The organism is Halovivax limisalsi (assembly GCF_023093535.1).
GTDB lineage: Archaea > Halobacteriota > Halobacteria > Halobacteriales > Natrialbaceae > Halovivax > Halovivax limisalsi.
This window is the reverse complement of the sequence record NZ_CP095757.1, coordinates 1,146,115-1,201,985: the sequence shown is the minus strand read 5'-3', so window position 1 is coordinate 1,201,985 and position 55,871 is coordinate 1,146,115. Positions and strand designations below refer to the sequence as shown.

Genomic DNA, 55,871 nt, shown 5'->3' with positions numbered 1-55,871 from the left:
TGAAGAGGATCAGCCGATCTGGACCCGTCGGACTCGCGCCGCCGGCGGCCTCGCGGAGCGCGAGTCCCGCCCCCGCTTCGATCTCGACCCCGAGTGCGGTCGCGAACGCGGTCACTGCGCTGACGCCGGGGACGATCTCCAGGTCGACGGCCGGGTGCAGCGCGCGCATCGTCCGCCGGAGGTGGCCGAACGTCGAGTAGACGTTCGGATCGCCGAGCGTGACGAACGCGACGTCGCCGTCGCGGGCGTTCGGCGCGATCTCCGCCGCGGCCTCCTTCCAGGCCGCTCGTAGCTTCTCCTCGTCTTTCGTCATCGGAAAGTCGAGGTCGCCGACGACCGGTTCGTCGACGTGTTCGAGCGCGACCGACCGCGAGAGCCGACCCGGCGAGTAGACCACGTCGGCGGTTTCGAGCACTTCCTTCCCGCGTACCGTGACGAGGTCGGCCTCGCCGGGACCCAGCCCGACGCCGTAGAGCGTCACGGTCCGGCACCCCCGGTGTCGCGCCCGCCGCCGTCAGTCGCGACCGGGCCCGCTTCGTCGTCGCCGGGCTCGCCGTCGCTGGAGGCATCTCCGACGAGCATGTACACCGGATTGTCCGCGTCGAAACTCGTCGCGCCGGCGAGTTCGTAGCCGTGGCCGACCTGAAACTGGACGACCTCCTCGAGGATCTCGCGGTCGCGGAAGGCCTGCGCGGCCCGCCCGGCGACTTCCAGCCGGGAGACGTTCATGACGATTCGATCGACGCCGGTCTCGACGGCGTGATCGAGAACCGCCTCGTAGTTCCGGCTGCCGCCGAGAAAGAGCGCGTCGGCGTCGTCGGGAAGGCCCTCGGGGGCCTCGGTATCGCGAAGTTCGACCTCCGCCCCCACCAGGTCGGCGTTCGCCGCGAGGTTCTTCTCGGTCGTCTCGAGTCGCTCGGCCTTCCGTTCGAGCGCCGTCACGCGGCCCGCGTCCCTGGCGAGTTCGATCGTCACGGCGCCCGTGCAAGAGCCGACCTCGACGACGTGGTCGTCCGGGCCGGGGTCGAGCTTCGACCGCAGGACGGCACGAACCTCCGACTTCGTCGGCCCCGCCTTCGCGTCGTGGGGCAGTGCGATGGCTGGCATCACCGGGACATCTTCGGGCGCCAATAAAACAATTGTGTTTGGAATAGATCAACCTGCATTTCTCAGTCTGCGTGGTAATACAACAAGTGCAGTTGTTCACAACGGCCGAAACGCGGGCGGCCGGCGTGGCACCCGCTCGCGCGTCACTTTCCGTCCGGCCACGGGAGTGCCGGGATCCGGAGCGTGCCGCGAAGCGTGGGGGCCGCCACGCCTAGTCGGCGCGAGCGCCCGTGACGACGGTCCACGCGACGTACCCGAAGACGGCGACGACGAGGAGAATCGACCCCCAGACGACGATCGCGAAGCTCGTCGAGCCGATCGCGGCGGCCGGGAGGAGGGGAATCGGACTCATCGACGTCCCTCCGAGGACGGTTCGTCGCGACCGCCGTCGGTGACCGGATCGTCGAGTGTCCGAACCGTCCGATCGAGGGAGTCGAGGTCGACGGCCGCGTTCCCGAGCGCGGTGAGAAGCGCGGTCCCCGCGGCGGCGACCGCGGTCGCGCCGACGAAGGCGACGAAGAACGACGGCTCCGGGAGGACGGGTGCGAGCCCGGGGACGGCCGAAAGCGGCGCCCGGAGCAGCGGGAAGTGCGCGACCCCGGTGGCGATCCCGGCGAGGCTCGAAACGATCGCACCGGGGCCGGAGAGCCGACTCGTGTACAGCCCCGCCAGGAACGGGACGAAGACGGCCGCCGCGAGCAGGTCGGCGGTCAGGAAGAGTTCGAGCACGCTGTAGCCCCGGGCGCCGATCGCGATGGCCCCGAGCCCGACGGCGACCGTGAGCGCGCGGGCGCCGAGCCAGAGCGTGCGCTGATCGGGGTCGTCGAGCAGGCGGGCGAGGTCGGCCGTGACGACGCTCGCGACCGCGTTGAACATGGTGTCCGCGGAACTCATGACCAGCAGGACGGCCAGGACGACGATCACGAGGGTTACCCAGGCGGGGAACGCCTCCTCGAGGACGAGGAAGAAGGCGATGCTCGCCGTTCCGGACTCGGTGAGTCCGAGCGCGGCCGCCGCGACGCCGAACAGGCCGGCCAGGAGGAGCATCGGGATCACGACGACGGCCGCCACGCCGAACCCGTACCGGAGCGAGGTGCGGCCGTCCGCGGCGTACACCCGCTGCCACATCCCCTGGTTCAGCATGTTCGCGCCGACGATCGCGAACGCCACGTAGATCCCGAACTCGAGTCCGGGCCGGAACGTCGGATCGAGGAGCGCCGGCTCGCTCGCGATCGCGGTGGCGTGGAGCTCGCCGGTCCCCCCGAGAGCGAGCACGGCGCCCGCGAAGCCGACCGCGAGCAGGGGCAGCAGGACGAGCGTTTGTACCGTGTCGGTGACGATGCTGGCGACCAGCCCGCCGTAGGTGGTGTACAGGAGGACGAACCCGCCGACGAGCAGGGCCGTCTGCCAGGCCGGCACGCCCGCGACCAGCGACAGGGCGCTGGCGATCCCCGTCAACTCCGCCGCGAGGAAGACGAACATGTAGAACACCGAAACGGCCAGGACGAACGCGTACATGCCGCTCCCGAAGCGGGCGTAGGCGAACTCCGTGAGCGAGTGGCCCGCCGGCATGATCGCGCGGATCCGCGCGCCGACGGGGATGAAGCACAGTAGCGGGATCGCGCTGCCGACCGCGTAGCCGAGGATCGCCGGCAGCCCGCCGAACGCGGCGCCGGCCTCCGCCGGACTGAACAGGATCCACGCCCCCATCATCGACGCGACCACGGTGGCAGTGAGCGTGCCCCGACCGGCCCGGCCCCGAGCAGAAACGAAGTCTTCCACGGTGCGAACGCGGCCGCGCGAGGCGAGCACGCCGACGCCGGTAAACGCGAGTACGGTCGCGACCGTGACGACGAGCGCCAGCGACGTCGACACCATCTACGCAGCCCTCCGCGCACTCGAGGCCATCGTCGCCGTCGGCGGTGTACGTACGGTCCCGTCATCGACCGCCGAGGTGGCGAACGGTTCAGCCGACCCCGTTCCGGGTTCGATTCTCGCCGGGCGCCAGTTGCCGATCATTGTCGAAGCTGACCCTGGCAGCCGTATATAACTTACTTGTACAACTCAGTAATGGCTTGCAGAAACGGGCCCGACGATCCCGCCGGAAGTGCCGTACCGGAACGGAGAGATTGCAGGAATCGGTCGACGAAATCGCTCTCCGGACGAACGTGCGTGAACGGCCGGCGGGCTGTCGCGGCGTGTAGCGGGGGAATGTGTGGCGTCGACCCGACAGTCTCGTGGACGCCGCAGGTCGGTTTTCACGACTGCACGTTTCGTTCGTCCGGTCCAACGCCCTCAGGCCGGCTCGAACGGCCGGAGAACGTCCTCGATCGCGTCGCGGTGGGCGACGACGTCCCCGACGATCGCCGTCGCCGGCGGCGAAACGTCCGCGGCCGCGGCCCGGTCGACGACCGTCGACAGCGTGGCGCGGGTGACGCGCTGGTCGGCCCACGTCGCCCGCTCGACGAGCGCGATCGGCGTCTCGCCGTCGACGCCGTGCTCGCACAGGGCGGCGACGTTCCGGTCGAGGGTTCGGACGCCCATCACCATGACGAGCGTGGCGCCGCTCGCGACGTCGTCGGCGAGCGCGGCCCAGTCGAGCGCGGACTCCTCTTTCTCCGGGGTCTCGTGGCCGGTGATGACGGTGACGCGCGACGCGACGTCGCGGTGGGTCAGCGGGATCCCGGCGACGCCGGGCGCCGCGATCACGCTCGAGACGCCCGGGACGACCGCGAACGGAACGTCGCGCTCGGCGAGATAGCTGGCCTCCTCGCCCCCGCGTCCGTAGACGAACGGATCGCCGCCCTTCAGGCGCACGACGGCGTCGCCGGCGCGCGCCCGCTCGACCAGCCGCTCGTTGATCGCCGATTGGGGCGTCTTGTGCTCGACGCGCTTGCCGACGTCGACGACCTCGGTCGACTTCGGCAGGGACGACACCATCGCCTCCCGCACGAGCGCGTCGTGAAAGACCACGTCCGCCGTCTCGAGCACCCAGCGGGCTCGCACCGTCAGGAGATCGGGATCGCCCGGCCCCGCGCCGACCAGGTGGACGGTCCCGGGTTCAGCTTGCGCTCGCGCCGGAATCGACGGCTCCGGGCGTTCCGCCTCCCGGCTCCCCGTCATGGCTCGGGCGCCGGGCGCCGATCGACGTCGTATTCGGTCGTCGCGGTCGGCCGGCAGGCCGCCACCCCCGAAAGCCCCGCGTACGCGCCGGCGATCCCGGCCCACAGCGCGCCCTGGCTCACCGCGGCGGCGCCCTGCACCGCGGCGAGGAGGGCCGCGTCGACGGCCGGCTGCGAGACGATCGTGGGCGCCGCCGCGGCGAGCGTACCCATCACGAGACAGACCGGGAGGAGCGCGACGGCGACGGCCGGGAGTCGCCCGCGAGACCGGACGCGCCGATAGCCGACGATCGCGGCGCCGGAGGTGAGGAGACCGACGCCGACCAGTCCCGCGTAGATCGCGAGCCGCGCGTCGACGCCGACGCTCGCCGCCGCGCCCGGCGCCGTCGGCGGGAGCACCAGCCACGGTACGACCGAGAGCGAGACGAACCCGGCCGCGCCGAGGACGAACGCTTTCACGGCGCCTCGCCCGGGAAGCGCCGGTTCCAGCACGAAGTAGGCGACGGCGAGGGCGCTCGCGAGCAGAATGGCCCAGAGGACGCCGCCCGCGGCGCTGACGATCGTCCCGGTGAGGTCGGAAACGGCGCCGGCGTGTTCGGCGGCACCGGCGTGCCCGTCGCCGTGGACGTGTTCGTGCCCGTGCGAACCGCCGACGGCCTCGACGTAGCCCAGCAACGGACTCGCGACGAGCGCGACGTACAGCCCGTACGGAATTCCGGCGACGAGTCCCGCCAGCACGCCGCGCTTGAGCGAGGTTTCGAGCATCAGTGACAGACGATCCCCGCGGCGTGGCGGAAGTCGTGGACGGCATCGTGAACGAGCGGTTCCTGGAGCACGACCAGTGCGAACGTCAATGCCGACACCAGTGCGAGCAAAGTCGCCAACTGGGCCGGCGTCGTCGTCTCTCGGGCGAGTTCGATGCGGTGGCGAACGGTGTCCGCTTCGTTCGTCGCAGTCATGAAATCTGAATTTCTCTACTGAAAGTGTGTTTGTAAAACTTGTGGTGTTCGGCGTTGACGGCTTTCCTCGGGCCTGCCAGGTGCAGAATGGCTATCTATCAGAGAACGAATACGGTCGGAGGGCGGTAACGCCAGCCGGACAGCGACAACAATCGGCCGCGTGGAGTGATTTGCTCCACAAGTCGTGGCATTCTACGTTCCAAGTCGGACCTGCGGAATTCTTTTGTGAGAATACGGCGTGATCTACGTATGAACCCGAGTGGCGATCGTTCGCAGGTGTTCTCCGCCCTCGGGTGACCCGCCACGATCGTCCGATCTCGATCTCGGCGTGAAATTCGCGGACGAGTTATCCGAGCGAGAGCGCTTCGAGAAGCGATGTATCCTCTCCGGCGATCTGCAAGGCGAGGCGTTCCCGTTCGTCGACGTGTCGGACCTCGAGTCGCTTCCGCTCGCTGTTGCACACGATGCCGTACACGGCGAACTCCTCTGCGGTGATGAGCGAGCGTTCGAGCGGTTCAAAGCGGATATCGACGCGGAATTCGACGACCAGCGAGAGGCGCTCCGTCGCCAACAGTGTGCCGTGATCGATCGAATCGCGGAGGAGGGATCGCGTGGTTGACGAGCGGTCGTCTCGATCAAACTCGAACAAATCGAGCGATAGCACGGCGAGCTCAAGGCGAAGCAGGGGACGATCGGCCGCGACGAGTTCCGTTCGAGTACGACCGAGCGCCGGGCCGTCGAACGGATGTTCGAAAACGCGATTCGGGCGTGCGCCGATCTCGCACGACACGTCGCCACTCACGCGTTCGGATTTGACGGAACGACATCCAAAGACGCGATTCGCGTTCTTCACCGCGAGGGAGTGGTCGACGAAGCCACGGCCGAGACGCTCGTCGCTGCGATCGGATTTCGGAACGTGCTCGCACACGAGTACGGCCACGTCGACGACGAGGAAGTGTTCGAAACGCTCCAGACGGGACTCAGCGTATACGAAACGTACAGCCGACAGATCGCGCAGTGGGTGACAGCACGCAGCTAAATCGGCCGTAGGCGCCTTCCAGACTCAGTTCAATCTATCGACGGCGACTCGCGATCGAAAGCGGAACCCAGAAAGTCGCGGCGTCCCTATGATACCTACCATGGCCAGAACACTGACCGTCGACGGAATGAGTTGCGAACACTGCGAGCAGACCGTCGAGGAGGCGCTCGAAGACGTGCCCGGCGTCCGTGCGGCGTCGGCCGACCACGAGGCCGACAGCGCGACCGTCGAGGGCGACGCCGACGACGCGGCCCTCGTCGACGCGGTCTCGGACGCGGGCTACGACGCGTCCGCCTGAGGACGAGCGCTAGCCGTCCCAGGAACGACCGCCCCCGGACGTCTCGGACAACCGTTCACGGACGTCGGTCACGATCCGGTCAGCCACGCGGTGTGCCCCAAAGCGCGCGGGCCCTTAGTCCGCTGCCAGCACGCGAGCCAGGGAGTCGGCGGTTTCGTGTGCCGCGAATCGACCGTCGTCGAGCGACCAGTACTGGGCGGTCCGCCCGGTCGCGGCCGTCGTCCGAACGCACTGCGGGTGACACGTCAGGAAGAACACCTGGTTCGTGGCCGACAGCTGATCGAGCACGGCGAACACGCGCTGTAAGTGGGTCGGATCGAAGTTCGTCGCGGCGTCGTCCAGCACGACCGGGAGCGACGCGTCCGTCTGCCTGATTCGGGCGAGTCGGACGGCGAGGAAGAGCTGCTCCGCCGTCGCACGGCTCAACTCGCCGATGCCGTGGGCGGGTCCGTCCGGCCGAAGTGCGCGGAACGAGAGGTCCTGGACGCCACCGTCCAGCTCGATGCCCTCGTACGCCCCCGTGATCTCGCTGAAGATCGCGCTCGCGTCGGCGACGAGCGAGTGGACGACGTCCTCGAGCAAGCGCTCGTGCAGTTGCCCGACCATCGCCTCGGCGATCCGGTTGACCGCGTACGCCTCGCCCAGCCGTTCGAATTCGACCCGGCCCTCGTCGATTTTCGCCTGTGCCGCCTGCAGCTCGTCCTCCGAGGCGAGCGCGTCCCGGCGCTGTTCGAGTTCGACGCAGGTTTCCCGGATCGCTTCGCGCTTCGTCTCCAGTTCGTCGATCCGGTCGTTTGCTTCCCGGACGGCGTCGGCGATCGCCTCCGTATCGGGGTACGTCGCGGCGGCTTCCCGGACGACGTCGACCCAGGGTTCGTCGTCGCGGAGCGGCTCGAAGACCGCCCTCGCGGAGGCCGTCTCCAGTCGCGTCTCGACCTGCGTTCGGAGTCGATCGCGCTCCTCGAACGCGTCCTCGAGACCGCCGACCCGCTCGGCTTCGTCCGTAAAGGCCCGAATGTGCCGGAGTATTCGGTCGTCGTTCGCGGACGCATCGATCGACCGCGCTTCGTCCCACTCGGTGAGGACGGTATCGATATCCGCGATGCAGTCGGCTCGCTCGGTTTCCGCCCGTCGCACGTCTCTGGCGAGTTCGAGGTCGGCCGCGACCGTCTCGAGGGTCGCGAGGAGCTCGTCGGCGCCCGCCAGCGGGTCCTCGACCGTCCACGATGGTTCGGTCACACGGTCGAGCAGCGTCGCGACCGCTTCGAGGTCGCTCGCTAGCTCTGCCTTCTCCCGTTTCCAGTCCGCCCGGTCGCCGCGGAACGCCGCGATGTCGTCGTCGAGTTCGACGACGCGCTCGTAAAAGTCGGGAACCTCGCCGGGCGGTAGTTCCGCTGGCAGCCCCAGGCGCGTGACGAGTTCCGTGAGGTCGTCTTCCGCGTCCTCGAGTTGCGTCTCGAGGTCGGCGCGTCGCTGCGAAGCGGCCTCGATATCCCCCTGCAGAGTCGCCACCTGACTCTTGACTTCGCGATAGGGGTCGACGTCCACTGTCGGCTCGACGGACACCGTCGAATCGATCGCGTACAGGCCGACGCCGAGGAGGGCGAGTCCGACGAGCCCGCCGACCAGCGGGGTGGTCGCGAGGCCGAGCCCGGTCCCGACCGCGATCGCGAACCCCGCGACGAGCGCCGGCTTGCGCGTCGGAACCGGGATCTCTCTCGTCCCCTCGCGTTCGGACTCCATCTCGGCCAGCTCCGACTCGAGTTCCGCCTTCCGCGTTCGATCGGCCTCGAGGGCGGCAGCCACCTCGTCGCGGTCGGCCCGAAGCTCCTCGACCGTCGACGCGATATCGGTGACTCGAGCCGTGTCGACCGCACTCGTCGCTACCTCGTCGACGTGTGCGAACGATCCGTCCCAGTCCGAGTGTTGGGCCGCAACCGCCCGCTCGAGTTCGCGCTCCCTCGTTTCGAGGGTCGCCCGCCGCTCGGCGAGGCGGTCGGCCGTCTGCGCCCAGAGCGGTCGACCCGCCGCGAGCGATTCGATATCGTCAGCGTGCGCCAGGAGCCACTCGTCGTACTCGCCGGTCGTCTCGATCGACGCTCGCCGGTCGAAATCCCGTCGCGCCTCGGCGAGCGCGTCCGTCGCCGCCTCGAACCGGGCTTCGAAGTGGTCGAGCCGATCGGTCAGGTGGGTCGGGAACGACTCGACGGCGGCGCGGTCGACCTCGTCGAGCCGCGCGGACAGCGTCTCGAGCCGGCGGACCGGCTCGAACAGCTCTTCGAGCACGGTCAGTCGGTTTCGCGTCCGACGTCGCCGATCGATGTCCGCCTCGATTTCGGCCTGGTCCGCCCGCCTGGCGTCGAGTTCCTGCGTGACGGTCCGGTGTTCGTCGACCTGCCGGCTCGCCTCGTTACGGGCCTCGATCCCGTCCCTGACGGTCTGGTACGGGTCGTACAGCCGGGACGTCTTGGTGTTCGGATTCCCCCTCGAGAGCCCGATCGCGTCCGCCCCGTCGGCGAACGTCGCTTCGATTTCGGGAATCTCGGCGATATCGCCGTACGCGCCGCCGAGCAAGACGCGAGCCAGGTCGTCGGCATCGTCGATCCCCGGCGGAAGGCGCCGGAGTTCGTCGAGGCTGATCGTGTAGAGATTCCGGTACTGCCGTTCGGTGACAGGCCCGAAGATGGCGTCGGCGTCGACCGCCGGCCCGTCGTCGATCGGCGAGACGGACGGACTCGCGTGGCCGTTCAGGACGTACCGGTAACGAGCCCCGTCGTGGGAGAGTTCGGCGTCGATCCGGTAGGCGTCGGTCGCCGGCGGCACGCCGTCGCTCCGGTCGACGCCGTCGGGGAACTGGCGCAACGCCTCCATGAACGTCGTCTTCCCGGCCCGCTGGGGGCCGCCGATGACGACGAGGTCCGCGTCGAGGGTCTCGAGCCTGGCGTTTCGGAAGCAGCCGAAGTCGTCGATTCGCAGGTCGGTGAGGCGCATCTACGTCGCCCTCCGCAGGGCCAGTTCCTCCAGAACGCGCTCGCGGGCGCGGTCGATTAGTTCGTCGAGGCGCTCCTCGGTGAGCGGGAGTTCGTCCGGTCGCACGTCCTCGTGATCGTCCACCGGTTCCCAGGCCATCCCGACGTGCTCGCGAAAGCGGTCTCGCGCTTCGTCCCCGTCGAATTCGTCGGCGAGCGCGAGGAGCTCGTCGATCACGCGGTCGTCGCCCCGGAGGTCGTCGATCGACGGTATCGGCGGTCCGGTCGCGTCCCGGACCGCCTCCGTCCAGACGAACGGCTCTCGAGCGGCGAGTCCGCCCCGAAGTCGACGCGTGAGTTCACCGAGCGCGTCCTCGTCGCTCGCGAACGTCTCGTGGACGGGGCCGTTCCCGGTCAGCTCCCACCGGCAGACGTAGCCGTCGACGCCCCAGTCGGGATCGCGGACGGTCACGCTCGTTCCGTCGAACGGGTCGGCCGGCGGGGGAACGTCCTCGAGGACGGCCTCGATCCGGCGCTCGACGTCCGGAATCGAGGCGACGTCGTCGGCCCCCACGTCGACCTCGACGGTCCGCCAGACGACCGGACTCGTCGGGACGAACTCGATCTCGTAGTCGCCGTCGGCGTCGAGTTCGACGAGGTAGCCGCCGCCCGGGCCCGGCTCCCTGCTGTGACGACCCTGCGGTACGCCCGGATAGGCGATCGGCCGGTCGCCCTCGAACACCCGCGGCTCGTGAACGTGGCCGAGCGCCCAGTAGTGGATGTCGTCCTTGCGTTCGAGGTCGCTTCGGGCGACCGGGACGTACCGCCGGCCGTCGGGGTCCAGTCCCGTGTGGAGCACGCCGATGTTCGGGATCCGGTCGTCGGCCGGCGTGAACCGGCGATACATCGAGCGGCTCTCGTGGCGGTCGCGATAGGATTGTCCCCAGATCCTGGCCTCCGGCGCGTCGGCGTCGGGGTAGTAACACTCCTCGGGCTCTTCGTGGTCGAACTCGTGGACGGTCTCCGGCAGGTCGACGTAGTCGGTCGCGCTGCCGACGGGATCGTGGTTGCCGTAGGAAACGTAGGCCGGAATATCCCGCTCGGCGAGGCGCTCGAACTGCGCTTGCAGGAAGGTGTTGGCCCGGACGCTCCGCGAATCCTCGTCGTACAGGTCGCCCGCGATGACGACGAAGTCCACGTCCGCCTCGATCGCCGTCTCGAAGAGCCGTTCGACGGCGGTGTAGACCGCCGAATCGAGCGCTTCGATCGTTTCGGTCGATCCTCGATGCTGCGCGTTGAGCTGGCTTCCCAGGTGGAGGTCCGCTGCGTGGAGGAACCGGACACTCATTCGTTACCGTGAAAGACGCCGACAGCGGCATGAATCATTTGGTAGTCGGGGCGGTTCGGCGGCGCCACCTGTTCAATTCGGCCCCATCGGCGACCCGATCGTCGGCCCGGATCGGGCGAGTACACCACTCGGGGAACGATTCGCCCGTCGGACCACCTCCGGAGCGCGGAACGAGACCGCTCGAACGACGGCTCCCGATCGACCTGGGGCGACCTCGGTTCCGCGGAGTGATCGCCGTCACGAGGCGTTCGGTGCAGCGAGCCAGCCGGCGGCCGGATGCGGTTCCACCTCGGGAGGTCGAACCCCCTCGCACGGCAGTCGCTTATGCTGCCTGCCTACCAATCGGCGGTATGAGCGTCATTGCCGAGTTCTCCGTGAAATCCGACGATCTCGCACTCCATCACGCGCTGACGGCGACCCCGCGGATGATCGTCGAGATCGAGCAAGTCGTGGCGACGATGGAGGATCGAGTGATGCCGTACTTCTGGGTGAGCGGCGTCGAACAGGAGGCGTTCGAGGACGCGTTTCGAGACGATCCCTCCGTGGATCACGTCGTGCTTGTCGACGAAGTAGACGAGGCTCGGTTGTACCGGGGTGAGTGGACGGAAAACGTCGAGACCATCGTCTACGCGTACGTGGACCTCGGGGCGACCATCCTGCAGGCGATCGGGAAGGCCGACACCTGGGAACTGCGGATGCGATTCGACGGTCAGGACTCCCTCTTGCAGTTTCAAGCGTACTGTGACGAGACGGGGATCTCGTACGAGCTCACTCGAATCCAGGAGCAAGAGCAACCGATGGCGAGCGCGCAGTACGACCTCACGCCGGCCCAGCGCGAGACGCTGGTCACGGCCCTCGAAGCCGGGTACTACGAGGTGCCGCGGGAGCTGACGATGCGAGAACTGGCCGACGAGATGGGGGTCGCCCAGCAGACGCTCTCGAACCGATTCCGCGCCGCTCACAACAATCTGATTACGAGTACGCTGACGATCAGTCACTCGGACGAGCGAGCAGAGGAGTAAGTCGCTCTCCACGAATCGTCAGGAGTGCACGACCCGAAATAGTACTATACAGCGCTCCTCCTCTTCCGTGATCCGGCACTGCGTTCGGGTATGGTTGGGACCGCAATCGAGTTCGACGCGATTCTCGAAGCGTGTCAGGATCAGCACCGCCGCATCGTCCTTTCGAAACTCGCTACGGCTCCGGCGTCAGTACCTGTCGACGAGCTGGCGGCGGCGATCGCCGAGCAGAACCCGTACGCGCCGGCGGCGGCCGTTTCCGAGGCGGAACTGACGCGGATCGAGATCTCGCTGGTCCACACCCACATCCCGAAGTTAGAAGCGCTCTCGCTCGTCGAATACGATCGGGACCGCCACCGTGTGGAACCGACACCTCGGTTCGAGCAGTCAGCGCCCGAACTCATTGCTATCATCGAGGCCGATCCCGAACGGCCGGAAGGGCCGTTCGGTCGCGAGATCGTCTAGGGCCGTCAGCTGCGACGCCGGCCTGGTATCCGGTTCTGAACAGAACAACGACAGTAGTCAGTGCACCGACCGCTCGAACGACAGGGTCTGTCGCGCCGCGGGGACGCAACCGACGCCCTCGATCCAGTGGCCAACGGATTCGAATCGACCCGCCAGGGGTGCACCTGAAGCAATTATCACGCTCGACCGCCGAGGACCGGTATGCAGCGGCGCGATCAGCCGACGGAACCATCCGGAAGCCAGGGCGTGCGGGACCGAGCCACCACTCCGACGGAGGACGTGGCGTGACCGAGGACCCGCTCCCGGCCGAACACTGCTCGCCGCTCGCCGCGCTCGTCGACGAGGTGCTCGCGAGCGTCGGCTACGAGGTGGCGGCCGCCGTCGACGCGATCGACGACGCCGTCCCCGGCCACGGCGGGCTCTTCGACCCCGCGACCACTCCAGCCGAGTTGCGTCGCGCGCTCGAAGAACTGCAGGGGTCGGGGCTCAGCAGGCCGCCCGTTCCCGAGCCGACGAGCGACGCGTTCGTCCTCTACGTCGACGGCAGTTCGCGCGGGAACCCCGGCCCCGCGGGAGCCGGCGCCGTCATCGTGGACGCCGGCGAGAATCTGGATCCAGGGGAGAATCAGCTCGACGCGTCGACGAACCAGCTCGCCCGTCTCGGTCGGCCCGTCGGGTCCCGGACGGGAAACAACACCGCCGAGTACGTCGCCCTCCACCTCGGACTCGCCGAGCTGGCGGCTCGCTACGAGCCGCGCCGGGTGGACGTGCGCATCGACTCGATGACGGTCATCAGCGACGTCTGGGGCGGCGACGAGCCGACGGAACCGGGCGTCGAGACCTACAGCGAGGCCGTCGCGGTGGCCCTGTCGCGAATTCCGGACCACCGGTACACGCACCTGGCCGACAGCGACCCGAACCCCGCCGACGCGCTGGCGACGGTTGGCGCCGATATTGCGGCGCTCGGACCGGGAACGTAGTCCGTCGCTCCGGCCGATTCGAGATTCGATTCCGGGACATTCCCTGCGGTCGCAACGACCATATCCACCGCCGGAGACGGGCTGTTCATACCTGGTGGCGCAGTTGCGAAGCGGGAGGACGATTGGTCTCCGGGAGGAAACCCGTTCAGGAGTGAAGAGAACGCCGTCTACGCCCGCAGAACGGGACGGTCATCGTCACGAAACGTCGACCCGAACGCGAGGATCCGGACCGGATGCATTTTTAATTATTAGTATTGGATGGGTGTTTGAATTGGTTGTAGAAATTTATTTCCCGACCAGGTACTCAGTAGCTAGCGTTAATATCCTCTCAGCGCAATAGGACACTATGAACGAAACTCGTTCTGAGAAGAACCGTTCGTCACTCACGGTCGTCGCGGTCGCGGCCACGGTCTTCGGCGCGATGGTCGTCGGTCTCGGACTCCTGCTCGTCCCGCAATCGCCGCTCGGCGGCGGGTAGATCGGGGCGATCGGACTCTCCCTCGCGCTCGCCGGCGTCGTGACCACCGACTGGGCCGGCGAGACGCTGGGCCTCTCGACGCGAACGCGCCACAGGCTGGCACTTTCGTTCACGATCCTCGCGCTGTTCTTCCTCGTCACGTTCGTGATCGTCAATTACGCGTCCGTCGAGCCGACCGTCATCGAGGAGAGCGACTGAGCGGTCCCGCACCGACGCGCCACCGCGGCTGTCGCGACCGAGACGGCGGTCGCCGCCCTCAGCGGTTCCGACTCACGGGGAACTTCACTCGCTCGGGGTGGTCGTTGAACCGATCGAGGATGGCCTCGTACAGCGCGTTTCGGACCCGGGTTCCGCGGCGGGGATGGACGAGATAGCGAAGCCGGAGCTCGACCCACGACTCCCCCTGGACGACGTTGACCGTCGGCCCGTCGTTCACGTCGAGTTCGACGGGCGTTTCGGCCAACCGGCGTCGGTACGAGGAGACCCCGCGGGCCATCTCCTCGCCGAGTTGCTCGGTCGCGACCTCGGTCATCACCTCCGAGGCGAAGGGCAGATCGGTCTCGTAGGCGACCTGGATCGACAGTTCGTTCCAGACGTACTGGACGCCCTCGCCGTAGAAGTTCACGACCCGCGCGGAGAGGATCGTGCTGTTCGGGACCGTGACGATCCGCCCCGACGGCTGATTCGACGAGACGAGGTCGCCGCCGATCTCCCAGACCTCCGTCACGAAGAAGTCGATCGAGACCACGTCGCCGCGCATCTCCTCGATCGCGATCCGATCGCCGACCTGGTAGGGCCGTTTGATCACGATGTAGAGCCAGCCGATGAGCGAGAACAGCGGCTGCTGGAGCGCGAACGTGATCGCGAACCCGACGATCCCCAGCGAGAAGATCACGCCGACCCACTCGCTGGTGAGGATGCCGAACACGGCGATCACCGTCAGCGCCCCGAACACCAGCCGGAGGACGTTTCGCACGTCGTGCCGACGCCGCTTGTTCGCCGTCTGCCCGAGGAATGCCCAGACGATCGCGTAACTGCCGTACGCGGCGGCGACCACCGCCGCGACCGAGAGCGCCACCACGGCGAGCGGTTCCAGCGCCACGCCGTGGATGCGACCGTCGAGTCCGACTCGGCGCACAGCGAGGGAGCCACCGTACAGGGCGATCCCACAGCCCAGCGCGACGTATCCGGTCCGGCTCATACGGGGCCATTCGGCTCCGCCTTGAGAAACCCACGCATTCTCCGCGGAGGGCTCGACCGGGAGACGGCGGTCGCGGAGTACGAAACGCAGAGCACGTCGGCTCCGATCGGTGCGCACACTTGTGCGGTCGGTACCCGATTCCGAATGGCACGCACGTCGATACGTGTCGCCGGCTCCGTGGTCCCTCGACGGACGATCGTTTTCAGCCGTCCCTGAGTAACGACGGCGGTAGTGCCACCACTGAGCGCAACGGCGATACCACTTCGTCGGAACATCGCAGACCGCCTCGGCCGGGATATGAATAGAAGTTTCATTATCCCACGCTTAAATTACATAAAGAATGCATGACCGACCCCCGAAAGTAGATAGAAAGTCTACACGAACGGATCCGAAACTCGACACAGATTTCGGACGCCGATCGGGAGCTGTTGATCGCGTTCAGTGACCGGATGGATCTCCTCAAATCCGAGTACACGGACCACTGCCACGACAAGCTCCTCCGGGACGAGGTCGACGCCGAGTTCCTGGAGGTGCTTGAACCGGACGTTGTTCCGTCGGACGGTGATCAGACGCTTCGACTCGACTATGAACGGATCGACCCAGTTCTGCCACGTTTCGTCGTCGGCGTGGGTGGGCGGCATCTCGAACGAGGGGACGACGGATTCAATGCAGAATTGCAACATGGCGATACTCGTTCGATGGTTGGCATTCGGGAGCGCGTGCCGGAGGATCAGGTTGGACATGAGCTCCCCCGCGACCGTCGGCAGCGCCTCGCCCCACGAGACGTGACCGTGCGGGTGACCGACCTCAACCGTTCGACCGTTCGTCACGCGGACGTGCAGCCGCCTCCCACCGATCAGAGAAGTCCGAGAGGTTCATCCCGGCCGCACATCCCTCGCAGCAGTACCGCACCGCGTCCGCGTACTTCTCCGCGAGCGACGCCGGCGGCGCGATTTCTATTCTGAAGAGGGCGGACGGCGCCACGGTGCGATCACACCGGTAACACGCGCGGTTGCGAGCCGGCTCGCCCCCTCCGCCGCGGGATCGCTCGACGGATTTCATCCGAGAGCCCTCCGTTCCGGCGACGCCGACCCGGGGATGCGTCTCGGCCCCCAATCCTCGAAACCGAACGTGAACGGCGGATAGCGATTCGACTCTCTAGACCGCAGGCGTGCGAGACCTTTTTGTCTCAGAGGTGTGTACGCAATCATGGCTGACAAAATCCCTGATCGGGATTTGGAAGCCACGTCTCGGGTGGCCCTATCACCCGGGGCATTTCTACCCCCAGCGGAGCGCGTGGCTTCCGTCCGGATGGTTGACGTGATGAGTAATATAATTACTGGAAATTGTGCGGAATGAATCGCGTGCCCCGAAGTGGTTACGAAGCGTCGCGGTATCGGTATCGAGGATCGAAACGCGTCTCGAACGACCTCTCCCGTTCACCGTACTCCTGGGCGACATGTCCGCCCCGGTTCGACGCTACTGTCAGGCGAAAGACAGCGGTTATTCGACCGCAGCCAGCGCCTGCTGCGGACGTTGACGAGCAACGTCGCTCGAACGATATCGAACCCGCGAGATGGTAAACGACCCGTACACCTTTCCGTACCTATTCCTAATAGGAATCGTATGGCCAATAGGAAAGAGTCAACGACGATCGAACTGGAGTACCCGTTCCCTGACGAACGGATATTCCGGTACCAAGCGATGCAAGACGTCCTCTCGATCGTCGTCGACCAGCCGTACTCCGAGTTCACGATCGGGGAACTCACGACATTGATCGACGGTTCCCAGGCGACCGTTTCGAAGTCCGTCAAGCTGCTCTCGGCCGTCGGGGTCGTCAAAACGCACAAGGAGGGGCGAAAACAGTACGTCGGGATCAACCGCGACCGACTCAACAAGCCCGACCCAATCCTTTCCATTCCACAATCGGAGTTCCACGAACCGGTTCGGGCGTTTCTCGACCGACTCGAGGACGACGTCGACCAGTTAGTCGGTGTCGTTCTCTTCGGAAGCGTCGCCCGAGGAGAAGCGGACCGGGCCAGCGACGTCGATCTCCTCATCGTGGTCGAAGAAGACAAAACGTCGGCTCGACGTGCCGTCCAGTCGATCGTCCGCGAGCTTCAGGAGACGAAGTTCGACGGGAACCGGTACGCGTTCCAACCGATGGTCGAATCCGTCGAGGGCGCCCGGAGAATCGGCGAACGACTTCGAGAACAGTTCGACGACGGAATCACGTTGGTCGGGTCGGATCAACTCACGGCGGTGAGAAAGGAGGTGTACGCCGATGGTGAGTGACGACATCCGGGACGATCTGGCGGCCGCCGAACGAACGTTCGAGGAGTCACCCGTAACGATCGAAGCCGGCCTCGACGTCACCGATCCGGAACTGGTCCAACTTCGTCGCGCGTGCCGGCTTCTCGCGGCCGGCTCACACCTCCGAGAGCGGGGGTATTACACGGTCGTGATCGAGTCGTCCTTCGTCGCGATCGGGCGTTCCATTCAGTTCCGGCTCATCCACGACGGGGCGATGGCTCCCGAGGAGATCATCAGCAGTCCCGGCGGCTCTACCAGCGAGGTTCCCAGGCCGGCCTCTACGACGACCGGTTCGGTGACGAACTCGCCGATTTGTGGAGCCACAACCGGACGAAGACGTATTATCGACTCGGAATCGCGACTGAAGAGCAGGCCGAAGCGATGCACCGCCTCGCCACCAACGTTCACCACCATCTCGTCTCGACGAGTCGAGTCAAACACGAATGCATCTGCGACCCGTGACCTTGGGAGACCTATCGAAACGCGATCCAGATAGACCGGTGCCTCGGCTGTCGAAGAGCGGTTCGAGAGCTTAAAAAAACACTGACTCCGACGAATCGCAGGGCGACGCCGATCTAATCCGGGAGTACGAGGGTGTCGCACGTTCGATCCGCGCAGAAAGCCTAGGCCGGGATTTGAACCCGGGCTCTCGTCCTTACCAAGGACGCGCTTTACCGCTAAGCTACCCAGGCGCGCAGGTCAGTCTTGCTTGGAGGCAGGTAAATCGGTTTCGATTCGGGGCCTCCTCCCCTCGGGTGGTTTCGCCGCGGCCGCGCCGGCCGCATCCGTTCGGCCGGGATCAACGACTGCGGCGACCGCCTTCAGCCGTCGCCCGCGGTCGAGGAGCGATCGGGGCCGGCGCCGTCGCTCGCGAGGCCGTCGACGGGTCGCGCGTCGACCGTCTCGAGCCACTGGTCGGCCGGCGGGAACGACGGGCCGGACCGCGAGGCGAGCGTCGCCGCGACCGACTCGATCGCCGGGTCCGGTGGTGCGCCGGCGGCGGCCGCGCCCGCTTCGACGGCGAGGTCGAGCACGTCGCGTTCGAGGCCGGCGTCGAGGGCCGCCGCGTCCGCGTCGGGCGCTCGGCGCCGGGTCTGGTCGCGACCGAACGAGCGAACGGTCTCGACGGCCGTCGCGGCCGCCGCCGTGTCGGCCAGCAGCGAGAAGCCGCGGGCGACGAGGACGTCGGCGGCCACGATCGCCAGGTCGGCGGGCTGTTCGGTCGTCGACCCGTCGGCGGGCTCGTCCCGCCGTGGGGCTTCGTCGGCGGCGTCCGCACTCCGGTCGGGAGCCGACGTCTCGACATCGGCCGCAGTCTCCACGTCCACCCAGGGCTCGTCGTGGGCGAGCGAGCGGGTCAGCTGCAGGCCGTCGTAGATGAGTTGCGTGCCCGCGGCCAGCGCCACGACGTCGTCGAGCTCGACGGCCGGCTCCGCGGCGACGGCGCTCTCGATCGTCAGGACGGCGGGCGTGAGCGTGCCATCGTCAATCGCGTCGAGCAGTCGTTGGCGAAGCGGTGGCGGTGAGACGTCCGCCACGGCGTCGTGGGCGGCGCGGCGACACCGGGCGACCCGATCCATCAGCCAACGGTAGCGGCGGCGGACGCAAAGACCTTTGGAAAGTGTGCCCAGCATCGGGATATGATCGAGGTGACGACGGCGCCGGTGGCCGACGGCACACCCGTTCGATGGATCTCGCTCGACCGCCCCGCGGCGAAAAACGCGCTCACGCCGGCGGGCCTCGACGACCTGCGCGCCGCGGTCGAGTCGGCCGACGAGGCGGTCATCGTCCTCCGGGGTGCCGGCGACGCGTTCTGTGCGGGGGCCGACCTGGGGACCGTGGCGGCGCTCGACCGCGAGGGCGGCGCGAAGCTCGCGCGGCAGGGCCAGCGCGTGGCGAACGCGATCGAGGCCCGGGACGCGCCGGTCGTCGCGGCGATCGACGGCCCGGCGATGGGCGGCGGGCTCGAACTCGCGCTGGCCTGTGACCTCCGGATCGCGACGCCGCGGTCGACGTTCGGCGAACCGGGCGTCACGTTCGGCCTCTTCGGCGCCTGGGGCGGAACCGTCCGCCTGCCACGGGTCGTCGGCGAGGGCAACGCCCTCGATCTGGCGCTCTCCGGGCGGACGATCGACGCGGAGACGGCGCTGGGGATGGGGCTGGTCAGCCGAATCGAGCCCGAACCCGAGTCGGTCGCCCGCGAGCTCGCGGGGAATCCGTCTGCGACGACCGCCGCGGTGAAGGCCCGACTGCGCGACGAGGCCGACGCAGAAATCCGGTACGAGCGCGAGGTCGAGGCGTTCGCCGACCTCGTCGAGCACCACCGCGATCGATTGCGGGAGCTCGGTGAGTGACCGCCGACGGCGGCGGCCGGTCACTCGATCGGGTCGGGCGCCGGCGGCGGGTTTCGCTTGTGTTCGCTCGCCTCGTAGAGCGCCCGGACGCGGTCGACGGTCGCCCGATCGACGTCGAGTTCCCGCGCCGTCGCGGCGACGGACAGGGGCCCGTCGACGTGGGTCGCGAGGATGGCATCCAGCGTGTCGTAGTCCATGCCGAGTTCGCCCTCGTCGGTCTGGTCCGCCCAGAGTTCCGCCGTCGGCGTCTTCTCGACGAGGTCGTCGGGGACGCCGACGTGGCGGGCGAGCTGGCGGACCTGGGCCTTGTAGAGGTTGCCGATCGGGTGACAGTCGACGGCGCCGTCGCCGTACTTGGTGAAGTAGCCGACCGCGGCCTCGCTGCGGTTCCCCGTCCCCAGCACGAGGCGATTCTCGTGGTTCGCGACGAGGTAGTTGAACACCGCTCGCACGCGAGCGCGAGCGTTACCGACCGCCCGGTGGTCGCCCTCGGCCTCGGGATAGGCCGACAGCAGGACGTCGACGACCGATTCGACCTCGAAGACGTCGAACGTCATGCCCAGGTCGCGGGCGACGCGTTCGGCGTCGCTCCTGTGTTCGTCCGCGCTGACGCGAGCCGGAAGGACGAGTCCGCGGACGTTCTCGGGGCCGAGCGCCTCGGTGGCGAGGTGGGCGGTGAGCGTGCTGTCGATCCCGCCGGAGAGCCCGAGGACGGCCCCGTCGGCGCCCGCCGCGTCCGCCTGGTCGCGGATGAAATCGACGACGTGTTCGCGCCGCGTCTCGAGTTCGGCCTCGGAGAACTGCAGGTCGAGCATGTGCCCTCGTTTTCCCTCGCCGACCAAATAGCTACGCCACACGCGAAAAGGGTGCCCGATCGGTCACATTTTGTTCCAAGAACCTACGTAGACACCGCAGTACTCCCGAAAATATTGCGACTCTGGCACACCCGTTCGCTCGGCGGGTCGATCGATCAGCGCGAGCGGCCGGGCGGGAGGCTGTTGGCCGCCCGGAGGTCGTTGAGTTCGTCCATCCGGCAGATTCTGAGGCGGAGGTCCGACCGGGGTCTGGCCGTACAGGGTAAGATCATGTCGGCCTGGCGATCGACGTCGTAGTAGCGCCTCGCGTCGGACTGGTCGACCTCGCCGGCGAGCAACTCGGCGGCGCAGGTGGTACACCAGCCCTGCTGGCAGTCCGCGGGCAGCCAGATGCCCTGTTGGCGGGCGGCGGCGAGGACGTACTCGTCGGCCTCGACCTGAATCGTCGCCGTCTCGCCGGGGTCGATCCCCTCCACGTCGCAGTCCGTCGGGGCGATGAGTTCGACGGCGTAGCTGGTCACGGGAGAATCCGGCCGCGGGCGCCAATGAGCGTGTCGGTCGCGGCCGGCCCCCGGCCGCCGAACCGTGGCGGAACCTGGCTACGCACTGTCGTTGAACCGCCGGTTCGTCGAGTAGGGGGCGTCGCCGGGTTCGCCGCGGACGAAGTGGCCGGCGGGGTTGATCTCGCCGTCGCGCTCCATCGAGAGGAGTTCGACGAACCAGGCCTCGTGCTCGATCTCCTCCTGAAGGATGCGCTGGGCCATGTCGTAGGTCCGCGGGTCGACGTCGCGGGTCATGTCGCAGATCTCCGACCAGGTGCGGATCGCACACCGCTCGGCTTCGAGCAGGACCTCGAGGACGTCCTCCGCGGTGAGGTTCGTGATGTCCAGTTGCCCGCCCTCGTCGTCGTAGGGAACGGGGAGTTCGGCGTCCGGACAGGAGGCGCGGTCAGCGAAGTCGCGGATGTCGTTGGGCAGGTGGCCCCCGAGTTCGTACACGCGGGGCACGACGAGTTCGAAGTGCGCCCGGTCCTCCAGCCGGGCGTCCTCGGTGATCTCCTTGTAGTCCTCGTGGCCGGCGAGGTGCATCCGCAGGTTGGTGTAATAGTAGTACGTCGTAAACTCCGCGCCGATCGCGTCGATGAGTTTCTCCCGGAGCTCCTCGGGGTCGAGGCCGCGCTCGCGTAGCACCGCCATGCCGACCCGCTCGCTCGTATCGCCCGGACTGATCGACCCGGAGCCGTGAGGCGTGTCGTCTGCCATGGGCGTGGGAGAGTCCCACAGAGGCCCACTTAGAGATGGGCATGTCCACCCGTACTGAACTGACGCGAGTCGGTGACAGTCCGGTCGTCGAACGGGTCCTCACCCGTCCCGGATCGGGGTATCGATCCGCGACCACCGTCGATCCCGCATCGTCGCGTCGACCTCGACGCTCCGGAAGCGGTTCGTTCAAGAGGGAGGCCGCCATACTGCCGATGCGGTCGAGACGAGCGCGCCGGTGGTCCAGTGGTAGGACATTAGCTTCCCAAGCTAATAGCCCGGGTTCAATTCCCGGCCGGCGCATCCTGTCGCGAACTATTCGTGAGCGACAGGTGCGCCACGGAGGGAATTGAAGTAGATCAGCCACTCGTACGCTGGCGCGTGACCGATCCACTTCCATCTCGCTGAAACCCGATCGCGTCCGCCCCTCGTCACCACCGTCGAGCCGATCCGTCAACCAATTCACGTAAGTAGAACCGCTCGAAATGCCCTGCCAAGTATGGGTGTGCGAGCGGCCGTCGACCGAGTGACGTCGGGCGTCACGACGCACAATCGGCTGGTGCTCGTCCTGTTCGTGCTGGTGACCGCGGGCGTCGTCGCCGGCGTGGCCCAGGACTCGGGCGGCGCCCAGCAGGGGATCGACGAGGACGCGCTGGGGTCGACCGACGTGTACGAGGCCGCCGAGTACATCGGCGAGCGCTACGGCGACGAGTCGGCCGACGACGCGACGGCGACCGTCGACGTCTACGTCCGCGACGAGGAGGAGTCGGTCCTGCGCCGGGACGCCCTCGCGGCCGTGCTGGAGTACCAGCTCGCGGTCGCGGAGGAATCGGTCGTCGCGGAGAACCTGGCCGAGGGCGGCTTCGAGAGTCCGGCGAACGTCGTCGCCCGGGAACTGGCCGGCGATCCGAACGCGGATCTCGAGACCCAACGGGCGGCGCTGGCCGACGCGAGCGACCGGAAGGTCGAGGCGACCGTCGCGGAGACGTTCACCGGCGGCGAGGCGACCCGGTTCTTCCTGCCCGCCTCGTACGAGTCCGGCAGCACCGAGGCCGACGGACTGCGGATGACGATCGCGTTCGAGGCGACCGGCGACGGCCAGTTCGGATCGAGCGCGCCCGAGGGCGTCCAGCGGGTGCTCTACGAGACGGCCGACGGCTACGACGACCCGGAGATCTTCACCATCGGGCAGTACGCCCTGGCCGACCTCAACCAGCAGTTCATCGGCGACAGCCTCTGGCTGGTTCTGCCGCCGATCCTCCTGTTGCTGGTGATCGTCCTCGGCTTCGCCTATCGCGACGTCACGGACGTGGTCCTCGGCTTCGTCGGGACGATCGCGGCGCTGGCCTGGACGATCGGGCTGATGGGCTGGCTGGGGGTGCTCTCCCAGATGACGTCGCTGATCGTGCCGGTGTTGATCGTCGCGATCAGCATCGACTTCGGCTTCCACGTCTTCATGCGCTACCGCGAGGAGCGCGGACCCGACGAGGGCATCCGCAAGGCGCTCGCACGGTCGACGAGCGCGGTGGCCGTCGCGTTCGGCCTCGTGACGATCACCGCGGCGATCGGATTCCTGGCGAACCTCACCAGTCCGGTCCCGCTGGTCCGGGACCTCGGGATCGCGATCACGCTCGGCGTGGTCGCGTCGCTCGTCGTCTTCACGACGCTCGTTCCCGCGCTGAAGGTGAGCGTCGACGGGCTCTGGGAGCGGTTCGGGTTCGACCGCCGCGGCGCGGCGCTCGGAAAGGGGCGCTATCTCGAGCGCGTGCTGGGCGCCGGCGTCACCGCCGCGGAACGGGCGGCGATCCCCGTGATCGTCGTCGCCCTCGTCGCCGGCCTGGCCGGCGGCGCGGCGTTCGTCGACCTCGAGGAGGAGCCGTTCCAGCAGGCCGACCTGGACGACGTCCCGGAGTGGCAGGAGAACCTGCCGGGCCCGATGGCGTTCGAAGCCCATCAGACCGAGGCCGCGGAACGGCTGACGTTCGCCCAGTCGGGTTTTCAGGCGGATCGTGAGGGGTTCACCGGAGATACCGCCGGGAGCGGCTTCACCCAGATCCTGATCGAGGGCGAGGACGGCGTGGCCACGCCCGCGGCGATGACCGCCGTCGCGACGGGTCACGAGGCCGCCGAGTCGGCCGACGCGGACGTCGTCCTCCGGCAGGGCGAGGCAGTCCACGTCGTCTCGCCGCTGTCGGCGATGCGGGCGGTCGCCGCCGAGAACCCGGACTTCGCGGAGCGGTTCGCGGCCGCCGACGAGAACGGCGACGACGTCCCCGATCGGGATCTCGAAGCGCTCTACGACGCGTTCTACACCGTCGCACCGGAGCAAGCATCGCAGGTCATCGAGCGAACCGACGACGGGACCTACGCCTCGATGCTGGTCATGGTCCCCGCCCGGTCGACCTTCGGCTCGGACCGGGCGGATGCGATGAACGGGATCGCCGACGAGATGGCCGCCGAGTCCGGTCTCTCGACGACCGCGGTCGGCGTGGGGACGGTCAACGAGGCCGAACTCGGCGCGATCACGGACGGGATCGTCCTGACGATGGGACTGGCGCTGCTCGGCGTGTTGGTCCTGCTGACGGTCGTTTATCGCGTTGTTCGGGGCAGCGCGACCCTCGGCGCGGTGACGGTGCTCCCGATCGTCCTCACCCTGGGTCTCGTTATCGGCGGCATGTGGCTGCTCGAGCAGCCGCTGACCATGTTGACGGCGCTGCTCGTCAGCATCACGATCGGGCTGGGAATCGACTACAACATCCACGTCAGCGATCGGTTCGCACACGAACTCGAACGCGGGCGCGACGCGAGCGCGGCGTTGCGCGAGGCGGTCACCGGCACCGGCGGCGCCTTGCTCGGCAGCGCGGTCACCTCCACCGGGGCGTTCACCCTGCTGATCCTGGTTCCCGAGCCGCAGTTCACATCGTTCGGGATCATCGTCGCGCTGGCGCTGTCCGCGTCGTTCGTCCTCTCCGTGTTCGTCCTCCCGAGCCTCCTGTGGCTGTGGGCTGGCTGGAGCCGATCGAGCGGCGGGCTGGCGGACCAGCGGTCCTCGAACGAGGTCGGCGACCCCGCCGAGTGATCGAGCGGTGGCCCGTGAGCCGGCGAGAGAAGTAGCCGAGGGGTGGGTCGCCTTACTCGAGCAGGCCGAGGTCCTCGAGGCGCGAGACGATCTTGTCGACGGCGTGTTCGGCGTCTTCGGGTTTCTTGCCGCCGGTGATGACGAGCTTACCCGAGCCGAACAGCAGCGCGACGACTTCGGGCTCGTCGAGGCGGTAGACGAGGCCGGGGAACTGCTCGGGTTCGTACTCGATGTTCTCCAGACCGAGCCCGATCGCGATCGCGTTCAGGTTGAGGTTGCGGCCGAGGTCCGCGGAGGTGACGATGTTCTGGACGACGATCTCCGGGTCCTCGTTGACCTGAATCTGGAGTTCGCGCAGTTTGTCGAAGACGATGCGCAGGCTCTCGTGGACGTCGTCGGTGCTCTTCGCGCCGGTGCAGACGATCTTCCCGGAGCGAAAGATGAGTGCCGCGGACTTGGGATTCTGGGTGCGGTAGACGAGACCGGGGAACTGCTCGGGGTCGTAGTCGGCCCCCTCGAGGTCCATCGCGACGCTCTGGAGGTCGAGTTCCTGCCCGATGCCGGTCGACGCCACCACGTTCTCGATGTTGATGGTGTCCTTCGGATCCGTCATTGGTCGCTTAAAAAGACGTATTTAACCTTTATAAAGGTTGGTACCGTCGCTGATCGGTCAGGCAGAACGACTGTGTACGACGGGCGTCAGACGCTCGTCGGGCGGTTTTGCCGGGTTCCGGCATCGGTGCTGGTGCGAGGGAACGTCGCGTTCGTATCGGTCTGCCGACAGTACAGTGTCGCTTCGGGTACCGAAGCGGTACGCTCATAGCCCGCCCAGCGCCACGCACGTGTGTGTACCTCCTCGAACTGGGCGGCGAGGACGATGCATTCGCTCGCGCGGAGGCCGCGAGCGCCGCGACCGGCGTCGAGACCCTCGCGCCCGGTCTCGCCCTGGCGAGCGCCATCTCCCGGGAGCGGGTTCGCGGACTCGCCTACACCCAGCGGGCGAGCGAGGTCGTCGGCCGGACGGACGCCCACGTCGAGAGCGCGCGCGTGCTCCTGGAATCGGCACCGCTCGACCGCGAGGGGTCGGTCGCCGTCCGGGCGCGCGACGTGAAGGGGACGAGCGGCGTCGACTCCGCCGCGGCCGAGCGCGCGCTCGGGCGGGTGCTCGTCGACCGGGGGTTCGACGTCGACCTCGACGAACCCGATCACGTGCTGCGGGCGGCGTTTTCGGCGAGGAAAGCCGGCGACGACCCGAATCGGGCGTCCGAAGACGTCTCGGTCTGCGCGCTCGGCTGGCTCGCGGCCGAGAGCGTTCGCGACTTCGGCGACCGCCGACCGACCGACAAGCCGTTCTTCCAGCCGGGGAGCATGGACCCCCTGCTGGCGCGCGCGACCGCGAACCTGGCGGGCGCGCGTCCGGGGCGGACGATCCTCGATCCGATGTGCGGCACGGGTGGCGGCCTCGTCGAAGCGGGCCTCGTCGGCGCGGACGTGATCGGGACCGACGCGCAGGCGAAGATGGTCCGCGGTGCGCGCGAGAACCTGGCGCACTTCCTCGATGGCGAGGAACCGTCGTCGATCGGAGTCGACCGCGGCGACTGGCACGTCGCGCGCGGCGACGGAACGCAGCTGCCCCTCGCCGACGACGCCGTCGACGCGGTCGTCTTCGACGCGCCGTACGGCCGGCAGTCGAAGATCGAGACGCACGGACTCGCCGACCTCGTCGCGGGCGCGCTCGCGGAGGCCCGTCGCGTCGCCGATCGCGCGGTCCTCGTCGCGGATCGGCCCTGGGCCGACGCGGCGCGTGACGCCGGCTGGGCGATCGAGGCGTCGTTCGAACGACGCGTCCACCGCTCGCTGACTCGCCACGTGCTTGTGCTTGCGTAAATTCAGGATCTCGTCATCCACTCGCGGAGATCGACGATCCGCTGGGACGGGGGCGATCCGACGACGATCTTTCCAGCCCCGATTTCGTCAGTGACCGTCGCGCCCGCCGCCACGACGGTCCCGGCACCGATTTCGACGCCGGGGCCGACCACGGCACCGGCGCCGACGAAGACCCCCTCGTGGAGGATGATCCGCTCGAAGACGTCGTTTCTGAACTCCATTCCTCGCGCTCCCAGATCGTGCGTGACCCCGACGACGCTGCAATTGGGGCCGATCTGGACTGCCTCCCCGATCTCGGCGTTCTCGACGTACGTTCCCGCGTTGACGTCGATATCGTCCGCCAGATGGCACTTCTTGAGGGATGCCCGTTCGTAGATGCGACAACCGTCACCGATCTCCGAATCGTGGACGGTGACGAACTCCCGGATTTCCGAGTACCCGACGCCGGAATCGACTATCCTCGCCGATTCGTCCACCTCAGCTGTCATCGATATGGTGCTTCGTTGCCGAGAGTATGTATGTTGGGTATCGGAAGGAAGACGTCGTGTTTCGGGCGCTGCGGTACACCCCGGCATCGGAAAGCGCCCCGGTTCAGCCCGAAAATCGATCCGACTGACAGGCACTGTTACCGTTTCTCCTACCGAGCGGAGTGTGGCTTTATTGGGTTGTCCGACCGATATAGGGACGCAATGGAAGCAGAAACGCTGCGCGAGCGACTCCAGGAGAACGGCGAGTTGATGGTCAACGTCTCGGACTTCGACGCCCAGATCGAGCTGCACCTCCACGACACCACGATCGAGGAGGACACCGTCACCCTCGAACTCGTCGACGGCACGCTCGAGTTCGACACCGACGAGGTCATCGGCGCGTGGAAGCACTACCACTCGCTCGAGGACTACGGCCTCGACTGACGGCGAACGCGGCCGCCGCTCCGCGCGCGGCCGCGACGGCCGTCGAACGCGCGGGACCATGGTTTTCTATCGCGAACGGGCGCGCTCGCGGAGGGCTTCACCCTCGTCGGTTTCGACGCGGAGTTCGGGGACGGTGACGGTGCCGCCCGACTCGTCGATCGCGACGAACGTGAACGAGGAGGCCGTCGTCCGTTCGGTCTCGGCCGTCCGGGGATTCTCGCGCCAGGCCCGGAGCGCCACCTCGGCGCTCGTCTCGCCGGCGTCGTAGACGTAGGACTCGACCAGCGCCGTGTCGCCGACGTGCAGCGGCCGCTCGAAGTCGAGTTCGGTCACGCTGGCAGTGACGCAGGGCTCGCCGGCGAAGCGCGTCGCCGACATCGTCCCCACCTCGTCGAGCCACATCATCAGGTTGCCGCCGTGGAGCGTCCCGAGGCTGTTGGCGTGGTGGGGTTCGACCCAGAACCGGTTCCGTATGCGCGTCTCGAGGAGCGTCGGCATACGTGGGATCGATCACCCCGGCGAAAAAGAGTGGCCCCGTACATGTCGGGGGCGAGCGCCGGGTATACGCCAGGACGAGCACAGCGCGTCGGATCCGTTGGCAGCCCACACCGTGATTCGGTGTCCGTGGTGTCGACCGTTCGCGCACCCGAACAGTGGGCGGTCGCTGACCTACGCCTCCCGGCCGAGTTCCGCCAGCAGGTGCGAGACGTGGATCCGGTCGCTCGTCCCGGCCTGCATGTCGAACTCGATGTCGGCGGCGAGGCGGTGGAGTTCGGCCAGGCGCTCGCCCTGGTAGCGCTTGCGCCCCCGTTCGAGGATCGCGTCGAGCACCTCCATGCCGTCGAGCCCTTCGTCGACGAGCAGGTCGTCGAGGGTCTTCCTGGCGTCGGTGAACTCGCCCGCCTCGGCGTCGTCGAGCATCCCCGAGATTTCCTCGTCGAGGCCGACCTCGCCGAGGACCTCGTAGGCGGCGCTCATCGTGATTTCGCCGGCGTCGACGGCGGTCGTCTGGGCGGCCAGGATCGCCTCCCGGAGGTTGCCGCCGGCGTAGCCGGCGACGAACTCCAGCCCGTCCTCGTCGTACTCGACGCCCTCCGCCCGGACGATGGGTTCGAGCACCGAGACGATCTCCTCGCTGGTCGGCGCGCGCATCGTCACGGGGAAACACCGCGAGCGGATCGGCGGGATCAGCTTCGTCGGCTGCCGGGTGGTGATGAGAAAGCGCGTCGTCCGGTGGTGTTGCTCCATGATCCGCCGCAGCGCCTGCTGGAAGTCCTCGCGGACGGCCTCGGCGTTGTCGAGCAGGAGCGTCTTGTGCTCGCCCGCGACGGGCGCGTAGCTCGCCGACTCCTTGAGGACGTGGTTGATCATGTCCCGCTTGGACATGTCCGAGCGGCCGACGAGGAAGCCCTCGAAGCGCGGATCGTTCTTGATCTCCGTCTTCGTGCGCCCGAAGAAGTCGGCGACGTTGATCTCGATCAGGTCCGAATCGGGACGGTCGTGTCCCGCCCTGGCGAGCGCCCGGGCGGCTGCGGTCTTGCCGCTCCCCGGCGGCCCCTGGAGGATCAGGTTCAGCGGTTCGTCGACCGACTCGCCGAGCATCTCGCGGGCGTCGGCCTGCGGCAACTCGTCGAGGGTCGGGGCGTAGGCCTCCGTCCACAGCGGCGCGTCCATCGAGGCCATCTAGGGCCGGCGACGGTAAGAATCGGTCGGTTGGTCGACGTGGCAGCCCGACCGCTCACCGCCGGCGGTCGTACCGGTGGCGAACGAGGCCCGGATCGGTGGCGAGCGCGGCCGGGATCGGTGGCGAACGAGGCCTACTCGTCGGCCTCGCGGAGGGCGACGGTTTCGGCGACGAGATGGCCCGATCGATCGTACGGCGTGGCGGCGTCGAGATCGTCGGGGGTCCCCGCGTAGACGATCGCCGTCAGGGACCGCGCGTCATCCGCGGTCTCGTTCGCCCGCCCGTCCGTCGAACCGTTCGTCGATCCGTTCGCCAGCCCGTCGAGGTCGTACTCGATTTCGACGCCCTCGTGCAGTCCCGGTTCGAGTTCCTCGCTCGTCGCGAGGACCGATTCGTCCGTCACGTCGGCCCACCCGCTTTCGTTCGCCGAGACGTTCGCCGCGTCGACGGATTCGTTCGACGGGACGACGGCGACGAACCCGCCGTCGGGCACCCCGACGTCGACCGTCATCGCCGACTCGTTGGCCGACAGGATCGAAAGCCGCGGGGGCCCGTCGTAGACGATTTCGATGGCGGAGAGCTCGCCGCCGGTGGCGGTGTAGACCCCCAGCGTGTAGTTGCCCGGCGCGACGTTTCGGGGGTCGACCTCGAACGTCACTTCGCGGGTTTCCTCCGGGTCGAGCGCGAACACCTGGCGGCCGAAGAGGTCGCCGCCGAGGCGCAGTTCGACGGACTGGCGAAGTTGCTCGCCCGTCGGGTTCGTGACGTTGGCCGAGACGTTGATCGTCCCGTTGGTGGTCGCCCGTTCGGGGGCCGATAGCGACCGGATAGCGAACGAGTCGGCGGCCGTCGCGTCGCGGTCGGGATCGGTCACCGTCGCCGTCTCCGAGACCGGGTAGCCGTCGACGATGTAGGGGCGATCGCCCTGTCCCTCGTCCGGATCCCTGTCGAACCCGGCCTCGTCCGTCCGATCCCGATACACCGTGGCCGTGAGGCGACCGACGAGTTCCCGGTCGACGTCGTCGGCCTGCGAAACGGTCACGTTAGCGTGCTCGCCGGCGCTCAGCCTGTCGGAGACGCCGACGACCGTGTCGCGTTCGTCCGTGATGACGACGTAGCCACCTTCCGAAAGCGTAACGGACTCGACGGTGACGACGCTACCGTTTCCGTCCTGGTCCGGGAACGAGATCGAGGCGTACGGGTCCTCGGTGACCTCGGCCCCGAACAGGGCCGGGGCCTGCCCCACGACGAACCCGGCACCGACGACGATGCCGACGACGGCCAGGAGCGCGATCGACCGCTTCACCGTTCCGATCGAGAGTGCCGGGAACATGAGGCGACGTGTCTGTGATCGGGACTACGAGCGCCACCTACCTAAATCCGATCCAAACTGACCATCATTTTGTAAAATAGGAGAGTGAGAATGTACACTATCAATGGTATTCTACGCTCTTTGTTTCAGTTAATTAGTTATTATAATATCATTGCATGATACTGGATGTCAATCTCATATTCCCGCATAATACATATGGACCTGACCCTATTATATTATTTTAATATCTCTTTAGTTAAAGCTATAAGCAAGTAATATGAATTTCCGGGCGCATGACTCCCATCTCCCCTGAGCCGGGGTTGTCCCCATCGCGGGCGCATCACGGTTTCCCGCCCGCCTTCCGTCACCGACGAGTGTCGGCGACGTCCCTTCCGGCGCGTCTCCGCCACCGTCACAGCACTAGTCGCGAGGTGGCAAACAGTGACCGGCGTATCGCGTCTTCGAAACCGGGATGGTCGACACGCTCGCCAGACGCCCGAACGAGCGGACCGGATCGTGTACGATGATCGTCGCACTCATCCTCGCCATCATCGGCCTCACGATGGGGATCGCGGTCGTCCAGTGGTACGGGCTGCGTCTCTCGGGCGTCCTCGCGGTCCCCCTGTTTGCCGTCTACACGCTCTACGACTTGCTGGCGATCCCGGTGTTCGTCGTGGCGGGCGTAGCCGCGTACATCGGCGTCGGAATACTCAGACGTCGCACGTTCTGTTTCGGCCGCCAACTGCTACTCGCGGCCATGGCGATCGGGGCCGCGGTTCCGCTCCTCCTCTACGGGGTGCTCTCCGCCATCGGCCTCGTCTCGGTCGAGCTGTCGTCGCTCACGGTGATGGGCAGCATCATGCCGGGCGTCGCCGCGTACAACTTTCACCAGCTCGACGACCGGACCGATCGGATCGACGATTTGATCGCGAGCGTGGCCGCCTTCGTCGGGCTCGTCGCGCTCGGCGCCGCCCTCATCAACATCTCCTTCGCACCGCACCTCGGCCGGATCGTCCCGCCCTTCCTGTTCACACCCGAGGCAGACGTCGCAGCCCTCCGCCGGGCGACGATCGCCGACATCGAGGCCGGGCTCGAGACGCCGCCGACCGTCCTCTTTGCCGCATTCGCCGTCGGAATCGCGGCGACGGAAGGGGCCTACCACCGTTACGGCGTCAGGTTGGCCGGCATCATCGCGATGCCCCTGCTCGCGCTCTTTTCGCTGCAATCGGCGATGGTCGTCCCGCTCTACGTCGCGGGGACGGCGATCGTCTACGCGACGATAACGACGATCCACCGGCGAACGCTGCTGTACGGGCGGGTTCTGCTGGGGCTCTCGATCGTCGTCGGGCTGCTTTCGATTCTGCCGGTGGCGATCGTCGCCCCGCTCGCTCCGGGTATCCACCTGTTCTTCACCGGGGTGCTGACCGGCATCGGGGCCTACAATCTCCACCGGGTTCCGTCCGCCCACCGGCCGGCCTCGGTCGCGCTCTCGACGGCGCTCTTCGTCTCGGTGCTGGGGTGGCTCCGGTTCTTCGTCCAGCCGTCGCCGGACGGTGCTCTCTCCGAGCCGTCGATCGCCTCCGTCGGCCTCTGCCTCGCCGGGCTCGCGGCCGGCGCGCTTGCCCTCATTCGGCTCGAACGGCTCACGCCACCGACCATCCGGCGAGCAATCGACACGACGGGTACACGGAGCCAAACACCATGACACGCAACGCCATCGATCGAGCGACGAAGGTCGTATCGACCGTCCGAGAGCGATTGCAGGGATATTCGCTCGAGCAGTTCCAGCCAGGGCTGGCCCACCGACGGCGCCTTCAGGAGATCGACGTCAAGATCGTCGTCTCGGGCACGCGCGGGAAGTCGGGGATGACACGGCGGATCTACGAGGTACTCGACAGTCGCGGGTACGACGCGTACGCGAAGATCACCGGCAACCATCCGCTCTCGCTCTACGAGGGCGAGGAACACGAAATCGAACGCGGCGAGCGCGTCACCCTCTACGAGAACGCGCGCGAGCTCGAAGCGTACGAACCCGCCGACGCGCTCGTCCTCGAAAACCAGGGGATCACCGACTACACCACCCGTCTGATGAACGAGACGTTCGGTCGGCCGGACGTCTTCGTGATCACCAACGTTCGGCAGGACCACCGCGACACGCTCGGGCGCGATCGGGGTGCCATCGCCCGGTCGTTCGCCCGGGCGGTGCCGGCCGGCACGCACGTCGTCAACGGCGAACGCGACCCCGACCTGCGGGCGTACCTCGAACGCGAACTCGAGTGCGTCGGTGCGACCGTCAGCCACGTCGACGTACCCGAGGCCCATCGATCGATCCCCGGAGCCGAGGTCGTCTACGGGATCGACGAGGTGCTGCGTGCCATCGACGAAGCGCCGCTCGCTGACCCCCTGCGGGAGTCCTTGCTCGACGAGTACCGCGTCGAGTGGACCGAACTCCCGCGCGGGCGGGTGTTCAACGCGGCGTCGGTCAACGACGTCGAGAGCACGGAGATGATCCGGCGGGCGCTCACCCCCGACGGCACCGTCGTCACGCCGCTTCTGTATCTCCGGCCGGACAGGCGGGCGCGAACGGCATCGTTCCACACCTATCTGGACGCGCTCGCAGACGCCGACGCGATCGACCGGGCCGTCGTCGTCGGCGAGGACGCCGAGTTGTTCGCCAAGCGAGCGTCGTTCCCGGTCGACGTCCAGCCGGACGATCCCGATATGGCCGGGACGGTGCTCGAGAGGGCGCTCGCGGACGGCGGGCCGCTCCTCCTGATGGGTAACACCGTCGCCCAGTTCATGCGCGCGCTCGACGAGGAGATCGAGGAACGGGCCGCGGCGTTCGAGGAGATCGACGACCGGCCCGAACCCCCGCGCCAGGAGCAGGAGATCGACGATCCGGCCGCGGTGTCCGGTCGAGTCGAACCACCGCGTCAGGAGCGGACGGCGCCGACGATTCACGAATCGAGCGGCTCGCTGGCCGCACCCATCTCCGTAAGCGAGGAAGACGATGAGGTGTCGGTCGAAGAACTCATCGTCGTCGGCGAGTCGTTCCGGGGCCGGAGCGATCAGTCCGAGGGACGGGACCAGCCGCTGGAACGGAGCGACGGCGATCGGCGGACCGGAGACGAGGCTGGCGAAGAGGCGGACCCGGTGGTGGCAGGGGCCGGGGCGAGCGGGGGCGAGGAGACTCGAGCGATGAATCGAAACGGGCCATCGTCACGGCGCGAGGGCCGTGACGTCGGCGGGTTGGAGGGTGGGCACGGGGAGAGTGGTAGAGGGACGGGAGACTAGGCGATCCGGACGGGTGCGACCGCCGTACCGCAGTCGACCACCGCAGGAGACGGTTACACTCCACCAGACAGCAACGATGACAGGTAACGATACGAACGGACGGACGAATCGCTTTCGACCATCGAGGCGGGCGATGCTGGCCGGTATGCTGGGGACGCCCGCCTTGCTGGGCGTCGCCGTGGGCAGCTACGAGGCTGCCACCCGGTCGAGCGTCGACGCCGAGGACGAGGTCACGGGCACGGTCTGTGACCTCGCCTTCGGGCAGGATCACCTGGCCGCGGAACCGACGGGACTGTCGGCCGACCCGCGGGTACTCGACGAACTCGGTATCAGCGAGGGCCAACAGCTCCGCGTGCGTCGGACGGACGACGAGTACGCCATCTACACGGTCCTCGAGGAGCGACCGGAGGCGCCGAACGACCTCGTACGGATGAGCGGCGAGGGTCGCTGCCGACTCGACCTCGAGGGACGGGAGTTCCCCGGCGTCGAGGACGAGGAGTGCCCGGAGCCCCTCGACGGCTGCTCGCTGGCCGACGCGGAGTTCGAGGCGACGCTCTCGGCGAGCGTCGTCGACGACAAATCGGCCACCGAGGCCCGCAAAAACGGCGGCTTCGTCGAGCATCTCGCGGACTACGGCTCGAACGAGATCTTCCTCGCGCCGAGTGGGGGCCAGATCGAACCGAAGACCCACGAGCAGGCCCACGTAGCCGGAGAAGTCGCCAAGGTCACCACCTGGCGGGCGATGGGCTGGCGAAAAGGCGGTGGCTCGTTTACCCGCTATCACGTCCCCTCGCGGCTGATCGATCCGGCGTCGTTCCCGGACCTCGAGACGGTGGCCGACCGGGACTTCGAGACGGCCGTCAGCTTCAACGGACTCTGCGACGACGGCATCGAGGTCGGCGGGGACGCCAGCATGGCGTTCAAGCAGATGCTCGTCGATTCGATCGAGCAGCTGATGCCGAGCTGTTCGATCCCAGTCCGGGCGGTCGACAAGTTCACCGACGAGGAGCTGCTCGTCAACCGGCTGGGCGACGACGGCATCTTCATCAGCCAGTCCTGGGACGTCCGGCGCGCGTACGCCGACGAGATCGCCTACGGCGTCGCGGCCGCGTTCGGCGCGTCGGTGCAGCCGACGCTGAATAGTTGCTAGGGGGATCGGCCCCCCGATTCGAAGACGGTTTAGCCGTCCCGGCCCGAGTCACGCTCGATGAGTTTGTGCGTGACGTTTCTCGGGACGAGCGGGGCCGTGCCAACCGTCGATCGAAACCCGAGTTCGATCGCGGTCGCCCGCGAGGGCGAGTCGTTTCTCTTCGACGCCGGCGAGGGGACCCAGCGCCAGGTGATGCGATACGGGACGGGGTTCGACATCGATCGCATCTTCGTCACGCACGCCCACGGCGATCACGTCCTCGGCCTGCCGGGGCTGGTCCAGACGCTCGACTTCAACGATCGGGTGCGACCGCTTTCGATCACGGTTCCCCGCGGCGCGCGCCGACAGATTCGGTCGCTGATATCCGCGCTCGACACGCGTCCCGGCTTCGAGCTTCGGATTCGCGAAGTCGTCGCCGGCGATGTCGCCTATCGCGGCGAGGAGTACGAGATTCGCACCTTCGAGACGGATCACGACACGCGCTCGCTCGGCTACGCGCTGATCGAAGACGAGCGCAAGGGTCGCTTCGACCGCGAGCGGGCCGAGGAACTCGGCGTTCCCGTCGGGCCGAAGTTCTCCCGGCTACACGAGGGCGAGTCGGTCGAACTGGACGACGGCACGGTCGTCGAACCCGACCAGGTGGTCGGCGATCCGCGGCCGGGTCGCAGCCTGGTCTACACCGGTGACACGCGCCCCAGCGCGGAGACGGTCGCCGTCGCCGACGACCCGGACCTGCTGATCCACGACGCGACGTTCGCGTCAGATAACGCCGAGCGAGCGACGGAGACGGCCCACGCGACCGCGCGCGGCGCCGCCGAGATCGCGAATCGCTGCGGGGCGAAACGCCTCGCGCTGGTGCACCTCTCCTCGCGGTACGCGGGCGATCCGTCGGCGCACCTGGCCGAGGCTCGGGCTGTGTTCGACGGTCCCGAAGAGCGGGTGTTCGTCCCCGAGGACGGTCACGAACTCGATCTCCCGTACCCGGACGCGTGAGAGCGCCGCACGGTCCGAAGCCGGTTCAGCGCCGCGGCCCGACGGCCGCCGGCACGTAGCGGCGCACGACCCAGGCGCCGGCCATCGCGACGAGTCCGACGACGAGCGCCGTGACCAGCACCGTCGCGAGGAACGCCGCGATCGAGAGCGAGACGGACTCGAGGGTGGCACTCGCGAACGCGGTCGCGATCGACAGGCAGACGGCCGCTCCCGCGGCCGTGCTCGCACCGGCGATCTGGTACGTTTCGCCGTCGGGGTACGGCAACCCCCAGCCGAATCCGGCGCCCAGTCCGGCCGCGAGGAAGATCGCCATCGACGGGATGCGAAGCACCGTCAGCGAGATCGCCTCCCTGACGGCCGGGCCGCCCGCCGCCGTCCCCGCCGACGCGGTGACGACGAGAAGTCGCTCGTCGATCGCGTCGAGGAGCATGGTCTGCAGCCCGATCCCGATCCCGACGATCGCGAAGAGGAGGGCGCCGAAGACGACCCACTCCCGGACCGGTGCGGGGCCGGGCCGTTCGCTCGGCGCGGGAGTTGAGCCGGGCGTCGACCGCTCGGGTCGCGCCGGCTTCGACGGTCCAGATCGCGCAGTCGTCGATCGACCCGATCCTCGCGACGGGTCGGACCGTTCGATCGTGGGTGGACCGGGCCGAACGGTCGTCGCCTCCCGTCGCCGATCCGAATCGGAGGCCATACGACGATCGGTTCGTCCGACACCCGTTTAGCCGTTCCCCCCGTTTCGACCGTCGATACGAGCGGTCGGCGCCGAGTCACTGCGCCAGCGGTCGGCGCCGACGGGACGCTGCGATACCAGCGAGGAGAGACCGTTCGGCTGCCGGCCGAGACCGCCGGCGAACGGCGGATGGAGATCGCCCCGCGTCCGGTGATCGCCGGCCGCGTCAGGTTTAACGCGTTCGCCTCCCTACCCACACCGGATGCGAACGAGTGCGCTGGATGCGATCGTCTTCGGTGTCGACGTCCAGCAGGGAGACGTTCGGGGACGGGCACCGTCGTACGCGCTCGTCATCCTCGGCGACGACTCGATCGAACGCGACGTGGTCTCACACCGGAAGCTCCGGCGGCTGATCGCCGATCGCGAACCGGCCATCGTCGCGACCGACAACATGTACGAGCTCGCCGAGGACAAGGACGCCCTCGTCCACTTCCTCGGCTCGCTGCCCGCCGAAACCTCGCTCGTCCAGGTGACCGGCGACGAGCAACCGGAGCCGCTCTCGCGCGTGGCGGCCCGCCACGGGATCCCCTACGGCAGCGACCCGATGCAGGAGGCCGAAGCCGCGGCCCGGCTCGCCGCGCACAACGTGGGCCAGGAGGTCTCGGCCTTCACCGACACGACGACCGTGAAGGTTTCCCGCGGGCGCTCGACGGGCAGCGGGGGCTGGAGCGAGGATCGCTACACCCGCCGGATCCACGGCTCCGTCAGGAAGCGCGCACGCGAGGTCGAATCGACCCTCGAGGAGGAAAACCTCGCGTACGAGCGCGAGGTCCGCGAGGCCTACGGCGGCTTCGCCAACGCCGTGTTCACCGTCGAGGCGACGCCAGCGGACATTCCGATCTCGGGGAATCGGTCGGGCGACGTCAGGGTCGAGATCGAGCGCGAGCGCCGGGACGGCATCGAGTTCCGGCCGCTCGCGAAGCGGCTCGATCACGTCGTCGTCGGGATCGACCCGGGAACGACGACGGCGGTCGCCATCGTCTCGCTGGAGGGCAACGTCCACGACGTCTGGAGTTCGCGCACGAGCGACACCGCGGACGTGATCGAGTGGATCGTCGAGCGCGGTCGGCCGGTGATCGTCGCCGCCGACGTGACGCCGATCCCCGAGACGGTCGAGAAGTTTCGCCGGAGCTTCGACGCCGCGGCCTGGACGCCGGCGCGGGACCTTGCGATCGACGAGAAACAACACCGCACGCGCGAGCACCCCTACGACGACGACCACCAGCGCGACGCCCTCGCCGCGGCGCTGTTCGCCGTCGACGACCACGAGGACCAGTTCGAGCGCATCGCGGCGAAAGTCCCGCCGGGGATCGATCGCGGGGTCGTCATCGACCGCGTCGTCTCCGGCGAGGAGTCCGTCGAGACCGTCCTCGCCGATCTCGAGGACGAGGAGGGCGGCGAAGCCGAGGAGACGACCCACGAACCCCGCGAACTCACTCCAGAGGAAGAGCGCATTCGGTCGCTCGAGTCCCAGGTCGAGCGCCTTGACGCCCACGTCGATCGGCTGAAGGGCCGACTCGCGGATCGCGACGAGCGGATCGAGGAGCTGGAGGCCGAACTCGAGACCGCCCGGAGCGAGACGCGCCGCGAGGTGCGAAAGGACCGCGAGGTGACCCGGCTCGAACGCCGCGCGAACCAGCTCGAACGCGAGCGCGACGAGGCGCGAGAGGAAGTTGCGGCCCTCGAGCGGAAGGTCGAGCGGATGAAGGCCCTCTGGAAGCTCGACCACTCGAACTTCGCCGACGTCTCCGCGAAGAAGGCGGGGCTGGTCCCCGTAAAAGTGATCGAGAAATTCACGCGCGACGCCATCCGCGAGGCCGACGAGGCCTACGGCCTCGCCCCGAACGACGTCGTCTACCTCCGGGACGCGAGCGGCGCCGGCCGCTCGACGGCGGAGCGGCTGGTCGCGCACGAGCCGCGGGTCGTCCTCAAAGACGGCGGCCTCTCGGACGTCGCGGATCGGGTCCTCTTCGAGGCCGACGTCCCGGTCGCGCCGGCCGACGACGTCGCGATGCAGGAGGTGGACGAACTCGCGGTCGCCCGCGAGGGCGACGTCGAGGACGCCATCGACGACTGGCACGACCGCGCCCGCGAACGGGAGCGCTCGAAGACGGCTTCGATGGTCGACCGGGTCATCAGCGAGCACCGCGCCGGCGACAACGAGGCGTGATCGCCGGCGACACCGGGACCGGGCGTCGTCGACTCCCGGGCGCTCGCCTAGAACATCCCGAACGAGCGCATCACCGACGAGATCAACCCCTTCGCGATCAGGGCGATTCCGACGAGCACGAGCGCCAGGCCGACGGCGACTTGCCAGTGGTAGTACGCGATAACGGCGAGACCGGCCAGCAACAGGACGATTCCGGCGAGGCCGCTCGTTCCGAGCTTGTCGATCATACGCCGAGTGACCGGGCCGGACGAATAAAGACGCTGATTCTTCACGGCGGGTGACCCGGAATGGGTCGGGTGTCGATCGGATCCCGGCTCGTCCGGAACCGAAACGGCTACCGGGTTCCCGTCGCGAGAGACGCCATGGCACCGACGTCCACCGTCGAACGGGCGATCGAAGACGTGCCGGTCGCAGGGGCCCGGTGTCTCGAGGCCGGGGCGGGCGCCGGCAACATGACCGCCGCGCTCCGCGAGGCGGGGGCCGGCGCTGTGGTCGCCGTCACCGACGATCGCGACCACGCCGCCGGCGTCCGCGATCGATTCGAGAGCGAGCGGCCCGCCGTGCTGGAAGCCGACCTGCGATCGACGCCGCTGTCCGACGACAGCGTCTCGATCGTCACCGCACACGCCTTGTTCAACGTTCTCACCCCCGCGATCGTCCCCGCGATCGCCGACGAACTCACCCGGGTCGCCCGGCCCGGCGCCCGGCTGGTCGTCGACGACTACGACTCGATCCCCCACGACGGACTGCGCGGGCTCTTCGCGGCGGAAAACGCGGCCGCGGAGCTCGCGGACGGGGCGCCGGCGCTCACGTTCTACCCCGCCGCCCACCTCCGGGCGTGTTTCGAGGCGCGCGGGTGGCGCTTCGAGCGCGAGCGATCGCTGCTCGAACCGGTCCCGTGGACGGCCGACCTGCTGGACGCCCACGCCGACCTCGCCCGGGAGTCGGCGGCGCGACTCGACGGCCCGCTGGCCGAGGCGCTCGAGGCGGACGTGACGCGCCGGCGCGACGAACTGGGTGACGGCATCGACACCGGCCGGATGTACAGCCTCGCGTTTCGCCTCACCACCTAACTGGACGAGTCCCGGCATCCGGCAGCCGTCGGGGGTGCTGCAGTGGGCGTCGGTCCCCCTTGCAGACCGCGGCGCATCCTGCAAAAGTTAAACCGTTCCAGTCCGAACCGGCGCGTATGAGTGACGAGGAGGGTGGTCGCACGAACCTCCGGATGCCCGACGACGACGAGGTGTTCGCGACCGTCACGGACATGCTCGGCGCCAACCGAGTCACGGTCCGCTGTGCCGACGGGAAGGAACGAACCGCCCGCATTCCGGGCAAGATGCAAAAGCGCATCTGGATCCGCGAGGACGACGTCGTGCTCGTCTCCCCGTGGGACTGGCAGGACGAGAAGGCCGACATCACCTGGCGCTACGAGAAGTCAGAGGCCGACCAGCTCCGACGGGAAGGCCACATTCAATAAAGCAGAACTATTTCTCTGCGGGCGCGGCGCAGCCGCGACCTCGGAAAAGTCGCTCGCGAAGAGCGATTGCGAGTCGAGCCGGCAGTGGGGATATCGATGCCACTGCGGAACGAACGTCGTCGAAGCTGTAGCGGTGTGAAAATTAGATTGTATTCCGTCTCTGGTCGCGCGGATTACCCGTATTCCCGCGACGTTTCGTCCGCAGTACCCGATAATTGTTGAAAGTAAACAGTACCAAGGATATATGTATACCGTTGGGTATTGTCACTATCGTGGTCACACCGTGAACGAAGACGACCCGGCGAAACAGACGGAGGAACTAGCGGGGGACCTGGGCGAATCGAGCGGTGAACTGACGATCGACTTCTACGGCGGTCGCGGCATGAGCGCCCTGCCGATCGCCTTCTTCATCGTGTGGGCGATCTTCCAGACCGCATTCCTGCGAATTTCGAGCGAGCGCGGACTCGTCCTCGGCATCCTGATCGGGCTGATCGTCGGGATGTTCTTCGTGAAGGGGTCCTGGCGCGAGTACGCGAGTACGATCTTCGAGGGGATGACCCAGCCGGTCGCCGTGACGGCGATCGTCGCCTGGATCTGGGCGGGCATGTTCGCAGAGACGTTGCAGGAAGGCGGGTTCGTCGGCGGACTGCTCTGGTTCGCCGACGTGGCCGGCGTGACGGGCGCGCTGGTCCCCGCGATCACGTTCGTTCTCGCCGCGTTACTCGCGACGGGCATCGGGACGGGTTACGGGACGACGATCGCGTTCGTCACGCTGTTCTTCCCCGCCGGCCTCGTCCTCGGTGCCAACCCCGTCCTCCTGTTCGGCGCGATCCTCTCGGGTGCCATCTTCGGCGACAACCTCGCCCCCGTGAGCGACACGACGATCGTCAGCGCCGTCACGCAGGATTCGGACATCGGTGGCGTCGTCGCCTCGCGATTCAAGTACGCCATCGTCGCCGCGCTCGTCGCGTTCGCGGGCTACGTCGTCGCGGGCTCGATGATGAGCGGTGCGACCGTCGCCGGTGACCCGGCGGCGATTCTGGACGATGCGACGAACGCGATCGGCCTGGTCCACCTGCTCTCGATGGGGGTTGTGATCGTGATGGCCGTGGCCGGTCGCCACATCATCGAGGCCATCTCCTGGGGAATTGTCGTCGCCATCGTCGCGAACCTCGCCCTCGGTCTCACGTCCGTGAGCGCCATCGTGAACTTCGAGGCCCCCGCCGACGCCCCCGTGATCGACTTGCTCGAGTGGCTGCCGGTCGCCGAGGCCGACCTCCTCTCGAGACTGCCGTTCGTCGAGATTATTCCGGACGCGCAGGATCCCGCCATCACCGGTAGCCTCGTCGAGGGAGCGGCCGGCTTCTTCACGCTCTCGATTCTGGTCCTGTTCATCATCGCCGCGGCCCAGATCATGATCCGCGGCGGCGCATTTCAGGCGGTCCTCGACTGGTCGCTCGACAGCCTGGCGACGAACGTTCGCAACGCCGAGTTGACGATGGTCGGCTCGGCGGCGCTGATCAACGCCACGATCACGATCAACACCGCCGCCGAGGTCGCGATCGGCCCCTACATTTCGAAGGTCGGCGAGCGCTTCAACATCAACGGCTATCGCCGAGCGAACATTCTCGACGCACAGACCTCCGCGCTCGGCTACATCTTCCCGTGGTCCGGCGGGGTCCTCGTTGGGTACACGTCGATGCAGGACCTCACCCAGGAATTCGGGTTCTTCACCGATGCGATGGTCGTCAACCCGGTCGAGGTCGTCCCCTTCGTCTTCCACGGCTGGCTGCTGGTGACGGTGTTCGTCCTCGCGGCGATTACCGGCTTCGGCCGCGAGTACACCATCGATCGCGAATCCACGGAGGTGTCCAGGGTATGAGCCTCTTCGAGAAGTACTTCGCCGGCTGGACGTTCCGAACGTCGACGCCCTCGCTCACCGTAGGCGACGAGGTGAACGTCTTCCTCCATCGCTACGAGAAACACGCCGTGGACGGTGACGGTGCTGGCTCGGGCGCCGCGGCAGCGGCGGGAGACGAAGCCGCGACCGAAACGGCCGCCGGCTCCGAGGGCGTCGGCGTCGCGGACATCGGCGACACGCGCCTCTACGTCGAGGGCGTCGGGCCGGAGCACGTCGACGTGCAAGTCCGGGTGCGCATCACGGAGTTCGACGCGTCGACCGCGACCGGTCGCGGCGAGTTCGTCAGCGTCGTCGGCGAGAGTTCCTACGCGGGCTGATCGGCGTCGGGCGAACGGTATCCGCAGTTTTTTGGTGGCGATAGTCGGAGCCGACCGATCGCAGCCGTCAGGTGGTCGCCGATGCGGCCTCCTGTGCCGGACGGCGATGGGCGAAGACGTCGAGGATCGGCGTCGCGTCCCGGAGCCCGGGCAAGCGAAGTTCTCGATCGGCGAGTTCGATCACGACCGTCTCCGTCCCGAAGAGCCGGTCCAGCCGATCGCGTTCGACGCGGACATCGCGTTCGTCCCACGCCGCGACGCGCCACAGCGGATCGTCGAACAGACGGTCGTACGCGAGGACCGAATCGTCGTCGACACGATACTCGACGCCCCCGTAGCGCAGCCAGTAATCGAGGTGGAGCAAGAGGAGCGGGACGAACACCGACAGGACGGCGAGTCCGGCCACGATCGTCCAGGCCCTGCCCGTGGCGAACAGGAGCGCCCCCAAGCCGAGTAAGACCCCGATGAACCACGCGCCGGGAAACCGGCGGAGGTGGGCCGCGGTCGCGAGCAACCGGGCTCTGATCGGCGGTCGGACTCGGATATCCGTCCGCGGGACGGTTTCGATCGCGGTGATCTCGTCGTCCGCGTCGTCCTCGTTACCCGCAGACGATTCGGCACCCGTCACGTGACCCAGGCCGTGTGATTCACCCCACGTCGCCAATCGATCCCGGTAGACGCTGACGAGATCGATTCCGAGCTTGACGAGCACGATACTGACCACCAGCGCGCTGCCGGCGATCGACGGATCGACTGCAGAGAGCGACTCACCGCGAGCGACCGTCGGATCGGCCGTAGCGGCGAAGACCGACGTCCCCATCCCGACGAAAAGCAACACGCAGCAGCGCAGGAAAATGGGTTGGATCGCCGTCTGGGCACTGTGCTCGCGATAGCCTCCGCGGTAGAAGTACTCGAGCCCCGTTCGACCACCCTCGATACTGAACATGGCCATGATTGCGTACGTCACCGTCGTGATGGCGGACGGATCGAGCGCGCGGTCCCCGAGCGGGCCGACGGTGACGGCTCCCGTCACGAACCAGATCGCGGCGACCATCGGCCCGAGGACGACGAGTACCGGGAGCGTCGAGAGCTGGATCCCGACGCCGGTCCACGGGAGGGAAAGCGCGGCCGACCGATCCGCGAGCACTCCGACGACCAGACCGTTGCGATCGAATTCCGACGGCTGACCGGCGAACAGCGCCCGGACGAGCCCCCAGAAGCCCACGACCGCGAGTTCGAACCAGTAGACGGCCACGAGCGTCGCCGCCCGCCAGCCGAACGCCAGGACGCCGACGAGCGGGACCAGGTTCGCGACGACGGCGGCAGACACCTCGACGCGCCGCTCGTCGTCACCCACCCAATGCACGATCTCCATTCGTCCCGCCGATTAGAGTACACGCAATAAACACTTCCCATCTCGCGCTCGGTCGAGAGCGGCGATTACGGCCCGATGCGGGCGAAACCGGCTCCGGCGCCGTCGTTACTCTCGATTGAGTTCGTTCCACTCGGGAATCCACGCGACGTTCGCTCCGGTCAGCGAGATGAGGTACATCGCGACCGGCAACAACAGTCCCACGCCGACGAGATAGGGCACGTCGACGGTTCCGCTCCCCTCGGAAAAGAGGCCGACGTACTCGAGGACGGCGAGCGTGGCCAATACGACCAGAATCGTCGTTCCGTACTCCGTCGGATCGGGGGTCGGAAATTTCATGGATCGGCGGGGCTGTGCCCGGTCCGACGCCTTCCCGCCACTTGAAACGACGGGCTACAGCCCCGCCACGTCCTCGATCGCGTCCGTCAACGCCTTGATCGACTCTACGTCGTGTTCGCCCATGTGCCCGATGCGGAACGTCCGTTCGCCGAGCGCCGAGCCGTAGCCGTTCGCGAAGACCATGTCGTACTCCTGGGAGACGGCCTCGATGGTCGCGGCGACGTCGATGTCGCGGGTGTTTTCGATGCAGCTCACCGTCTGGGACTCGTAGCCCGCCTCGGGGAACACGTCGAAGTGCTCTCGCGCCCACTCCTGGGTGTACGCGGCCATCTCGCGGTGGCGCTCGTCGCGGGCAGCGTGGCCCTCCTCGAGCATGTGTTTCATCTGTTCGCGGTAGGCGAGCATGATCGGGATGGCGGGCGTCGAGTGGGTCTGGCCCTTGCGCTCGTAGTAGTCGATCGTGCGCTGGAAGCCGCCGTACCACGCGGCCGACTCGGATTCGACCTCGCGCTCGTAGGCCGCGTCGCTGACGACGCAGACCGCGAGTCCGGGCGGCATCGCGAAGGCCTTCTGGACGGAGGTGAAGATGACGTCGATCCCGTGGGCGTCGATGTCGACGTAATCGCCGCCCAGCGCGGAGACGGCGTCGACGACGAAGTAGGTATCCGGGTAGTCGGACACGACGTCGCCGATCTCTTCGACCGGGTTTCGCACCCCGGTCGAACTCTCGTTCAGCACGCAGGTGACGACGTCGTAGTCGATCTCGCTCGTTTCGAGGTGCTCGCGGACGTCCTCGGGTTTGACCGCGGCCCCCCACTCGTACTCCAGGGTGTCGACCGATTTGCCGAGCCGTTCGGCGACGTTCGCCTGGCGCTCGGAGAAACTCCCGCAGGTCGTACAGAGGACGTGCTCGTCGACGAGGTTCTGGATCGCACTCTCCATGAAGGCCGTCCCCGAGGCGGTGAGGACGATGGCGTGGTGGTCGGTGTCGAGGAAGTCCTTCGTGTCCTCGACGACCGTCGTGTAGAGGTCCGTCATCCGGTCCATGCGGTGGCCGAACTGGGGTTCACACATCGCCTCGAGGACGTCCTCGCGCACTTCGGTCGGGCCGGGGATGTACAGCGTCTTGTCGGGATAGTCGCCGGTATACTCGCGGTGGTCGGTCACGGGAGGCACCTGCCTTCGGTTCCACGCTCCCGGCGTATGGCCCTTGCGGAGTTGACGATTATCGCACCGCGGTCGCGCCGACTTCGACGGGTGTCCGCCACTGGAACGCATGGGGGATCCGAGTGGAGGACGACTCACGACTGCGGCGAGGAGAGCCCCTCCGTCTCCGTCGACAATCGCAGGAACAGCGGCACCGCGACGAGGGCGATGGCGATCTCCGTGCCGCCGACGACCACGAAGGCCGCGTCGTAGCCCCACCACCCGGCGACCGTGCCGCCGACGACGAAGCCGGCCAGGAAGCCGAGGCTGCCGGCGAGGTTGAACCCGCCCATGGCGACGCCGCGCTCGTCGGCGGCGGCCAGGTCCGTCACGAGCGCCATCGTCGCCGGGGAGACCAGCGCCCCGAGGACCCCCACCCCAACCATGGCGACGGCGGCCGTCGCGACCGACGGCGCCGCGCCGACGGCCAGGATGCCCGCGCCGAAGCAGATCGAGCCGACGACGATCGGGATCGTCCGGCCGATGCGATCCGAGAGGATGCCCATCGGGTACTGCAGGAGGGCGAAGGGCGCGAAGAAACAGGCGAGCATGAGGCCGGTCGCGGCGGGGTCGAGGCCGAAGGCAGACTGGAAGTACAGCGTCCCGACGAGGGCGAAGAAACCCGCGGTCATGCGATCGACGAAGCCGAAGGCGTACGGCAGCGTCAGGATCGGCCGCTCGCGAACGCTCCGGATGATGGCCCGCCAGGCCCGCGTCGACGACGGCGCGCGATCGGGCACGGTCGTCACGAGGCCGCCGACGACCGTCAGCAAGGTTGCGGCGGCGACCAGCGGGGCCACCGGATCGACGGCGGTCAGTCGCCCGCCGATCGGGGCGCCCAGCGCCGCCCCGAGCCCGATTGCGATGCCGGCGGCGCCCATGTTCGTCCCGTGGCCACCCTCGAGGTCCATCAGCATCGTCATCGTCAGCGAGAACGCGCCGATCGTCATCGCACCCTGAAAGACCCGCAAGAGGAGGACGCCGCCGAAGGGGATCGACCCGATCGTCGGGACCAGTGCGAGGGCCGCGTAGCCGGCCGCCCCCGCGAGGGCCGCCCCCACGACGAAGGGGGTACGCCGCCCCGCCGCGTCGCTCGCGACGCCCCAGACGCCGACGAACGCGACGTAGCCGGCGAACTCCGCGACGAGGAACCACATGCTCGCGTCGAGCTGCGGCGAGACCGAGCCCTCGGTCGAGGTACCGGGCTCGGCACCGAGCTCCGTCACGAGGTCCGCGATCCCCGGGTAGAGGAGCAACTGCGAGAAGAGGACGGTGAAGACGACGGCGGCGAGCACCGCGCGGACGCGACCGGTTCGGGTCACGCCCGCTCGTTGTCGCCCTGCGCCTATCAAGTCGTCCATTTTGGCCACTGACAGCCGGGGTTCGCACGCCGACGGCCTCGGCGCTTGATTCGTCACCGCTCCGCGATCGGTCGGCGCGCCGTTCGCGACGCGTGTGATGTGATAGCTAGCCAGGCGGCTTTTGCCGTTACTCTCGGGCATAAATGTAGACGGATATATAATCCACAGATATGACCGACGCCGACGGAACGCGCGGGGAGACTGGCGGTCCAGGACTGGCCACGCGGAGCGTTCACGGGGGGTACGACGGCGATTCGAACACGGGCGCCGCGGCGCTGCCGCTCTACCAGACGACCTCCTACACGTTCGACGACGCGGCCGACGCCGCCGCGCGGTACGCCCTCGAGCGCGAGGACCACATCTACTCGCGGATCAGCAACCCGACCGTCCGGGCGCTCGAAGACCGACTGGCCGGCCTCGCCGGCGGCGCGGGCGCCGTCGCGACCGGCAGCGGCATGGCAGCGCTCGACGCCATCACGCTCCCGCTGGCCGAACACGGCGACAACGTCGTCGTCTCGAGCGACACCTACGGCGGCACGACCGCGTACTTCCGCTCGACGGCGTCGCGCCGGGGCATCGAGGCCCGGTTCGTCCCGACGCTCGAACCCGACTCCTACGCCGAGGCGATCGACGCGGACACGGCGTTCGTCCACGTCGAGACCGTCGGCAACCCCTCGCTCGTCACACCGGACTTCGAAGAACTCGCCGCGATCGCCCACGATCGGGGCGTCCCGCTGGTCGTCGACAACACGTTCGCCACGCCGGCGCTCTGTCGACCGCTCGAACACGGCGCGGACGTCGTCTGGTCCTCGACGACGAAGTGGATTCACGGCCACGGGACGACGATCGGCGGCGTCGTCATCGACGGCGGGAGTTTCCCCTGGAACGAGTACCCCGATCGTTACCCGGAACTCGCCGGCGAGAACCCGGCGTACGCCGACGTCGATTTCGGTCGGGACTTCGCCGACGCTCCCTTCGCCGCCGCGGCGCGTTTTCGCTCGGTTCGCAGCCTCGGGAACGGCCAGTCGCCGTTCGACGCCTGGCAAACCGCCCAGGGGCTCGAAACCCTTCCGCTCCGGATGGAGCGCCACTGCGAGAACGCCGCCGTCCTCGCCGACTACCTGGCCGACCACCCGGACGTGGCCTGGGTCGCCTACCCCGGCTTGGAGAGCCACGCGACGCACGAGAACGCGACGCGGTACCTGGACGACTACGGCGGGATGCTCGCGTTCGGTCTGGCCGGCGCGGACGGTGGCAGTGGTGACCGAGGTGGAGGAGGCGGCACTGAAACCGGTCCAACGGCGTTCGAGGCCGGCAAGCGCTTTTGCGAGTCGGTCGAACTCGCCTCCTTCCTGGCGAACGTCGGCGACGCGAAGACGCTCGTCATCCACCCGGCGAGTACGACCCACGGCCAGCTCACCCCCGAGGAGCGGGAGAACGCCGGCGTCTCGGCCGATCTCGTTCGCGTCTCCGTCGGGCTGGAGGATCCGGCCGACCTGCTCGCGGACTTCGAACGCGCGATCGATCGGGCGACGTCGGCTTCGTCACGCACGTAATCGGGTGGGCTCGCTTCCCGCCGGCGTGCGGCGCCCCGCAGTTATATAATTAGTTCGGGCGTATCGATACTAATTAGTAGTTCGTCAACCGACCAGTCATCTGTGGTTTACGAGACTGGAAACCGGACGGTCGACGAGGCGGTCGAACGCGTCCTGGCCGGCGAGCGGCTCGATCGACGCGACGGCCTGGCGCTGATCGCCCAGCCGCTTTCAGACCTCGCGCCGGCGGCCGACGCCGTCCGGGCGCACTTCGGCGACGGCACCGTCGACGCCTGCTCGATCGTCAACGCGAAGGCCGGCAACTGCGCCGAGGACTGCGGCTTCTGCGCGCAGTCGGTCCACTTCGACACCGGGATCGACACCTACGGCTTCCTGGATCCCGAGGAGATCCTCGCCGCGGCGAAACGGGCCGAGCGCGACGGCGCCCAGCGATTCGGCATCGTCGTCGCGGAGAAGGGCGTCTCGAAGGACCGGCGTCCCGACGAGTGGGACGACGTCATCAGGGCGATCCGGCTGGTTCGCGACGAGACCGACGTCGAGGTCGACGCGAGCCTCGGCATCCTCACGCGCGAAGAGGCGGAGATCCTGGCCGCGGAGGGGATCAACCACTACAATCACAACATCGAGACCTCCCCGCGGTACTTCCCCGAGATCGTCGACACGCACCGCTTCGAGGACCGCGTGAAGACGCTCGAACGGGCCAAGGACGTCGGCATGGACCTCTGTGCGGGCGTCATCCTGGGCATGGGCGAGGCGCCGACCGACCGGATCGACGCGGCGATCGCGCTGCAGGAGATCGGGATCTCCTCGCTGCCGGTCAACGTCCTGAACCCCGTCGCGGGGACGCCGCTCGGCGAGCGCTTCGGCGACTCGCCGCCGATCACGACCGAGGAACTCCTCTCGACCATCGCGGTCTACCGACTGCTACATCCCGAGGCGCGGGTGCGCCTGACTGGCGGGCGAGAGGTCAACCTCGAACGGGACGAGCAGCACCTGCCCTTCGAGGCCGGCGCCGACGGTATCCTCGTCGGCGACTACCTCACCACGTCGGGCCAGTCGCCCGGCGATGACATCGAGGTGATCGAGCGGTCGGGGCTGGCACCGAACACCGCGGTCAACGAGTTCGATCCGGAGTCGGTCAAAGCGCGCGCCGAGGCCGACGATCCCGAACGCATCGAAGACGGAACCCCCGAACGCGTCGAGACGGCCGTCGGGACGGCGACGAGCATCGCCGACGCCGACGACGATTGAGTCGAGACACGCTGGAAGCCGACCGACAGAACCGCTACAACATCGACGACCACGAAATCGACGGACACGAGAGACGATGGACGACACACGCTTCGCCGTACTCGGAACGGGTGGTATCGGCAGACGAACGCTCGAGGTCGCACAGTACAAGGACGGCCTGACGCCGGTCGCGGCCTGCGACCGCAACGGAGTCGCCGTCGATCACGACGGGCTCGCGGTCGAGGAGCTCCTGGCGGCGACCGAAGGGAACATCGCGAGCGGTCCGACTGACGATACCGACGTCGAGACCGACGGCGGTGCGTCGACGGACGGCGGCGGGGTATCCGCCGCCGACGACGCTGCCGGCGGCGTCAAACAGACCGGCGACGACGCCGGAATCGTCGCCTCCAGCCAGGGCGAGCCGACGGAGACGCCGATCGACGACGTCATCGCCGAGAGCGACGGGATCGACGCCGTCCTGCTGGCGCTGCCGAACCTGGAGCACGACTTCATCCCGCGCGTCGCGGAGCGCTTCGCCGCGGCCGACTACGAGGGCGTGCTCGTCGACGTCCTCAAGCGCTCGCGGGTCATCGGCATGCTCGACGATCGCGAGGAGACGCTGATCGACGCCGGCATCACCTTCGTCTGCGGGGCGGGTGCGACGCCGGGCTTTCTCACGGGTGCGGCCGCCCTCGCCGCCCAATCGTTCGTCGAGGTCGAATCGGTCGATATCTGGTGGGGCGTCGGGCTCAAGTCCGGCTACGAGGACAACCGGGGCACCGTCCGCGAGGACATCGCCCACCTGGACGGCTACGACGTGGAGACGGCCCGCGAGATGAGCGAGGCCGAGATCGAGGCGCTCGTCGACGAGCACGACGGCGTCCTGGAGTTCCACGACATGGAGCACGCCGACGACGTCCTGCTCGAACGAGCGGGGATCTGCGACGCCGAGGACGTCACCGTCGGCGGGGTGCTCGACGTCCGTTCGGACGAGAAGCCGGTCACGACGACGGTCCGGGTCACGGGCCGGACCTTCGACGGCGAGCGGGGGACGAACACGTTCCAGCTCGACGACGCGACGAGCATGGAGGCGAACGTCAACGGACCTGCGCTCGGCTACGTGAACGCCGCGGTGCGGCGCAACCGCGCCGGCGACTACGGCGTCTTCGGGCCGGCGGAACTGATGCCCGGGTTCTGATGGCCGACGACGCTACGACCGGCCGCGGCTTCGACCTCGACCGGCGGCTCCGCGAGCGCGAGCGCGCGAATCTGCGTCGCCAGCTCGATCCCGCGGCGACGGTCGAGGCGCGGGCGCGCTTCGCCGAGGATCCGAAGGGGTCGGCGCCGACGTTCGAGACGGAGCGCCTCGTCTTCGCGTCGAACAATTACCTCGGGCTGGCGACCGACGATCGCGTCCGTCGGGCCGCCGAACGCGGCGTCAGCGTCGGCACCGGCGCCGGCGCCTCCCGCCTCATCACGGGTGATACGGGACTGCACCGCGGGCTGGAACGCGACCTCGCCGCGTGCAAGCGCGCGGATCGCGCGCTGGTGTTCTCCTCGGGCTACGCCGCCAACGTCGGCACCATCGCGGCGCTGTCGCCCGACGTCATCTTCTCGGACGAATTGAACCACGCGAGCATCATCGACGGCTGCCGGCTGGCCGACGCGGCGACGGTCGTCTACGACCACTGCGATCCCGACGACCTGCGCGATCGAATGGCCGCCCGGGAGCGCGCCGGCAGCGACGACGAAGCCTGGCTGGTCGTCACCGACACGGTGTTCTCGATGGACGGCGACGTGGCGCCGCTCGCGGAGCTCTGCGCCGTCGCCGACGCGTTCGGCGCGTGGGTGATGGTCGACGAGGCCCACGCGACCGGCGTCTTCGGCGACGGCGGCGGGATCGTCCAGCGCGAGGGGCTGACCGACCGCGTGGAGATCCAGTTGGGGACGCTGTCGAAGGCGCTGGCCAGCCAGGGCGGCTACGTCGCCGGCGACGAGACGCTCGTCGAGTACCTGCTCAACGCGGCGCGGTCGTTCGTCTTCTCGACGGGGCTGGCGCCGCCGGCCGCCGCGGCCGCTCGCGAGGCCCTTCGGATCGCCCGGGAGGGCGAGCGGACCGCACGGCTGTGGGCCCACGTCGAGACGCTCAGGGACGGCCTGGAGGCGATGGGTTACGAGGTGTGGGGCCAAACCCAGATCCTCCCCGTCGTCGTCGGCGACCGCCGCGTTGCCCTCGAACTGGGCGAGCGCCTCCGGGAGCGCGACGTCGTCGCCACGCCGATTCGACCGCCGACGGTACCCGACGGGACCAGCCGCATCCGCGTGACGCCGACGGCCACCCACACAGACGCGGAGATCCGGGCCTGTCTCGACGCGTTCGAGGCGGCCGGCAGGGAGGTGGGACTGCTGTGACCGTCCGGGCACCGTCCTCGGGGACGGATTTCGCGGTGGTCGGCACCGACACCGGCGTCGGGAAGACGGTCGTGACCGCCGGCCTCGTCGGCTGGCTCCGGGCCGACGGCGTCGACGCGCGGGCGGTCAAACCCTGCCAGACGGGGTATCCGCCGGACGACGACGCCGGCTTCGTCGCCGACGCCTGCGGGGCGGACGAGGCGGCGACCTGCCTCCGGCGACTCGAACCGGCGCTGGCGCCCGCCGTTGCCGCCCGAGAGGTCGACGTTGAGATCGACTACGAGCGGCTGCTGGACGGCTGTCGCGACGGACTCGCCGCGGCGTCTGTCGGCGTCGTCGAGGGAATCGGCGGCCTTCGGGTCCCGCTCGCGGGCGACCGGGAGGTCGTCGATCTGGTCGCCGATCTGGACCTCCCGACGCTCGTCGTCGCCCGGTCGGGACTGGGGACGCTCAACCACACCGCCCTCTCCGTCGAGGCGCTCGAACGGCGCGGCATCGCAGTCCACGGGATCGTCCTGAACGAGTACGAAGGCGCGGACGCCGCCGAACGGACGAACCCGGGAGTCCTCGAGTCGATGACGGACCGGCCGGTCTGGACCCTCCCGCCGATCCCCGCGGATCCACCGGACGGCGTTCCCGACGCGGTCAGAACCGCACTGGATCCGGCCGTGTTTCCCGAGTCGTAATTCATCCGCGGCGAGCGCGGCCGGTGCCGGTGGGCGCGGTGGCCGACAGCGTCGCGTTGTGACCGGTACGGGCGAATGTTGCCGTAACTGCCAGTTATTAATCTATACGGTTATATGCACAGCATACATGACACGCCGGAGCGCCTCGGACGTGCAGGAGCGGATCCTTGCAGGAGCGAGTTCGGCGGCGGGGGGACGGCGACCGCGAGGGAAACCAGCGGCCGCGACACCGGAGTCAGGGTACCGAACGGGACGGAACGGTCGGTCGATGGAGAGGCCGGGGCCGACGGCGGGGTGGCCGTCGTGAGCGCCGAAACGGTCGACCTCGGCGCGTTCACGTTCGAGTGCGGCGAGTCCATCCCCTCGCTCGAGGTCGCCTACGAGACCTACGGGGAGTTCACCGGTGAGAACGCGGTCCTGGTCTGTCACGCGCTCACCGGGAGCGCGCACGTGGCCCGCAGGCGAGGCGATGGCGATCGAGGGTCGGCGGGCCAGTCGACCGCCGGCCAGGCCCGCGCCTGGTGGGGCGACACCGTGGGCCCGGGCAAAGCCGTCGACACGACGGAGTACTTCGTCGTCTGCGCGAACGTCCCCGGCTCGTGTTACGGCACGACCGGCCCGGCGAGTAGGAACCCGGAGACGGGCGAACCCTACGGGAGCGACTTCCCGCCGGTGACGGTCGGCGACTGGACGCGCGCCCAGCGTCGACTCCTCGACGAGCTCGGGGTGGGGCGCGTCCGCGCCGTCGTCGGCGGCTCGGTGGGCGGGATGAACGCCCTGGAGTGGGTTCGCCGGTACCCCGACGACGTCGACCTGGTCGCGCCGATCGCCGCCGCGGCGCGCCTCGACGCGCAGTGTCTCGCGATCGACGCCATCGCTCGCCGGGCGATCACCACCGATCCCGCCTGGAACGGGGGCGACTACTACGGCGACGACCGGCCGGATCCCGACGACGGCCTCGCGATCGCCCGCCAGCTCGGCCACATCATGTACCTCTCGAAGGAATCGATGAGCGAGAAGTTCGGCCGCCGGTCGGCGGGGCGCGAGGCCAGCGAGAAGCGCTTCCCGCCGGACCCCGCCGCGGACTTCTTTCCCTACCGCGACGTCGAGTCCTACCTCGATTACAACGCGCGGACGTTCGTCGAGCGCTTCGACGCCAACAGCTACTGCCTCCTCACGCGCGCGATGGACGACTACGACCTGGCGGCGGGCCACGACTCCGTCGCCGACGCGCTCGCCGCCTTCGACGGCGAGGCGCTCGTGATGAGCTTCGAGGCCGACTGGCACTTCACCGTCGAGCAATCCGCCCAGCTGGCCGCGGGCTTTCGGGAGACGGACACGCCCGTCGCCCACCACGTCGTCGACTCCACGCACGGCCACGACGCGTTCCTCGTCGAACCCGAACACGTCAACCCGCCGCTCGGGGACTTCCTCGCGGACGGCGTCGCCGGCCGCGCCGTCTCGGACGTCGACGACAGGACCGAGACCGAACCCGAGCGTCACTCCGCGCCCGTCCACAGCAGCCTGTTCGGCGAGTGAGGACGCCGCCACCGTAAGCAAGCTTGCGTCTAGACCCAAGTGTAGCGTTCCACCAGCAACTTTATTACTGTCACATTGGTTGAAGATAGCAATGTCCTCCACACCCAAATATCGCCACGGCGGACCAGTCCCCGAGGAGGAAAGACGAGAGCATCCAGACGAAACGGACGCCGAGGGCGACTCGCTACGCGATCGCATGCCGATTCGCGCCGGCCTGCTCGTCGGCGCCGGCGCCTTCCTGACGAGCGCGCTCTTCGGCCTGATGATGGCCTGGACCAGCCGACGAGGTGCCTCCCCGTGGGGGTCCCTCGAGTCACCACCTGACGTGCTTGCCGAGTCCGCATGGATCGTCCTCGGGTCCCTTGGCGCGGAGTTGCAATTCGCAGGCCGATCGAACTTGGGGATCACCCTCCCGATGCGGCAGGTGGTGAATTTGACCGCGCGTCCACTCTTCGTACTCGTGTTGCTGGGAATCATCGTAACGGCTGGCTACGCGGTCGCAGAGTGCATCAGTACCGACTCGCCCAGAGAACGCGTCGGCGGAGCGTTACTCGTCGTCCCGGCCTACGCCGTGGGCGCTCCCGCCCTCTCGGTCTTCGCGACGTGGAACCGGCCGACTAGCGGCGACGAGGTGGGACCGGAGTTTCACGGCATTTCCGTGAACGCCGTCGACGCCACCATCCACGCCGGTATCCTGGTACCGGCGGCACTCGCCCTGTTCGGCGGTTGTCTCTCCATAGCACGCCGGGCGTGGCTCGAACATCGACAGCCGGTACAATCGGTAACTCGCGAGTAGCCGGTTGTTCGCCGGTGACGAAGACCGCAATCCGTTCGAACGAAAAGGCGGGCGAGGGCACTCAGTCGACCGACCAGACGTACTGCTCGTCGTAGTGAGTGTCGACTGGTGTCCCGTCACGGGCATCGACGGCGAATCCGAGACAATCCCGCACCGGGACACAGCAGCCTCTTTGGCGAGTACGTCGAACGGGAACCGTGCTGTGACACCGAACTCGACATCCACCAGCAGGTTTATTGCTTCTTCATAATTTGGAAAATGTAATGTCCTCCACGCCCAAGTACCGCCACGGCGAGCCGGTTCCAGAGGAGTTAGGAGACGAGAGCAAAGAATACGGCGCGACCGAAACGCCACGCGACCGAATCCCGGTTCGCGGGGGCCTGCTCGTCGGCGCAGGGGCATTCCTGCTGAATGTGCTCTTCGCCGTGATTATGGTGTGGACGAGTCGACGTGGAGCGGATTCGTGGGGTGATATCGAATCGCCACCCGGGGTCCTGACTGAAACCTCGTGGCTATTCTTGTCGAACCATGGAGCCGAACTGAACGTTGGCGGAGATGTTGGATCGTTTTTCGGAATGTGGTCGTACCGGATCCAGAATATGTCTGCGGCGCCGATTTACACTGTATTTTTCCTGGGTATCATCGTCGCGGCCGGCTACGCGGTTGCGGAGTGCGTCAGCACCGACTCACGCCTCGAGCGAATCGGCGGGGCGTTACTCG

56 protein-coding genes, 2 tRNA genes and 2 pseudogenes (2 of these 60 only partly in view) are annotated in these 55,871 nt (G+C 68.0%); 31 read left to right on the top strand and 29 right to left on the bottom strand.

Annotation, left to right across the window (positions count from 1 at the left end; all coding sequences use genetic code 11):
* The 8 genes from MXA07_RS05330 to MXA07_RS05295 form a co-directional block, all read right to left on the bottom strand.
* Positions 1-481 carry the 5' portion of a cobalt-factor II C(20)-methyltransferase gene (locus tag MXA07_RS05330; RefSeq protein WP_247731011.1) on the bottom strand. It extends 353 nt beyond the left edge of the window, so 481 of the gene's 834 nt are visible here — the first part of the coding sequence; it begins with the start codon at positions 479-481; its stop codon lies off the left edge, out of view.
* Complete coding sequence (gene cbiT / locus MXA07_RS05325) at positions 478-1,107, bottom strand: precorrin-6Y C5,15-methyltransferase (decarboxylating) subunit CbiT (protein ID WP_247731010.1); 630 nt, start codon at positions 1,105-1,107, stop codon at positions 478-480. The genes MXA07_RS05330 and cbiT overlap by 4 nt, the downstream gene beginning before the upstream one ends.
* Before the next feature lie 211 nt (positions 1,108-1,318).
* Positions 1,319-1,459, bottom strand: coding sequence for a hypothetical protein (locus MXA07_RS05320; RefSeq protein WP_247731009.1), 141 nt, complete (start codon positions 1,457-1,459; stop codon positions 1,319-1,321).
* Complete coding sequence (locus tag MXA07_RS05315) at positions 1,456-2,985, bottom strand: sodium:solute symporter family transporter (RefSeq protein WP_247731008.1); 1,530 nt, start codon at positions 2,983-2,985, stop codon at positions 1,456-1,458. The genes MXA07_RS05320 and MXA07_RS05315 overlap by 4 nt, the downstream gene beginning before the upstream one ends.
* 417 nt (positions 2,986-3,402) lie before the next feature.
* Positions 3,403-4,230, bottom strand: a complete 828-nt coding sequence (cobA, locus tag MXA07_RS05310) for a uroporphyrinogen-III C-methyltransferase (protein WP_247731007.1) — start codon at positions 4,228-4,230, stop codon at positions 3,403-3,405.
* Positions 4,227-4,994, bottom strand: a complete 768-nt coding sequence (locus MXA07_RS05305) for a CbtA family protein (RefSeq protein ID WP_247731006.1) — start codon at positions 4,992-4,994, stop codon at positions 4,227-4,229. The genes cobA and MXA07_RS05305 overlap by 4 nt, the downstream gene beginning before the upstream one ends.
* Positions 4,994-5,188 (bottom strand): CbtB domain-containing protein, encoded by a 195-nt coding sequence (locus MXA07_RS05300; protein ID WP_247731005.1) that lies wholly within the window; start codon positions 5,186-5,188, stop codon positions 4,994-4,996. The genes MXA07_RS05305 and MXA07_RS05300 overlap by 1 nt, the downstream gene beginning before the upstream one ends.
* A gap of 346 nt (positions 5,189-5,534) precedes the next feature.
* Positions 5,535-5,759, bottom strand: a complete 225-nt coding sequence (locus tag MXA07_RS05295) for a hypothetical protein (RefSeq protein ID WP_247731004.1) — start codon at positions 5,757-5,759, stop codon at positions 5,535-5,537.
* 120 nt (positions 5,760-5,879) lie between these two features.
* Here MXA07_RS05295 and hepT point away from each other — a divergent pair, with 120 nt between their 5' ends.
* Positions 5,880-6,227, top strand: coding sequence for a type VII toxin-antitoxin system HepT family RNase toxin (gene hepT, locus MXA07_RS05290; RefSeq protein WP_282102551.1), 348 nt, complete (start codon positions 5,880-5,882; stop codon positions 6,225-6,227).
* Positions 6,228-6,327: 100 nt separating this feature from the next.
* Positions 6,328-6,525: a CopZ family metallochaperone gene (locus MXA07_RS05285; RefSeq protein WP_247731002.1), complete on the top strand. Its 198-nt coding sequence runs from the start codon at positions 6,328-6,330 to the stop codon at positions 6,523-6,525.
* A 114-nt stretch (positions 6,526-6,639) separates the two neighbouring features.
* On the opposite strand, the gene MXA07_RS05280 is transcribed toward MXA07_RS05285, so the two are convergent.
* Both MXA07_RS05280 and MXA07_RS05275 read right to left on the bottom strand, forming a co-directional pair.
* On the bottom strand, positions 6,640-9,516 hold the full coding sequence (locus tag MXA07_RS05280; RefSeq protein ID WP_247731001.1) for an AAA family ATPase: 2,877 nt from the start codon (positions 9,514-9,516) through the stop codon (positions 6,640-6,642).
* The gene (locus MXA07_RS05275) at positions 9,517-10,842 is read right to left on the bottom strand and encodes a metallophosphoesterase family protein (protein WP_247731000.1); all 1,326 of its coding nucleotides are present in this window, start codon (positions 10,840-10,842) and stop codon (positions 9,517-9,519) included. It lies immediately after the preceding gene.
* Between the two features lie 350 nt (positions 10,843-11,192).
* On the opposite strand from MXA07_RS05275, the gene MXA07_RS05270 reads away from it, so the two are divergent.
* The 5 genes from MXA07_RS05270 to MXA07_RS05255 all read left to right on the top strand — a co-directional run bounded on the left by MXA07_RS05270 (position 11,193) and on the right by MXA07_RS05255 (position 13,982).
* A complete protein-coding gene (locus MXA07_RS05270; RefSeq protein ID WP_247730999.1) occupies positions 11,193-11,864 on the top strand; it encodes a helix-turn-helix domain-containing protein in 672 nt (223 codons plus the stop codon).
* A gap of 90 nt (positions 11,865-11,954) precedes the next feature.
* Positions 11,955-12,326 (top strand): DUF7344 domain-containing protein, encoded by a 372-nt coding sequence (locus MXA07_RS05265; RefSeq protein WP_247730998.1) that lies wholly within the window; start codon positions 11,955-11,957, stop codon positions 12,324-12,326.
* A 284-nt stretch (positions 12,327-12,610) separates the two neighbouring features.
* Positions 12,611-13,306, top strand: coding sequence for a ribonuclease HI family protein (locus MXA07_RS05260; RefSeq protein WP_247730997.1), 696 nt, complete (start codon positions 12,611-12,613; stop codon positions 13,304-13,306).
* A gap of 346 nt (positions 13,307-13,652) precedes the next feature.
* On the top strand, positions 13,653-13,784 hold the full coding sequence (locus tag MXA07_RS18150) for a hypothetical protein (RefSeq protein ID WP_282102538.1): 132 nt from the start codon (positions 13,653-13,655) through the stop codon (positions 13,782-13,784).
* Between the two features lie 39 nt (positions 13,785-13,823).
* Entirely contained in the window at positions 13,824-13,982 is a 159-nt protein-coding gene (locus MXA07_RS05255) for a hypothetical protein (RefSeq protein WP_247730996.1), read from the top strand.
* Between the two features lie 58 nt (positions 13,983-14,040).
* Here MXA07_RS05255 and MXA07_RS05250 read toward each other — a convergent pair whose 3' ends face one another.
* The 3 genes and pseudogenes from MXA07_RS05250 to MXA07_RS05240 all read right to left on the bottom strand — a co-directional run bounded on the left by MXA07_RS05250 (position 14,041) and on the right by MXA07_RS05240 (position 16,047).
* A complete protein-coding gene (locus tag MXA07_RS05250) occupies positions 14,041-14,985 on the bottom strand; it encodes a mechanosensitive ion channel family protein (RefSeq protein ID WP_247730995.1) in 945 nt (314 codons plus the stop codon).
* A gap of 503 nt (positions 14,986-15,488) precedes the next feature.
* A pseudogene (locus MXA07_RS18230) lies at positions 15,489-15,773 on the bottom strand (DUF8172 family protein); the annotation flags it as partial.
* Between the two features lie 19 nt (positions 15,774-15,792).
* Positions 15,793-16,047 (bottom strand): hypothetical protein, encoded by a 255-nt coding sequence (locus tag MXA07_RS05240; protein WP_247730993.1) that lies wholly within the window; start codon positions 16,045-16,047, stop codon positions 15,793-15,795.
* A 474-nt stretch (positions 16,048-16,521) separates the two neighbouring features.
* Between MXA07_RS05240 and MXA07_RS05235 the strand changes: the two genes are divergently transcribed.
* Together MXA07_RS05235 and MXA07_RS05230 are read left to right on the top strand one after the other, a co-directional pair.
* Positions 16,522-17,280, top strand: a complete 759-nt coding sequence (locus MXA07_RS05235) for a nucleotidyltransferase domain-containing protein (protein ID WP_247730992.1) — start codon at positions 16,522-16,524, stop codon at positions 17,278-17,280.
* Positions 17,270-17,760 (top strand): annotated as a pseudogene (locus MXA07_RS05230) (DUF8154 family protein). Before MXA07_RS05235 ends, MXA07_RS05230 begins: the two are co-directional and overlap by 11 nt.
* 158 nt (positions 17,761-17,918) lie before the next feature.
* Here MXA07_RS05230 and MXA07_RS05225 read toward each other — a convergent pair.
* Positions 17,919-17,990 (bottom strand) — tRNA-Thr (locus tag MXA07_RS05225).
* Between the two features lie 129 nt (positions 17,991-18,119).
* A complete protein-coding gene (locus tag MXA07_RS05220) occupies positions 18,120-18,878 on the bottom strand; it encodes a DUF7114 family protein (protein ID WP_247730990.1) in 759 nt (252 codons plus the stop codon).
* Between the two features lie 60 nt (positions 18,879-18,938).
* Between MXA07_RS05220 and MXA07_RS05215 the strand changes: the two genes are divergently transcribed.
* The gene (locus MXA07_RS05215) at positions 18,939-19,652 is read left to right on the top strand and encodes an enoyl-CoA hydratase/isomerase family protein (RefSeq protein ID WP_247730989.1); all 714 of its coding nucleotides are present in this window, start codon (positions 18,939-18,941) and stop codon (positions 19,650-19,652) included.
* A 20-nt stretch (positions 19,653-19,672) separates the two neighbouring features.
* On the opposite strand, the gene MXA07_RS05210 is transcribed toward MXA07_RS05215, so the two are convergent.
* The 3 genes from MXA07_RS05210 to dps all read right to left on the bottom strand — a co-directional run bounded on the left by MXA07_RS05210 (position 19,673) and on the right by dps (position 21,729).
* Positions 19,673-20,467, bottom strand: coding sequence for an NAD+ synthase (locus tag MXA07_RS05210; protein ID WP_247730988.1), 795 nt, complete (start codon positions 20,465-20,467; stop codon positions 19,673-19,675).
* A 155-nt stretch (positions 20,468-20,622) separates the two neighbouring features.
* Positions 20,623-20,988 (bottom strand): 2Fe-2S iron-sulfur cluster-binding protein, encoded by a 366-nt coding sequence (locus MXA07_RS05205; RefSeq protein ID WP_247730987.1) that lies wholly within the window; start codon positions 20,986-20,988, stop codon positions 20,623-20,625.
* 78 nt (positions 20,989-21,066) lie between these two features.
* Positions 21,067-21,729, bottom strand: coding sequence for a DNA protection during starvation protein (dps, locus tag MXA07_RS05200; protein ID WP_247730986.1), 663 nt, complete (start codon positions 21,727-21,729; stop codon positions 21,067-21,069).
* Between the two features lie 229 nt (positions 21,730-21,958).
* On the opposite strand from dps, the gene MXA07_RS05195 reads away from it, so the two are divergent.
* Both MXA07_RS05195 and MXA07_RS05190 read left to right on the top strand, forming a co-directional pair.
* A tRNA-Gly gene (locus tag MXA07_RS05195) sits at positions 21,959-22,029 on the top strand.
* A gap of 196 nt (positions 22,030-22,225) precedes the next feature.
* On the top strand, positions 22,226-24,805 hold the full coding sequence (locus MXA07_RS05190) for an efflux RND transporter permease subunit (RefSeq protein WP_247730985.1): 2,580 nt from the start codon (positions 22,226-22,228) through the stop codon (positions 24,803-24,805).
* Between the two features lie 52 nt (positions 24,806-24,857).
* Here MXA07_RS05190 and MXA07_RS05185 read toward each other — a convergent pair whose 3' ends face one another.
* Positions 24,858-25,418, bottom strand: a complete 561-nt coding sequence (locus tag MXA07_RS05185; RefSeq protein ID WP_006671604.1) for a TATA-box-binding protein — start codon at positions 25,416-25,418, stop codon at positions 24,858-24,860.
* A 233-nt stretch (positions 25,419-25,651) separates the two neighbouring features.
* Here MXA07_RS05185 and MXA07_RS05180 point away from each other — a divergent pair, with 233 nt between their 5' ends.
* Positions 25,652-26,692, top strand: a complete 1,041-nt coding sequence (locus MXA07_RS05180; RefSeq protein ID WP_247730984.1) for a methyltransferase domain-containing protein — start codon at positions 25,652-25,654, stop codon at positions 26,690-26,692.
* A gap of 2 nt (positions 26,693-26,694) precedes the next feature.
* Here the strand turns inward: MXA07_RS05180 and MXA07_RS05175 are convergent, their stop codons facing one another.
* Complete coding sequence (locus MXA07_RS05175; RefSeq protein WP_247730983.1) at positions 26,695-27,180, bottom strand: acyltransferase; 486 nt, start codon at positions 27,178-27,180, stop codon at positions 26,695-26,697.
* Positions 27,181-27,381: 201 nt separating this feature from the next.
* Here MXA07_RS05175 and MXA07_RS05170 point away from each other — a divergent pair, with 201 nt between their 5' ends.
* Positions 27,382-27,603, top strand: coding sequence for a hypothetical protein (locus MXA07_RS05170; RefSeq protein WP_247730982.1), 222 nt, complete (start codon positions 27,382-27,384; stop codon positions 27,601-27,603).
* Between the two features lie 66 nt (positions 27,604-27,669).
* On the opposite strand, the gene MXA07_RS05165 is transcribed toward MXA07_RS05170, so the two are convergent.
* The 3 genes from MXA07_RS05165 to MXA07_RS05155 all read right to left on the bottom strand — a co-directional run bounded on the left by MXA07_RS05165 (position 27,670) and on the right by MXA07_RS05155 (position 30,593).
* Positions 27,670-28,101: an acyl-CoA thioesterase gene (locus MXA07_RS05165; RefSeq protein ID WP_247730981.1), complete on the bottom strand. Its 432-nt coding sequence runs from the start codon at positions 28,099-28,101 to the stop codon at positions 27,670-27,672.
* Between the two features lie 171 nt (positions 28,102-28,272).
* Complete coding sequence (locus MXA07_RS05160; protein ID WP_247730980.1) at positions 28,273-29,277, bottom strand: AAA family ATPase; 1,005 nt, start codon at positions 29,275-29,277, stop codon at positions 28,273-28,275.
* A 143-nt stretch (positions 29,278-29,420) separates the two neighbouring features.
* Positions 29,421-30,593 carry a DUF7282 domain-containing protein gene (locus MXA07_RS05155; protein ID WP_247730979.1) on the bottom strand — a complete coding sequence of 391 codons (1,173 nt, stop codon included), beginning with the start codon at positions 30,591-30,593 and terminating at the stop codon, positions 29,421-29,423.
* A gap of 478 nt (positions 30,594-31,071) precedes the next feature.
* Between MXA07_RS05155 and MXA07_RS05150 the strand changes: the two genes are divergently transcribed.
* The 4 genes from MXA07_RS05150 (at position 31,072) to rnz (ending at position 36,036) form a co-directional block, all read left to right on the top strand.
* Positions 31,072-32,304: a poly-gamma-glutamate biosynthesis protein PgsC/CapC gene (locus tag MXA07_RS05150; protein WP_247730978.1), complete on the top strand. Its 1,233-nt coding sequence runs from the start codon at positions 31,072-31,074 to the stop codon at positions 32,302-32,304.
* A complete protein-coding gene (locus MXA07_RS05145) occupies positions 32,301-33,893 on the top strand; it encodes a Mur ligase family protein (RefSeq protein WP_247730977.1) in 1,593 nt (530 codons plus the stop codon). The genes MXA07_RS05150 and MXA07_RS05145 overlap by 4 nt, the downstream gene beginning before the upstream one ends.
* A gap of 145 nt (positions 33,894-34,038) precedes the next feature.
* A complete protein-coding gene (locus MXA07_RS05140) occupies positions 34,039-35,043 on the top strand; it encodes a hypothetical protein (protein ID WP_247730976.1) in 1,005 nt (334 codons plus the stop codon).
* Positions 35,044-35,100: 57 nt separating this feature from the next.
* Positions 35,101-36,036, top strand: coding sequence for a ribonuclease Z (rnz, locus tag MXA07_RS05135; RefSeq protein WP_247730975.1), 936 nt, complete (start codon positions 35,101-35,103; stop codon positions 36,034-36,036).
* Positions 36,037-36,061: 25 nt separating this feature from the next.
* Here the strand turns inward: rnz and MXA07_RS05130 are convergent, their stop codons facing one another.
* Positions 36,062-36,730 carry a hypothetical protein gene (locus tag MXA07_RS05130; protein ID WP_247730974.1) on the bottom strand — a complete coding sequence of 223 codons (669 nt, stop codon included), beginning with the start codon at positions 36,728-36,730 and terminating at the stop codon, positions 36,062-36,064.
* Between the two features lie 241 nt (positions 36,731-36,971).
* Here MXA07_RS05130 and MXA07_RS05125 point away from each other — a divergent pair, with 241 nt between their 5' ends.
* Positions 36,972-38,939: a DUF460 domain-containing protein gene (locus MXA07_RS05125; RefSeq protein ID WP_247730973.1), complete on the top strand. Its 1,968-nt coding sequence runs from the start codon at positions 36,972-36,974 to the stop codon at positions 38,937-38,939.
* 47 nt (positions 38,940-38,986) lie between these two features.
* Here the strand turns inward: MXA07_RS05125 and MXA07_RS05120 are convergent, their stop codons facing one another.
* Entirely contained in the window at positions 38,987-39,166 is a 180-nt protein-coding gene (locus MXA07_RS05120) for a DUF7470 family protein (RefSeq protein ID WP_247730972.1), read from the bottom strand.
* Positions 39,167-39,301: 135 nt separating this feature from the next.
* Here MXA07_RS05120 and MXA07_RS05115 point away from each other — a divergent pair, with 135 nt between their 5' ends.
* The 4 genes from MXA07_RS05115 to MXA07_RS05100 all read left to right on the top strand — a co-directional run bounded on the left by MXA07_RS05115 (position 39,302) and on the right by MXA07_RS05100 (position 42,654).
* A complete protein-coding gene (locus tag MXA07_RS05115; protein ID WP_247730971.1) occupies positions 39,302-40,012 on the top strand; it encodes a class I SAM-dependent methyltransferase in 711 nt (236 codons plus the stop codon).
* Positions 40,013-40,128: 116 nt separating this feature from the next.
* Entirely contained in the window at positions 40,129-40,416 is a 288-nt protein-coding gene (eif1A, locus tag MXA07_RS05110; protein ID WP_247730970.1) for a translation initiation factor eIF-1A, read from the top strand.
* Positions 40,417-40,798: 382 nt separating this feature from the next.
* Positions 40,799-42,298, top strand: coding sequence for a Na+/H+ antiporter NhaC family protein (locus tag MXA07_RS05105; RefSeq protein ID WP_425492212.1), 1,500 nt, complete (start codon positions 40,799-40,801; stop codon positions 42,296-42,298).
* Entirely contained in the window at positions 42,295-42,654 is a 360-nt protein-coding gene (locus MXA07_RS05100) for a DUF7513 family protein (protein WP_247730969.1), read from the top strand. Before MXA07_RS05105 ends, MXA07_RS05100 begins: the two co-directional genes overlap by 4 nt.
* A gap of 67 nt (positions 42,655-42,721) precedes the next feature.
* Here MXA07_RS05100 and MXA07_RS05095 read toward each other — a convergent pair whose 3' ends face one another.
* The 4 genes from MXA07_RS05095 to MXA07_RS05080 all read right to left on the bottom strand — a co-directional run bounded on the left by MXA07_RS05095 (position 42,722) and on the right by MXA07_RS05080 (position 46,893).
* Positions 42,722-44,029 carry a DUF6498-containing protein gene (locus MXA07_RS05095; RefSeq protein ID WP_247730968.1) on the bottom strand — a complete coding sequence of 436 codons (1,308 nt, stop codon included), beginning with the start codon at positions 44,027-44,029 and terminating at the stop codon, positions 42,722-42,724.
* 105 nt (positions 44,030-44,134) lie between these two features.
* Positions 44,135-44,365 (bottom strand): hypothetical protein, encoded by a 231-nt coding sequence (locus tag MXA07_RS05090; protein ID WP_247730967.1) that lies wholly within the window; start codon positions 44,363-44,365, stop codon positions 44,135-44,137.
* A gap of 54 nt (positions 44,366-44,419) precedes the next feature.
* Positions 44,420-45,532 (bottom strand): pyridoxal-phosphate-dependent aminotransferase family protein, encoded by a 1,113-nt coding sequence (locus tag MXA07_RS05085; protein WP_247731710.1) that lies wholly within the window; start codon positions 45,530-45,532, stop codon positions 44,420-44,422.
* 134 nt (positions 45,533-45,666) lie between these two features.
* A complete protein-coding gene (locus tag MXA07_RS05080) occupies positions 45,667-46,893 on the bottom strand; it encodes an MFS transporter (protein ID WP_247730966.1) in 1,227 nt (408 codons plus the stop codon).
* A 209-nt stretch (positions 46,894-47,102) separates the two neighbouring features.
* Between MXA07_RS05080 and MXA07_RS05075 the strand changes: the two genes are divergently transcribed.
* From MXA07_RS05075 to MXA07_RS05040, 8 genes are all read left to right on the top strand, one after another.
* Positions 47,103-48,488: an O-acetylhomoserine aminocarboxypropyltransferase/cysteine synthase family protein gene (locus tag MXA07_RS05075; RefSeq protein ID WP_247730965.1), complete on the top strand. Its 1,386-nt coding sequence runs from the start codon at positions 47,103-47,105 to the stop codon at positions 48,486-48,488.
* 102 nt (positions 48,489-48,590) lie between these two features.
* Positions 48,591-49,739, top strand: coding sequence for a biotin synthase BioB (bioB, locus tag MXA07_RS05070; RefSeq protein WP_247730964.1), 1,149 nt, complete (start codon positions 48,591-48,593; stop codon positions 49,737-49,739).
* A 76-nt stretch (positions 49,740-49,815) separates the two neighbouring features.
* Positions 49,816-50,916, top strand: a complete 1,101-nt coding sequence (gene bioU, locus MXA07_RS05065) for a (S)-8-amino-7-oxononanoate synthase BioU (protein WP_247730963.1) — start codon at positions 49,816-49,818, stop codon at positions 50,914-50,916.
* A complete protein-coding gene (locus MXA07_RS05060) occupies positions 50,916-52,130 on the top strand; it encodes an aminotransferase class I/II-fold pyridoxal phosphate-dependent enzyme (RefSeq protein ID WP_247730962.1) in 1,215 nt (404 codons plus the stop codon). Before bioU ends, MXA07_RS05060 begins: the two co-directional genes overlap by 1 nt.
* The gene (bioD, locus tag MXA07_RS05055) at positions 52,127-52,816 is read left to right on the top strand and encodes a dethiobiotin synthase (RefSeq protein ID WP_247730961.1); all 690 of its coding nucleotides are present in this window, start codon (positions 52,127-52,129) and stop codon (positions 52,814-52,816) included. Before MXA07_RS05060 ends, bioD begins: the two co-directional genes overlap by 4 nt.
* 303 nt (positions 52,817-53,119) lie before the next feature.
* Positions 53,120-54,355 (top strand): homoserine O-acetyltransferase MetX, encoded by a 1,236-nt coding sequence (gene metX / locus MXA07_RS05050; RefSeq protein ID WP_247731709.1) that lies wholly within the window; start codon positions 53,120-53,122, stop codon positions 54,353-54,355.
* A 91-nt stretch (positions 54,356-54,446) separates the two neighbouring features.
* The gene (locus MXA07_RS05045) at positions 54,447-55,151 is read left to right on the top strand and encodes a DUF7978 family protein (RefSeq protein WP_247730960.1); all 705 of its coding nucleotides are present in this window, start codon (positions 54,447-54,449) and stop codon (positions 55,149-55,151) included.
* Between the two features lie 263 nt (positions 55,152-55,414).
* Positions 55,415-55,871, top strand: partial view of a DUF7978 family protein gene (locus tag MXA07_RS05040; RefSeq protein ID WP_247730959.1) — the 5' portion only. Its footprint extends 236 nt past the window's final position; the window shows 457 of its 693 coding nt (coding positions 1-457); the start codon lies at positions 55,415-55,417; its stop codon lies off the right edge, out of view.

Coding starts and splice junctions, on each gene's coding strand:
- cbiT (WP_247731010.1), bottom strand. CDS start 1,107: ATGCCAGCCATCGCACTGCCCCACGACGCGAAGGCGGGGCCGACGAAG.
- MXA07_RS05320 (WP_247731009.1), bottom strand. CDS start 1,459: ATGAGTCCGATTCCCCTCCTCCCGGCCGCCGCGATCGGCTCGACGAGC.
- MXA07_RS05315 (WP_247731008.1), bottom strand. CDS start 2,985: ATGGTGTCGACGTCGCTGGCGCTCGTCGTCACGGTCGCGACCGTACTC.
- cobA (WP_247731007.1), bottom strand. CDS start 4,230: ATGACGGGGAGCCGGGAGGCGGAACGCCCGGAGCCGTCGATTCCGGCG.
- MXA07_RS05305 (WP_247731006.1), bottom strand. CDS start 4,994: ATGCTCGAAACCTCGCTCAAGCGCGGCGTGCTGGCGGGACTCGTCGCC.
- MXA07_RS05300 (WP_247731005.1), bottom strand. CDS start 5,188: ATGACTGCGACGAACGAAGCGGACACCGTTCGCCACCGCATCGAACTC.
- MXA07_RS05285 (WP_247731002.1), top strand. CDS start 6,328: ATGGCCAGAACACTGACCGTCGACGGAATGAGTTGCGAACACTGCGAG.
- MXA07_RS05280 (WP_247731001.1), bottom strand. CDS start 9,516: ATGCGCCTCACCGACCTGCGAATCGACGACTTCGGCTGCTTCCGAAAC.
- MXA07_RS05275 (WP_247731000.1), bottom strand. CDS start 10,842: ATGAGTGTCCGGTTCCTCCACGCAGCGGACCTCCACCTGGGAAGCCAG.
- MXA07_RS05270 (WP_247730999.1), top strand. CDS start 11,193: ATGAGCGTCATTGCCGAGTTCTCCGTGAAATCCGACGATCTCGCACTC.
- MXA07_RS05265 (WP_247730998.1), top strand. CDS start 11,955: ATGGTTGGGACCGCAATCGAGTTCGACGCGATTCTCGAAGCGTGTCAG.
- MXA07_RS18150 (WP_282102538.1), top strand. CDS start 13,653: ATGAACGAAACTCGTTCTGAGAAGAACCGTTCGTCACTCACGGTCGTC.
- MXA07_RS05250 (WP_247730995.1), bottom strand. CDS start 14,985: ATGAGCCGGACCGGATACGTCGCGCTGGGCTGTGGGATCGCCCTGTAC.
- MXA07_RS05240 (WP_247730993.1), bottom strand. CDS start 16,047: ATGAAATCCGTCGAGCGATCCCGCGGCGGAGGGGGCGAGCCGGCTCGC.
- MXA07_RS05220 (WP_247730990.1), bottom strand. CDS start 18,878: ATGGATCGGGTCGCCCGGTGTCGCCGCGCCGCCCACGACGCCGTGGCG.
- MXA07_RS05215 (WP_247730989.1), top strand. CDS start 18,939: ATGATCGAGGTGACGACGGCGCCGGTGGCCGACGGCACACCCGTTCGA.
- MXA07_RS05210 (WP_247730988.1), bottom strand. CDS start 20,467: ATGCTCGACCTGCAGTTCTCCGAGGCCGAACTCGAGACGCGGCGCGAA.
- dps (WP_247730986.1), bottom strand. CDS start 21,729: ATGGCAGACGACACGCCTCACGGCTCCGGGTCGATCAGTCCGGGCGAT.
- MXA07_RS05190 (WP_247730985.1), top strand. CDS start 22,226: ATGGGTGTGCGAGCGGCCGTCGACCGAGTGACGTCGGGCGTCACGACG.
- MXA07_RS05185 (WP_006671604.1), bottom strand. CDS start 25,418: ATGACGGATCCGAAGGACACCATCAACATCGAGAACGTGGTGGCGTCG.
- MXA07_RS05175 (WP_247730983.1), bottom strand. CDS start 27,180: ATGACAGCTGAGGTGGACGAATCGGCGAGGATAGTCGATTCCGGCGTC.
- MXA07_RS05170 (WP_247730982.1), top strand. CDS start 27,382: ATGGAAGCAGAAACGCTGCGCGAGCGACTCCAGGAGAACGGCGAGTTG.
- MXA07_RS05165 (WP_247730981.1), bottom strand. CDS start 28,101: ATGCCGACGCTCCTCGAGACGCGCATACGGAACCGGTTCTGGGTCGAA.
- MXA07_RS05160 (WP_247730980.1), bottom strand. CDS start 29,277: ATGGACGCGCCGCTGTGGACGGAGGCCTACGCCCCGACCCTCGACGAG.
- MXA07_RS05150 (WP_247730978.1), top strand. CDS start 31,072: ATGGTCGACACGCTCGCCAGACGCCCGAACGAGCGGACCGGATCGTGT.
- MXA07_RS05145 (WP_247730977.1), top strand. CDS start 32,301: ATGACACGCAACGCCATCGATCGAGCGACGAAGGTCGTATCGACCGTC.
- MXA07_RS05140 (WP_247730976.1), top strand. CDS start 34,039: ATGCTGGGGACGCCCGCCTTGCTGGGCGTCGCCGTGGGCAGCTACGAG.
- rnz (WP_247730975.1), top strand. CDS start 35,101: ATGAGTTTGTGCGTGACGTTTCTCGGGACGAGCGGGGCCGTGCCAACC.
- MXA07_RS05130 (WP_247730974.1), bottom strand. CDS start 36,730: ATGGCCTCCGATTCGGATCGGCGACGGGAGGCGACGACCGTTCGGCCC.
- MXA07_RS05125 (WP_247730973.1), top strand. CDS start 36,972: ATGCGAACGAGTGCGCTGGATGCGATCGTCTTCGGTGTCGACGTCCAG.
- MXA07_RS05120 (WP_247730972.1), bottom strand. CDS start 39,166: ATGATCGACAAGCTCGGAACGAGCGGCCTCGCCGGAATCGTCCTGTTG.
- MXA07_RS05115 (WP_247730971.1), top strand. CDS start 39,302: ATGGCACCGACGTCCACCGTCGAACGGGCGATCGAAGACGTGCCGGTC.
- eif1A (WP_247730970.1), top strand. CDS start 40,129: ATGAGTGACGAGGAGGGTGGTCGCACGAACCTCCGGATGCCCGACGAC.
- MXA07_RS05105 (WP_425492212.1), top strand. CDS start 40,799: ATGAGCGCCCTGCCGATCGCCTTCTTCATCGTGTGGGCGATCTTCCAG.
- MXA07_RS05100 (WP_247730969.1), top strand. CDS start 42,295: ATGAGCCTCTTCGAGAAGTACTTCGCCGGCTGGACGTTCCGAACGTCG.
- MXA07_RS05095 (WP_247730968.1), bottom strand. CDS start 44,029: ATGGAGATCGTGCATTGGGTGGGTGACGACGAGCGGCGCGTCGAGGTG.
- MXA07_RS05090 (WP_247730967.1), bottom strand. CDS start 44,365: ATGAAATTTCCGACCCCCGATCCGACGGAGTACGGAACGACGATTCTG.
- MXA07_RS05075 (WP_247730965.1), top strand. CDS start 47,103: ATGACCGACGCCGACGGAACGCGCGGGGAGACTGGCGGTCCAGGACTG.
- bioU (WP_247730963.1), top strand. CDS start 49,816: ATGGACGACACACGCTTCGCCGTACTCGGAACGGGTGGTATCGGCAGA.
- MXA07_RS05060 (WP_247730962.1), top strand. CDS start 50,916: ATGGCCGACGACGCTACGACCGGCCGCGGCTTCGACCTCGACCGGCGG.
- MXA07_RS05045 (WP_247730960.1), top strand. CDS start 54,447: ATGTCCTCCACACCCAAATATCGCCACGGCGGACCAGTCCCCGAGGAG.